General features: G+C 61.1%; 46 protein-coding genes and 1 pseudogene. 24 read left to right on the forward strand and 23 right to left on the reverse strand.

The annotated features are described in order from the left end of the window. Positions 1–61: 61 nt before the first annotated feature. Positions 62–388: a hypothetical protein gene (locus tag NW848_RS10210; protein WP_228375221.1), complete on the forward strand. Its 327-nt coding sequence runs from the start codon at positions 62–64 to the stop codon at positions 386–388. Positions 389–390: 2 nt separating this feature from the next. Beyond that, positions 391–612, forward strand: coding sequence for a hypothetical protein (locus tag NW848_RS10215; protein ID WP_011430503.1), 222 nt, complete (start codon positions 391–393; stop codon positions 610–612). A 52-nt stretch (positions 613–664) separates the two neighbouring features. Here the strand turns inward: NW848_RS10215 and guaA are convergent, their stop codons facing one another. Continuing rightward, on the reverse strand, positions 665–2,215 hold the full coding sequence (guaA, locus tag NW848_RS10220; RefSeq protein WP_099813400.1) for a glutamine-hydrolyzing GMP synthase: 1,551 nt from the start codon (positions 2,213–2,215) through the stop codon (positions 665–667). A 374-nt stretch (positions 2,216–2,589) separates the two neighbouring features. On the opposite strand from guaA, the gene NW848_RS10225 reads away from it, so the two are divergent. The 3 genes from NW848_RS10225 (at position 2,590) to NW848_RS10235 (ending at position 4,804) form a co-directional block, all read left to right on the forward strand. Beyond that, complete coding sequence (locus NW848_RS10225; protein ID WP_011430506.1) at positions 2,590–3,594, forward strand: hypothetical protein; 1,005 nt, start codon at positions 2,590–2,592, stop codon at positions 3,592–3,594. Beyond that, positions 3,591–4,373 carry a 16S rRNA (guanine(527)-N(7))-methyltransferase RsmG gene (gene rsmG, locus NW848_RS10230; RefSeq protein ID WP_011430507.1) on the forward strand — a complete coding sequence of 261 codons (783 nt, stop codon included), beginning with the start codon at positions 3,591–3,593 and terminating at the stop codon, positions 4,371–4,373. The genes NW848_RS10225 and rsmG overlap by 4 nt, the downstream gene beginning before the upstream one ends. A 140-nt stretch (positions 4,374–4,513) precedes the next feature. After that, positions 4,514–4,804 carry an RNA recognition motif domain-containing protein gene (locus NW848_RS10235; RefSeq protein ID WP_011430509.1) on the forward strand — a complete coding sequence of 97 codons (291 nt, stop codon included), beginning with the start codon at positions 4,514–4,516 and terminating at the stop codon, positions 4,802–4,804. A gap of 39 nt (positions 4,805–4,843) precedes the next feature. On the opposite strand, the gene NW848_RS10240 is transcribed toward NW848_RS10235, so the two are convergent. After that, positions 4,844–5,677 carry a metal ABC transporter permease gene (locus NW848_RS10240; protein ID WP_414508817.1) on the reverse strand — a complete coding sequence of 278 codons (834 nt, stop codon included), beginning with the start codon at positions 5,675–5,677 and terminating at the stop codon, positions 4,844–4,846. Between the two features lie 15 nt (positions 5,678–5,692). Then, the gene (locus NW848_RS10245; RefSeq protein WP_011430511.1) at positions 5,693–6,448 is read right to left on the reverse strand and encodes a metal ABC transporter ATP-binding protein; all 756 of its coding nucleotides are present in this window, start codon (positions 6,446–6,448) and stop codon (positions 5,693–5,695) included. Between the two features lie 44 nt (positions 6,449–6,492). Here NW848_RS10245 and NW848_RS10250 point away from each other — a divergent pair, with 44 nt between their 5' ends. The 4 genes from NW848_RS10250 to NW848_RS10265 all read left to right on the forward strand — a co-directional run bounded on the left by NW848_RS10250 (position 6,493) and on the right by NW848_RS10265 (position 11,318). After that, positions 6,493–7,446: a metal ABC transporter solute-binding protein, Zn/Mn family gene (locus NW848_RS10250; RefSeq protein WP_414346844.1), complete on the forward strand. Its 954-nt coding sequence runs from the start codon at positions 6,493–6,495 to the stop codon at positions 7,444–7,446. A 72-nt stretch (positions 7,447–7,518) separates the two neighbouring features. Beyond that, positions 7,519–9,324 carry an aspartate--tRNA ligase gene (gene aspS, locus NW848_RS10255; protein ID WP_011430513.1) on the forward strand — a complete coding sequence of 602 codons (1,806 nt, stop codon included), beginning with the start codon at positions 7,519–7,521 and terminating at the stop codon, positions 9,322–9,324. 59 nt (positions 9,325–9,383) lie between these two features. After that, positions 9,384–10,160, forward strand: a complete 777-nt coding sequence (fabI, locus tag NW848_RS10260; RefSeq protein ID WP_011430514.1) for an enoyl-ACP reductase FabI — start codon at positions 9,384–9,386, stop codon at positions 10,158–10,160. Positions 10,161–10,181: 21 nt separating this feature from the next. After that, positions 10,182–11,318, forward strand: coding sequence for an AI-2E family transporter (locus tag NW848_RS10265; RefSeq protein ID WP_011430515.1), 1,137 nt, complete (start codon positions 10,182–10,184; stop codon positions 11,316–11,318). A gap of 80 nt (positions 11,319–11,398) precedes the next feature. Here the strand turns inward: NW848_RS10265 and NW848_RS10270 are convergent, their stop codons facing one another. The 4 genes from NW848_RS10270 to psbV form a co-directional block, all read right to left on the reverse strand. Then, entirely contained in the window at positions 11,399–12,295 is an 897-nt protein-coding gene (locus NW848_RS10270; RefSeq protein WP_083759164.1) for a sulfatase-like hydrolase/transferase, read from the reverse strand. Next, on the reverse strand, positions 12,283–12,783 hold the full coding sequence (locus NW848_RS10275; protein WP_414402546.1) for a hypothetical protein: 501 nt from the start codon (positions 12,781–12,783) through the stop codon (positions 12,283–12,285). The genes NW848_RS10270 and NW848_RS10275 overlap by 13 nt, the downstream gene beginning before the upstream one ends. 70 nt (positions 12,784–12,853) lie before the next feature. Beyond that, positions 12,854–13,378: a photosystem II cytochrome PsbV2 gene (psbV2, locus tag NW848_RS10280; RefSeq protein ID WP_414402540.1), complete on the reverse strand. Its 525-nt coding sequence runs from the start codon at positions 13,376–13,378 to the stop codon at positions 12,854–12,856. Beyond that, positions 13,378–13,914, reverse strand: coding sequence for a photosystem II cytochrome c-550 (gene psbV / locus NW848_RS10285; RefSeq protein WP_011430519.1), 537 nt, complete (start codon positions 13,912–13,914; stop codon positions 13,378–13,380). Before psbV ends, psbV2 begins: the two co-directional genes overlap by 1 nt. Positions 13,915–14,305: 391 nt before the next feature. Here psbV and NW848_RS10290 point away from each other — a divergent pair, with 391 nt between their 5' ends. Genes NW848_RS10290 through radC form a run of 3 tightly spaced genes read left to right on the forward strand, consistent with a single transcriptional unit; the run spans position 14,306 to position 17,790 of the window. Beyond that, positions 14,306–15,367 (forward strand): CIA30 family protein, encoded by a 1,062-nt coding sequence (locus NW848_RS10290; RefSeq protein ID WP_011430520.1) that lies wholly within the window; start codon positions 14,306–14,308, stop codon positions 15,365–15,367. Then, a complete protein-coding gene (locus tag NW848_RS10295; protein WP_414402539.1) occupies positions 15,360–17,051 on the forward strand; it encodes an ArnT family glycosyltransferase in 1,692 nt (563 codons plus the stop codon). Before NW848_RS10290 ends, NW848_RS10295 begins: the two co-directional genes overlap by 8 nt. Positions 17,052–17,058: 7 nt before the next feature. Then, positions 17,059–17,790 carry a RadC family protein gene (radC, locus tag NW848_RS10300; protein WP_011430522.1) on the forward strand — a complete coding sequence of 244 codons (732 nt, stop codon included), beginning with the start codon at positions 17,059–17,061 and terminating at the stop codon, positions 17,788–17,790. Positions 17,791–17,874: 84 nt separating this feature from the next. Here radC and fmt read toward each other — a convergent pair whose 3' ends face one another. The 4 genes from fmt to NW848_RS10320 all read right to left on the reverse strand — a co-directional run bounded on the left by fmt (position 17,875) and on the right by NW848_RS10320 (position 23,065). Further along, the gene (gene fmt, locus NW848_RS10305; protein ID WP_099813161.1) at positions 17,875–18,843 is read right to left on the reverse strand and encodes a methionyl-tRNA formyltransferase; all 969 of its coding nucleotides are present in this window, start codon (positions 18,841–18,843) and stop codon (positions 17,875–17,877) included. A gap of 24 nt (positions 18,844–18,867) precedes the next feature. After that, positions 18,868–19,575, reverse strand: a complete 708-nt coding sequence (locus NW848_RS10310) for a hypothetical protein (protein WP_071813519.1) — start codon at positions 19,573–19,575, stop codon at positions 18,868–18,870. A gap of 76 nt (positions 19,576–19,651) precedes the next feature. Further along, the gene (mgtE, locus tag NW848_RS10315; RefSeq protein ID WP_414401310.1) at positions 19,652–21,052 is read right to left on the reverse strand and encodes a magnesium transporter; all 1,401 of its coding nucleotides are present in this window, start codon (positions 21,050–21,052) and stop codon (positions 19,652–19,654) included. Positions 21,053–21,340: 288 nt separating this feature from the next. Beyond that, a complete protein-coding gene (locus tag NW848_RS10320; protein ID WP_414511091.1) occupies positions 21,341–23,065 on the reverse strand; it encodes an electron transfer flavoprotein in 1,725 nt (574 codons plus the stop codon). Positions 23,066–23,425: 360 nt separating this feature from the next. Here NW848_RS10320 and NW848_RS10325 point away from each other — a divergent pair, with 360 nt between their 5' ends. Together NW848_RS10325 and NW848_RS10330 are read left to right on the forward strand one after the other, a co-directional pair. Continuing rightward, entirely contained in the window at positions 23,426–24,853 is a 1,428-nt protein-coding gene (locus NW848_RS10325; RefSeq protein WP_414511092.1) for a DUF2079 domain-containing protein, read from the forward strand. Positions 24,854–25,096: 243 nt separating this feature from the next. Then, positions 25,097–27,142 carry a PhoX family protein gene (locus tag NW848_RS10330; RefSeq protein WP_414511093.1) on the forward strand — a complete coding sequence of 682 codons (2,046 nt, stop codon included), beginning with the start codon at positions 25,097–25,099 and terminating at the stop codon, positions 27,140–27,142. Between the two features lie 175 nt (positions 27,143–27,317). Here NW848_RS10330 and ilvD read toward each other — a convergent pair whose 3' ends face one another. Next, entirely contained in the window at positions 27,318–29,015 is a 1,698-nt protein-coding gene (gene ilvD / locus NW848_RS10335) for a dihydroxy-acid dehydratase (RefSeq protein ID WP_414511097.1), read from the reverse strand. 650 nt (positions 29,016–29,665) lie between these two features. On the opposite strand from ilvD, the gene fbp reads away from it, so the two are divergent. The 3 genes from fbp to NW848_RS10350 all read left to right on the forward strand — a co-directional run bounded on the left by fbp (position 29,666) and on the right by NW848_RS10350 (position 33,347). Continuing rightward, complete coding sequence (gene fbp / locus NW848_RS10340) at positions 29,666–30,664, forward strand: class 1 fructose-bisphosphatase (RefSeq protein WP_414511098.1); 999 nt, start codon at positions 29,666–29,668, stop codon at positions 30,662–30,664. Between the two features lie 41 nt (positions 30,665–30,705). Further along, entirely contained in the window at positions 30,706–32,256 is a 1,551-nt protein-coding gene (zwf, locus tag NW848_RS10345) for a glucose-6-phosphate dehydrogenase (protein WP_414511094.1), read from the forward strand. Positions 32,257–32,537: 281 nt separating this feature from the next. Next, on the forward strand, positions 32,538–33,347 hold the full coding sequence (locus NW848_RS10350) for a tetratricopeptide repeat protein (protein ID WP_414511095.1): 810 nt from the start codon (positions 32,538–32,540) through the stop codon (positions 33,345–33,347). Between the two features lie 2 nt (positions 33,348–33,349). On the opposite strand, the gene dxs is transcribed toward NW848_RS10350, so the two are convergent. Further along, on the reverse strand, positions 33,350–35,299 hold the full coding sequence (gene dxs / locus NW848_RS10355) for a 1-deoxy-D-xylulose-5-phosphate synthase (protein ID WP_011430533.1): 1,950 nt from the start codon (positions 35,297–35,299) through the stop codon (positions 33,350–33,352). Positions 35,300–35,806: 507 nt separating this feature from the next. On the opposite strand from dxs, the gene cysK reads away from it, so the two are divergent. After that, complete coding sequence (cysK, locus tag NW848_RS10360) at positions 35,807–36,787, forward strand: cysteine synthase A (protein ID WP_011430534.1); 981 nt, start codon at positions 35,807–35,809, stop codon at positions 36,785–36,787. 29 nt (positions 36,788–36,816) lie between these two features. Here cysK and ileS read toward each other — a convergent pair whose 3' ends face one another. Beyond that, positions 36,817–39,582, reverse strand: coding sequence for an isoleucine--tRNA ligase (ileS, locus tag NW848_RS10365; protein WP_414511099.1), 2,766 nt, complete (start codon positions 39,580–39,582; stop codon positions 36,817–36,819). 564 nt (positions 39,583–40,146) lie between these two features. Next, positions 40,147–40,989: a nuclear transport factor 2 family protein gene (locus NW848_RS10370; RefSeq protein WP_240527920.1), complete on the reverse strand. Its 843-nt coding sequence runs from the start codon at positions 40,987–40,989 to the stop codon at positions 40,147–40,149. 61 nt (positions 40,990–41,050) lie between these two features. On the opposite strand from NW848_RS10370, the gene NW848_RS10375 reads away from it, so the two are divergent. The 4 genes and pseudogenes from NW848_RS10375 to NW848_RS10390 all read left to right on the forward strand — a co-directional run bounded on the left by NW848_RS10375 (position 41,051) and on the right by NW848_RS10390 (position 45,353). Continuing rightward, positions 41,051–41,536 (forward strand): rhodanese-like domain-containing protein, encoded by a 486-nt coding sequence (locus tag NW848_RS10375; RefSeq protein WP_414508822.1) that lies wholly within the window; start codon positions 41,051–41,053, stop codon positions 41,534–41,536. Positions 41,537–41,667: 131 nt separating this feature from the next. After that, positions 41,668–43,515 carry an aminopeptidase P family protein gene (locus NW848_RS10380; RefSeq protein WP_240527865.1) on the forward strand — a complete coding sequence of 616 codons (1,848 nt, stop codon included), beginning with the start codon at positions 41,668–41,670 and terminating at the stop codon, positions 43,513–43,515. A gap of 88 nt (positions 43,516–43,603) precedes the next feature. Continuing rightward, the gene (locus tag NW848_RS10385; protein WP_011430539.1) at positions 43,604–44,029 is read left to right on the forward strand and encodes a TerB family tellurite resistance protein; all 426 of its coding nucleotides are present in this window, start codon (positions 43,604–43,606) and stop codon (positions 44,027–44,029) included. Positions 44,030–44,519: 490 nt separating this feature from the next. Continuing rightward, positions 44,520–45,353, forward strand: a pseudogene (locus NW848_RS10390) (TMEM43 family protein). A 248-nt stretch (positions 45,354–45,601) separates the two neighbouring features. Here the strand turns inward: NW848_RS10390 and NW848_RS10395 are convergent. The 8 genes from NW848_RS10395 to NW848_RS10430 form a co-directional block, all read right to left on the reverse strand. Then, on the reverse strand, positions 45,602–46,807 hold the full coding sequence (locus NW848_RS10395) for a PLP-dependent aminotransferase family protein (protein WP_414402757.1): 1,206 nt from the start codon (positions 46,805–46,807) through the stop codon (positions 45,602–45,604). Positions 46,808–46,833: 26 nt separating this feature from the next. Beyond that, entirely contained in the window at positions 46,834–47,931 is a 1,098-nt protein-coding gene (locus NW848_RS10400; RefSeq protein WP_228375226.1) for a hypothetical protein, read from the reverse strand. Further along, on the reverse strand, positions 47,928–48,470 hold the full coding sequence (locus NW848_RS10405; protein WP_187147154.1) for a hypothetical protein: 543 nt from the start codon (positions 48,468–48,470) through the stop codon (positions 47,928–47,930). Before NW848_RS10405 ends, NW848_RS10400 begins: the two co-directional genes overlap by 4 nt. A 101-nt stretch (positions 48,471–48,571) precedes the next feature. Then, entirely contained in the window at positions 48,572–49,270 is a 699-nt protein-coding gene (gene pyrF, locus NW848_RS10410; protein WP_011430543.1) for an orotidine-5'-phosphate decarboxylase, read from the reverse strand. 20 nt (positions 49,271–49,290) lie between these two features. Further along, positions 49,291–49,722: a DUF6464 family protein gene (locus NW848_RS10415; RefSeq protein WP_240527863.1), complete on the reverse strand. Its 432-nt coding sequence runs from the start codon at positions 49,720–49,722 to the stop codon at positions 49,291–49,293. Between the two features lie 55 nt (positions 49,723–49,777). Beyond that, positions 49,778–50,119 carry a hypothetical protein gene (locus NW848_RS10420; protein ID WP_011430545.1) on the reverse strand — a complete coding sequence of 114 codons (342 nt, stop codon included), beginning with the start codon at positions 50,117–50,119 and terminating at the stop codon, positions 49,778–49,780. A gap of 64 nt (positions 50,120–50,183) precedes the next feature. Continuing rightward, positions 50,184–50,996: a peptidoglycan editing factor PgeF gene (pgeF, locus tag NW848_RS10425; protein WP_011430546.1), complete on the reverse strand. Its 813-nt coding sequence runs from the start codon at positions 50,994–50,996 to the stop codon at positions 50,184–50,186. Then, positions 50,993–51,406 carry a DUF3119 family protein gene (locus tag NW848_RS10430; protein ID WP_011430547.1) on the reverse strand — a complete coding sequence of 138 codons (414 nt, stop codon included), beginning with the start codon at positions 51,404–51,406 and terminating at the stop codon, positions 50,993–50,995. Before NW848_RS10430 ends, pgeF begins: the two co-directional genes overlap by 4 nt. A gap of 150 nt (positions 51,407–51,556) precedes the next feature. On the opposite strand from NW848_RS10430, the gene NW848_RS10435 reads away from it, so the two are divergent. Both NW848_RS10435 and NW848_RS10440 read left to right on the forward strand, forming a co-directional pair. Further along, positions 51,557–51,922 carry an arsenic resistance protein gene (locus tag NW848_RS10435; protein WP_414402758.1) on the forward strand — a complete coding sequence of 122 codons (366 nt, stop codon included), beginning with the start codon at positions 51,557–51,559 and terminating at the stop codon, positions 51,920–51,922. Next, the coding region (locus NW848_RS10440) for an arsenic resistance protein (protein WP_414511096.1) at positions 51,895–52,577 on the forward strand (683 nt) is incomplete at its 3' end. The genes NW848_RS10435 and NW848_RS10440, both read left to right, overlap by 28 nt.

Genomic DNA, 52,577 nt, shown 5'->3' on the forward strand with positions numbered 1-52,577 from the left:
TGCTGGGCAAAGTTCTGCTTTGTTCAGCGTTGCATAAGTCTTTCGGAGCGGCATCCCAGCTATGTCCGACATCTTTGTGATGATCCGCAACCAGGCCAACAACGCCCTCACTTCCATCGACGGGATCCCTTTTGTCGCCTTTCTGGAGCGGGAGGGGCAACTGATTGCCGAAGAAACCATCGAGTTAATCTACGCCGACGCCGGCTTTGATGACCTGCCGATTGGAGAATACACTGTGGGGGTACGGCATGAACGGGTGGAACCGCAAAAAGCCACCTGCCCGGTTGCGATTAGGGGTGCCAACGAAGTTGTTTTGGTAACATTTGTTTACCTCGAGCCGGAGCGGGTTCTGCTGAACGCTCAGATTGCTGTGGAAAAAAGGTTGTAACCATGACCGTCAAAGTGATCCCATCGCACTCCATCAAAGCTTTTCGCTATCGAGTGTTTTGTCTGGGACAAGATCTCTGGAATGCCCGGGATCCGATTAGCCGTGCCAACCTAGCCCTACAACTGGCCGACGCGGCCACAACCCTGGCCCGTATGGAAGTGCAAGCCGCTCAGCCTTTCAGCTCAAGCCCTTCCTATTCCCTGCCGGAAGCAGGCCATAGGTAATCGCTCCAGTCCGGCCTTGAGGCCAGAGGCAAGGGATCCCGCCCGACCAGCATCACTCCCACTCGATGGTGCCGGGGGGCTTGGAGGTGATGTCGTAGACTACGCGGTTGACGCCCGGCACCTCGTTGACGATGCGGTTGGAGATGGTGGCCAAGAGGTCGTAGGGCACCCTAGCCCAGTCCGCCGTCATGCCGTCTTCGCTGGTGACCAGTCGCACCACCACCGGGCAGGCATAGGTGCGCTTATCCCCCATCACCCCCACCGAGCGCACTTCCGGCAGCAACACGGCAAAGGCTTGCCACAGCTTGGGATAGTAGCCGGAGCGGTTGATCTCCTGGCGGACAATCATGTCGGCCTCGCGCAGGATCTCCAGCCGCTCTTTGGTGACCTCGCCCACAATGCGGATGGCCAGGCCCGGCCCCGGGAAAGGATGGCGGCCAACAATTTCTTCCGGCAAGCCCAACGAACGGGCCAGTTGCCGTACCTCATCTTTGAAGAGCTTGCGCAGAGGTTCTACCAGCTTAAAGCGCAGATTCTCCGGCAAGCCGCCGACGTTGTGGTGGCTTTTGATCTTGACGGCAATGCGCTCTCCGGTAACCGGATCCACATTGGTGTTGGCCGACTCGATCACATCGGGGTAAAGGGTGCCCTGGGCCAGGTACTCGAAGGGGCCCAGCCGCTGCGACTCCTCCTCAAACACGCGAATAAACTCTGCCCCGATGCGTTTGCGCTTCTCCTCGGGATCGGTGACCCCCTGCAACTGGCGGAGAAAGCGCTCTTGTCCGTCCACGTAGTGGACAGGGATGTGAAATTGCTCTTGGAAAAGGCGCAGCAGCCGCTGCGGCTCATCTTTGCGCATGAACCCCTGGTCGATGAACACGCAGGTGAGCTGATCCCCAATGGCCTTGTGTAGCAGAAAAGCCAAAGTAGAGCTGTCCACCCCCCCCGAAAGGGCCAACAGCACCCTCTTGTCGCCCACGCGGGCACGGACTTCCCGAATGGCCTCCTCCAGAAAAGCTTCCGTTGTCCAGGTGGGCTCGCAGCCGCAGATGTGATAGACAAAATTGCGAATGAGAAAGGCACCGGCCTCCGAGTGGGCCACCTCTGGGTGAAATTGCACCCCGTAGAGACGGCGCGCCGGATCGGCAATGGCGGCAAAGGGGGTGTTGTCAGTGTAAGCCAGCGAATGAAAGCCCGGGGGCAACTCGGTCACCGAGTCTCCGTGGCTCATCCACATGATGCTGCTTTCTGGCAGGTTGGTGAGCAGATCGGTGGGATCCAAAATGTGCAGGGCGGCACGGCCGTATTCCCCCTTCTGGGCCGGCTCCACCTTGCCCCCCAACTGCTGCACCATAAGCTGCATACCGTAGCACACGCCCAGGATGGGGATCCCCAAGTTCCAGATCTCCAGGTCACAAGCGGGAGCGCCCGGCTCATAGACCGAGTTGGGGCCGCCGGAGAGGATGATGCCCTGGGGCCGCAGTTGCCGCAGTTGCTCGGCAGTGGTGCGGTAGGAAAGGATTTCCGAATAGACGTGGGTTTCGCGAATACGCCGGGCAATGAGCTCAGAGTACTGGGATCCAAAATCGAGAATAACAATCATCTGGCGCTGCACCTTGAGGGAGGAAGGAAAAAGGCCGGGAGGGAGGGGAGAGGTAGAAGAGTTCACAAAACCTCGCAAGTGCAGAATGAGAAAGCCGGGCCTAGCGACTAACTCGGCTGTGGATAAGAAACATTAAGGGCTCTTCCATCGTAACAGGGATGGAGGCGCTTGCTTGCAGTTGCCTGTCCTGGAGAGTCCCTATCGGGTGGGAAGAGAGTTTTCGCTAAAAAACCGCTCACTGGCTAGGCAATGATTCCCAGCAACCATCGCAACGGGGAACCCAGATGACCAGGTAAAGGCAAGACTTATGATCGAAAAAAGAAGCCATCCAGACCGGTGGAGATACTGGCAAAGATCCGCAGTGCCATCGTTTTATGTCCGTTGTTGCTGAGTCCTTTCAAACGTATCTTCGTCGTCGCCGTCGTCTGCTGGCTCGCCGTCTCAAGCGGCAGCAAGGGTGGGGTGTGGTTTTGGCTTTGTTGGCCTTGTACTTGCTCAGTTGGGATGCGCTGAGCGAGGGTGGGTCGTTGCTGCACTTGGGGAGAGGGCAACCCCTATGGCTGGTGGTGATCCCGCTGTTGGGGGGAGGACTCTACAGCTTGGGCGCTGGGATGGTCTGGATGCTGCGCCAGCGCTGCTCTGCCCAGCTTTTGGCCGAGATGATCAGCTTGCCCCACTTGGCTTTGGCCGCCCTGCTCTGGCTGGGTCTGGCCATCTGGGGAGAGCAGCTTTCGCCTTTCCTGTTACGACAAAAAAACCAGTTATTGGCGGGCCTGGTGATGAGTTGGCTGTTGGCTCAGGGGTGGAGTTTTCTTCGCTCCCACTGGATCGTGGAGGTGGGGCAGCTGTGGAGGGATTATCTGCAGGAGCTGCGAGCCTCGGTGTTACAGCCCTGCTACCGGCGCCTGGAAAGCTGCCGCCATTCGCTGCGCCTCTATCAGGCCATTTGGCAAGACCTACAACTGGAAGAGCTGGAAGCCCAGCACCTGATCCAGGTGCTCTCTGAATCGCTGTTGCCGCTGACCTTGCCGCTCAAGGTCTATGCCCAGCGGGTTCACCACTACTGCCAACAGTTGGCAGCCCTGCTGGCGCAGATGCAAGAGCAGGTGGAGCGACTGGAGCAGGTGCTTCTGGATGTGGAGCTGGAGTTGGCCTCCCGTCAATCCTTCCAGGCCCAGCCACAGCCGATTAACCTGCTGGTGGAAGAGGGGATCCACTGTCAGGAGCTGGATTTGCAGGAGTTGGTTTGCCTGAACCAGGAGCTGCTGGGGGCCGATCGCTCTTTGCAGGGCTTGGCCGAAGAGCTCAAGGGCTGGGCCGACAAAGCCATCCCCGCCGGCTTAAAACTGGGATTGCCATGGCTGCGATCCCTGGGATGAAGAAGGCTGACCCGCCTGCTTCTGAGCCCCCAGAACTGGAGGCCCTGTGGTCAAGCTGGCTGGTGGATCTGGGCTGGCAGCCTTCTGAGCCGCAGCAGCAGCAACTGCAACAGCTCTATTCCCTGGTGATGGCCGGAAACCGCACCCAAAACCTCACCCGCATCACCGATCCCATCGATTTTTGGGAGAAACACCTGTGGGACTCGCTGCGGGGCCTGCGCCTGCTGGGATCCTGGGATGAAATCCAAGCTCAGCCCTGGCGCGGGATCGACATCGGCACCGGGGCAGGGTTTCCAGGGATCCCGGCCCAGATCGCCCTGCCCCAGGCCCACTTCACCCTCCTAGACAGCAGCCAACGCAAGATCGCCTTTGTGCAAGAAGTTTTGCAGCAGCTTTCCCTCGCCCAGGCGCGGGCGGTGGCCCAACGGGCAGAGATCTGGGGGCAAGACCCGCAGGAACGCGGCAGCTACGATCTGGCCTTGGCCAGAGCCGTGGCAGCGGCGGAGATCTGCGCCGAGTATTGCCTGCCCCTGCTCAAGGTGGGGGGACGCGCCATTCTCTACCGCGGCCATTGGACCGAGGCAGAAGCCCAAACCCTGAAGCGGGCCCTTTCTCTTTTGGGGGGGAAGCTGATCCATGTCGAAGCCTTCACTACCCCCCACAGCCACGGGATGCGGCATTGCCTGCTGTTGGAGAAAGTCGCCCCTACACCAGCTTGCTATCCCCGTCCTCCCGGCATTCCCAAACGCCAACCCCTGGGACAGGACAAGCGCCGCTAAAAGATCTTGGACAGGTAGTTTGCAAATGCCGTCGGGGAGACTAAGATGTGGATGGCATCAGGTTCGGATTGAGCCAATGGTCTAACCAGGTGAGCTTCCGAACTGAGCGCTAAAGGTTAAGGTTCGGAGTTCGCTACGTTATGACCATTTTTGTGGGCAATCTGTCCTTCAAGGCCAGTGAAGAAGACCTACGGCTTGTGTTTTCCGAGTACGGCACCGTCAAGCAAATCAAGCTGCCGGTGGATCGGGAGACGGGCCGCAAGCGCGGCTTTGCTTTTGTGGAACTGGAAAACGAGGCCGACGAGCAAAAAGCCATCGATGAGTTGGATGGCGCCACCTGGATGGGCCGGGATCTGAGGGTTAACAAGGCCATGCCGCGTCAGGCCGGCGCAGGCGGCGGCAGGCGGGATAGCCGTTCTTCCCGCTTCTAATCCGATAGGCTCTGGGCCGGGGATCCCTCTCCCCGGCCTTTAGCTTTGGCCGAAGATGACTTTGGCCAGAAAGGCCAAGCCAAACCAGGTGGAGGCCACCAGGACAATAGCCGGGCCAGAAGCGACGTTGAGGTAGTAGCTGGCGTACATCCCCAGCAAGCTAGTGCTGACGCCAAACAGGGATCCCAGCAGCATCACCTGCTGCAGGCGAGGCACCAACAGGTAGGCTGTTGCTGCCGGCGTGATGAGCATGGCCAGCACCAGCAGCACCCCCACCGCCTTCATGCTGGCCACCAAAGTTAGGGAGGTGAGCGCCATCAGCCCCCAGCCCAGTCCCTCGGTGGGCAGGCCGGCTGCCTTGGCTCCCAGGGGATCGAAACTGTAAAAAGTCAGCTCTTTAAAAAAGAGGGCCACCAATCCCAGCACCAGAGCGGTGATGCCCACCACCGTCAACACGTCGGCAGCACTTACCCCCAGCAGGTTGCCGAAGAGGAAGTGGTTGAGATCGATGCGGGCCCGCCGTTGGATCAGGGTGATCAACAGGATCCCCAAAGCAAAGAAAGCAGAAAAGACGATCCCCATGGCCGCATCGGGCTTGAGGGGAGTGGCGGAGCGGATCCACTGGATGAGCAGAGCGCTCAGCAACCCCGCCACGAAGGCGCCGACAAAAAGGTTTAGGCCCAGCATGTAGGCAATGGCCAGGCCCGGCAGCAGCGAATGGCTGAGGGCATCTCCCAGCAGGGCCAAGCTTTGCACCAGCAGATAGCTGCCCACCACGGCGCAGAGCATGCCGATGGCCACGGCCACCAACAGGGCCCGCTGCATGAAGGCAAAGCGCAAGGGATCCGCCAGGGTGTGCCAGAGCCCTTCCATACCACCTCTCACCCCCTAGGCAGCCGAGTCCAAGGGCAGGATACGGCCATAGGCCCGCTGCAACACCTGCGGCTGCAACACCTGCTGCGGGGATCCCTGGGCAATCAGCACGCGGTTGAGGAGCAGCACCTCGTCAAAGTAGGCCAGCGCCTGCCCCAGGTCGTGGTGCACCACCATCACGATATGGCCGGCGTCGGCCAGCTCCCGCAACACCTGAAACACAATGGCCTCGCTGGGCTGGTCGATCCCGGCCAGCGGCTCGTCCAGGGCGTAGATCTCCGCTTCCTGCGCTAGAGCCCGCGCCAAAAACACCCGCTGCTGCTGTCCCCCTGATAGCCGACCAATGGGCCGATCCCGATAGGCTCCCATCCCCACCCGCTCCAGGGCTTGCGCGGCCCGCTCCCGACCTTCTGGCCCGATGCGGCGCAACCAGCCGGCAGCTCTTACCTGTCCCATCAGCACCACATCCCACACCGTGGCCGGAAAGCTCCAGTCGATGGCCGACCGCTGCGGCACATAGGCCACTTGCTCCCCCCGCAGCACCTGGCCGCCGTAGCGCACCTCGCCCCCCTCTTTGGGCACCAACCCCAACAGCGCCTTGAGCAATGTACTCTTGCCGGCCCCGTTGGGCCCCAGGATGCCCGTGATGCGCCCCGGCCGGATCTCGGCGCCGATCCTCTCCAACGCCAGCAACTTGCCGTAGCGCACCGTCAGATCCCGCACCACCAGGGAGGCCGGACGAAGCGGGAGAGAAACCGCTGGTTTTTTCATTTTCCTTTCATTTTCATCAAGACCAGTGTAACCTAGGGGGGTACATGAATCATGAAACGATTATGAAAATGAAAGCTTTGTTTTTTGCTGGGCGCCGCTTGGCGGTGGGATTTGGCCTGGTGATCGGGGGTTGGCTGTCCCTGGCTGGCTTGGCTGTGGCGCGTCCCCGCGTCGTGGTCACCACCACCTTGATTGCCGATTGGGTAGGGCAGGTGGGGCAGGATCGCATCCAGCTCAGCAGCCTGCTGCAGCCGGGCGTGGATCCCCACGTCTATGAGCCGACGCCGGCCGATGCCGCGGCCCTGGAGCAAGCGGATCTGGTGTTTTACAACGGCTACAACCTGGAGCCGGGGTTAATTCGTCTTATCGAGGCCACGGCCCAAGGAGCGCGGCGGGTTGCCCTGGCCGAGATCCTTGAGCCCATCGTCGCCGATGAAGACGGGATCCCGACGCCGGATCCCCACGTGTGGGGCAATGTGGAAAACGTCATCCTCATGGTGGAGCACATTGCCCAGGAGCTGACGGAGCAAGTCCCCAACGAAGCCGCTTTTTTCCAGGCCAATGCCGCCGCCTATCGGGCGGAGCTGGAGGAGCTCCACACCTGGATCGGGGAACAGATTCAGACCATTCCCCCCGCCAACCGGGTTCTGGTGACCACCCACGATGCCTTTGCCTACTACACCCAAGCCTACGGCCTGAAGATGGGGGGATCCCTCCTGGGGATCAGCACCGAGGAACAGCCCAGCGCCCAGACGGTGGCCCAGTTGGTGGAGGAGATCCGCGCCCTGGGGGTGCCGGCGGTCTTTGCCGAGACCACCCTTAACCCCGCTCTCATCCAGACGGTGGCCGCCGAAGCCGGGGTGCAGGTAGCCGAACAGGAACTGTACTCGGACTCTTTGGGGGAAGCAGGCAGCGGCGCCGAAACCTACGTCGCCATGATGCGCCTCAACACCTGCACCATCGTGGCGGCCTTGGGCGGATCCCCTGACTGTCCTTGAGGGGCAGCATCGAGACGGTGGGGCTGAGTTTTGTATGATAGGGGCTCAGACCCTCGTTATCTCACCGCGTCCATGCCTGCTGCCATCCGTCGCCCGCCTCGTTCCCTCTACTGTGGCCAAGTGCGCCCGGCCCACATCGGCCAGACCGTCACCCTCTACGGCTGGATCGACCGCCGCCGCGACCACGGCGGTGTGATCTTCTTGGATCTGCGGGATCGCTCCGGCATCGTGCAACTGGTGGCCGATCCCCAGAAAACCCCCCTCTCCTACGAGCTGGCGGGGCAGGTGCGCAGCGAATATGTGGTGCGGGTAACGGGAACGGTTCACCAAAGACCTAGTGACTCCTTTAATCCCCGCCTGGCCACCGGCGAGGTGGAGGTCTACGCGGAAGAGTTGGAAATTCTCAGCCGGGTGGGCAAGCAGCTTCCCTTCAGCGTCTCGGGGGAGGAAGGGGAAGAGGTGCGGGAGGAGATCCGCCTGCGCTACCGCTACTTGGACTTGAGGCGAGAGCGCCTGTCCCGCAACCTGCAGCTGCGTCACCAGGTCATCAAGGCCATCCGCCGCTTCCTGGAGGACGAAGAAGGCTTTATCGAGGTGGAGACCCCCATCCTCACCCGCTCTACCCCCGAAGGTGCCAGAGATTACCTGGTGCCGAGCCGCGTCAACCCCGGGGAGTGGTTTGCCCTGCCGCAGTCGCCCCAGCTTTTTAAGCAGTTGCTGATGGTGGCCGGCGTGGATCGCTACTACCAAATTGCCCGCTGCTTTCGGGATGAGGATCTGCGGGCGGATCGCCAGCCGGAGTTTACCCAGCTGGACATGGAGATGAGCTTTATGGATCAGGAGGCGATCCTGGAACTCAACGAGCGGCTCCTCTGCCATATCTTCAAAACCGTCAAAGGCATCGACCTGCCCCGCCCTTTCCCGCGGCTGACCTATGCCGAGGCCATGGCCCGCTACGGCTCCGACAAGCCCGACACCCGCTTTGGGCTGGAATTGGTGGATGTTTCGCCGCTGTTTCAGGGATCCGGCTTTAAGGTCTTCGCCAAGGCCTTGCAAGAGGGCGGTGTGATCAAAGTTCTGCCGGTGCCGGGCGGCGACGAAAAGATCTCCAACACCCGCATCAAGCCGGGCGGGGATCTGTTCAAGCTGGTCACCCAGTACGGGGCGGGTGGCCTGGCCTTCATCCGGGTGCGGCCCGGCAGCCTCGACACCATCGGCGCCCTCAAAGAAAGCCTCAGCCCCGAGCAGGAACAGCAGTTGCTGCAGCTTACCAACGCCAAGCCGGGGGATCTGCTGCTGTTTGGAGCAGGGCCGGCTGCCGTGGTCAACGAGTCGCTGGGCCGCCTGCGGCTGCACCTGGGCCAGGAGCTGGGCTTGATCCCGGAGAACGCCTTGAATCTCCTCTGGATCACCGATTTTCCCCTGTTTGAATTCAATGCCGAGGAAAACCGCCTGGAAGCCCTGCACCACCCCTTTACCGCCCCCCACCCCGACGACTTGGCCGACCTGAAAACGGCGCGGGCCCAGGCCTACGACCTGGTCTGGAACGGCGTGGAAGTGGGCGGGGGATCCCTGCGCATCTACCAGCGCGAGATCCAGGAGCAGGTTTTCCAGACCATTGGCCTTACCCCTGAGCAGGCGCGGGACAAGTTTGGCTTTTTGCTGGAAGCCTTCGAGTACGGCACCCCGCCCCACGGCGGCATCGCCTATGGCCTAGACCGGCTGGTGATGCTCTTGGCGGGGGAAGATTCCATCCGCGATGTCATCGCCTTTCCCAAAACCCAGCAGGCCAGGTGTTTGCTCACCGGTGCCCCTTCCGGCGTCGAGGCCAAGCAGCTCAAAGAACTGCACGTGGCCTCCACCTATCAGCCCGGCTGAACAGGATCCCCTGTTCCGGACTGTGGAAGGATAGAGAAGAACCTACCCCACCTTTCCGTATGCTAGACCTGACCGGAAAAAAAGCCTTGGTAACCGGCATTGCCAACGAGCGCTCCATCGCCTGGGGCATTGCCCAGCAACTGCACAAAGCGGGGGCGACGTTGGGGGTTACCTATCTGCCGGACGAGCGGGATCGCTTCAAGACCAAAGTCCAGCAGCTCACCGAGCCCCTGCAGCCGGATTTTCTCCTCCCTTGCGACGTGCAAAGCGACCAGCAGATTGACGAGCTGTTTCAGGCAATAGCCCAGAAATGGGGTCAGGTCGATATCTTGGTTCACTGCCTGGCTTTCGTCAAAAAAGAAGAGCTGAGCGGCAACTTTAGCGATATCTCGCGGGAAGGGTTTGCCCTGGCCATGGATGTGAGCACCTACTCCCTGATTGCCCTCTGCCGGGCCGCCAAGCCTCTCTTGAGATCCGGCAGCAGCATCCTCACCCTCACCTATTTGGGGGGGGTGCGGGTGGTGCCCAACTACAACATGGCCGCTGTCACCAAAGCGGGCCTGGAAACCTGCGTTCGCTACCTGGCGGCCGAGCTGGGCCCCGCCGGGATCCGGGTGAATGCCATCTCCGCTGGACCCATTCGCACCTTGGCTTCTTCGGCCATTGCTGATTTCCATGCCATGCTGCACGCGGTCGAGGAGAAAGCTCCGCTGCGGCGCAATATCACCCAGCTCGAGGTGGGCAATGTGGCAGCTTTTCTGGCCAGCGACCTGGCCAGCGGCATTACCGGCCAGGTGATCTATGTGGATAGTGGATATAGCATCCTGGGTTTTTAGGCTCTTAGGGATCCCCCTGGCATGAATCGCTTCTCGCCTTTGCAGCGGCTGCTGCTCACCTGGATTTTGATCGTCATCAGCGGCTGGCTGGCCCTACAGGTGGGCCGGCTGTTTGGCCATCTGCTCACCACCATCCTGACGGCGGCGGTGCTGGCTTTTTTGCTCAACTATCCGGTGCAGGTGCTGCGGCGCTATCGGGTAAGCCGCGGTTTGGCAGTCACCCTGGTTTTTGCCCTGTCGGTGGTGCTGCTGGCCTTGGTGGGGATCGCTGTGGTGCCCATCCTGGCCAAGCAGGTGGTGCAGTTGGGGGCGCGGATCCCGGAGTGGGTGGATACCTTACAAAGCTGGCTGGATCAAATCAGCCTGTGGGCGGCAGAGCGCAACATCAACCTCGGCCAGACAGAGCTGGTGAACACCCTCCTCAACCGCCTGCAGGCCAGCGCCGAAAAAATTGCCGGCCAATCCCTGGACATCCTCCTGGGCACCTTCAATCAGGTGATCGATCTGGTGTTGGTGTTGGTGCTGGCCCTCTACATGCTGCTCTACGGGGGGCAGTTCTGGCAGGGGTTGCTCAGCCTCTTCCCCAAGCCCTGGGGACCGCGCATCGGCGAAGCCCTGGCTCTGAGTTTCCAGAACTTTCTCATCAGCCAGTTGGTGTTGGGGTTCATCATGGCCCTGATGCTGGTGCCAATTTTTGGGTTTTTGCGCGTGCCCTTCGGGCTTTTGTTTGGCCTGTTGATCGGCCTGCTGGAGGTGATCCCACTGGTGGGGGGCTTTATTGGCATCGGCGCGGCAGCGGTGCTGCTGGCCTTTCAGGATATCTGGCTCAGCCTCAAGGTGGTGCTGGTCTCCCTAATTGTGCAGCAGGTTAAGGATCGGGTCATCGCCCCCCGCCTGATGGGGGAACTGATCGGCCTCAACCCGGTGTGGATCTTGATCGCCCTGTTGGTGGGGGCGCAACTGGGGGGCATCCTGGGCGTCATCGTCGCGATTCCCCTAACCAGTGTGGTGAAAAGCCTCTACGAGATCGCGCGTTCCGCCGACTTGGCCGCCGAAGAGGGCTTGGACTCGACCACGAGAGTGACCTCTCTGGGCGAAAGTCGCAGAGAAACTCGCCGGGATCCCACCTTGCCCAAACCGGAGACCCAACAGGTTTAGCGTGCTGACGTTCCAAGCGGAGCCGAACCCGAATCCGTATCTCCCCTCTCCCTTTGGGAGAGGGGCCGGGGGTGAGGGCCTCAGCGAATTTTTCCCTCGATAAAAGGCACCTCCAGCACCTTTTCGTGGTGGATGGGGCCATGGCCAAAATAGCCCCCTTCCCCGAACAATTCGCCGTGGTCGGCGGTAACGGTGATGTAGGTGTTTTTGGGAACCAGATCGAACAATTGTTCAAAAACCCCATCTAGGTAGCGCACCGCCTCGATCTGCCGCTGGCGCAGCTCCTCCAACTGGGCGGCGCTGAAAAAGGGGATCCCGGCCTCTTCCCCTTCATCCAGGCGCTTTAACACGCCATTCACCCCAGAGATGCGGGGCCACAGGCTGGGATCCTCATCGGGCAGGGCGTAGGGATAGTGAGTTTCGCCCACATTCAACAGGTAAAAGCTGGGGCGATCCGGATCAAAGCGCAACTGCTCCACCATGGCTGCCATGTCGTTGTGGCGCGGCATGAGGCGGTAGGAATCGAAGTCGCGGTTGAGCAGGGTGCTGGGGTTGAGCACCGGCAGGGAGACCATGGCGTGGGTGGTGTAGCCCAGTTGGTGCTTCAGTAGCGTCGGCAAATAGAGGTGGGGCAGCAGATGCTTGAACTCGATCGGCTGCCGGGTACCGAGGCGCTCGTTGTAGCGCAAATATTCCTGCTTGTAGTGTTCAGACGCGAAAACCTGGGTGGGGCTGGTGTGGGGCAGCAGGCCCATGAGCAGGTTGTAGTGGGCGGGAGCCGTCCAGGAAGCGTAGCTCCAGCGCTTTTCCAGGGATCCCAGCTTGAGCAGATGCTTGGGGTTGGCGGCCAGCAGGCTGTCGAAACGGCAACTGTCGAGAACGATCAGCAGATAGTTATTCTGTCCCTGGGGTTCCGGTCGAGGGTCGGACTCAGACGAGGGAGCCGCAGAAGATCGCCACCAGTTCAAGAGTCCCATTCCTCTTCCTCCTGGGCAGAATAGGGCCGTCGGACGATCCGCCAGTTGGGGGCTGTGGCCGCGTCGTCTTCCTCCTCAAGTTCTTCCTCAGGATTGGCAGATTTAGGAGCCGGGTCGCGAATGCGTTCCGGCGGGATATTGGAGTAGGAATAGCGGCCTGCCTGGGGATCCGGCAGATCCTGAGGCAAATAGTGGTCGGGGGGAATCATCTGCGCTTCCAAAAAGCGCAGTCGCTCGATGAGCTGGTTTAACTTGCGGATTGCCTGTCGCTGGAATACCCGGTCGTGCAGCCGCCAAGCGCCCACATACAGAAACCCCAAGCCCACTCCTACCCCATAGGCCGTCAAGAGCGTCAGCGACAAAGGAATCGCAGCGCCAGCTTGCCCGGCTACGACTACGGCTGCCGCAGATCCCCAGTTTTGGACAAGGAAAACGAGCAGGGTCAGTATCCACAGGCCCAGGAGTATGGAGCGGATATTCTGGAGCATGGCCGCCACCTTCCCTCTTCACCAGGCTACCACCACCCCTGCAAGGAGCGGCGGAGGAAACCCCGACTCCTCAGCCACCTCCGATTGCGTTGGATCCCCAGCCCGGAGCCACTTGAGCCGCCCTGAGGATAAAGGCAGCCAGGTTGCGCAGCGCTTCATCATCCATCCAGGAGGGGGGCACGGGGCGGCAGCCATAGCTAACCTCGGTGCCATCGTAGCTGCGGGGATCCCGTTGGTACTCCACCAAGGCTTGAATGGTGTCGCGGGGTGGGGTGGCGCCGCGCAAGTCCTTGAGCGAAAGGGAAATGTTGGGGGCCGGTAGGGTAGAGCCACCCACGTGGCAGTTCAGACAGGCGGACTGAAAGCGATTTTTCCCGTCGGTAAGTTGCTCTGGAGTAAAGGTGAGCACGTGCCCTTCCGCATCCCAGGGCAGCTCTATCGGCTCAGTGGTTCGCAGATAGTGGCTCACGTAAGGATCAATGCGGCCTGCTGCTGGGCTAGCTAGCCCTAGCCATACCAGAAGCAGGATCCCGGCCCACCTCCAGCCACGGCCCGGGACCCGCCACCGCTTTGCCCCTTGAGTTTGCCCAGGCATCAGAGATAGGCCGAAAGGTCACTGTGGGATTCGCTCTTGGTGCCGCCCCAGCCGGGCACGGTCTTAGCCTGCACTAGGATGTAGCCGGCAATTAACTTCAGATCCTCATCGGTGAGGTTGCGCAGGCGAGGATACTCACTTAGAAGCTGGGTGTTGGGATGATATTCCACCAGGGACTCTACCCCGTCATAGGTGACCGGGTTCTTGATGTAGTCCACGATCGCCAACACATTATCGCGGGGAGGTGTTGCCCCCTCCAGATCCGAGAGCTTCAAGGTAACATCCGGATTGGGATAGGTCTGTCCACCCACATGACACTGGGCACAGGCCCTGTTGAATAACTGCTTTCCTCTGGCCAGTTGCGCTTCCGTGAAAGTGATGGACTCGGTTGGCGACAAGGCTACAGGAGGAATCTGCCTGGCCGCCAAGGCCGGCCCCCAGGCATACCCGGCCATCCCCAAAACCAAGATCAGGATCAGTAACCGACGACGCGCCGCCGCGAACGCTTTCTGAAGAGAAAAAAATTTGCTAAACATGGTTCTCCGTAGTTCGATCTTAGAAAAGGGGTCAGCTCTGCTCCAGCGACAAACCCGACAACAGGATCAAGAATAGACCATTGCGAGATCATTTGCAGATGGGATCCGGGATCCGTTTTGCAAGGCGTTCTCTTCGACCTTGGTGTTAAGTTTGATTGCGAATTCAGGGCCCCTTCAACGGTCGGGTTATTGCCCCCACCCTGCCGAGATCGGCAATGCGATACACAAAAGCAAACTCGGAGAAGGGATCTCTTTCCTCCTGGAGAGGACAGCAGAGGTTGGGACAGATAGGGTTGAGGAGTCCTCAAAGGCGGTTCAATTGCCAGGGATCCCCTGGCTGGGGCTATCCTGTAAGCATCTCTCCTGCGTGCGTTCTCTAAGTGGGTAGGCAATGCCTTGGGACCTGGGGCGGTTTTGGAACACGCTGACCTACTACGAAGCGCTGCCCTTTGCCGACCTATGGCGCTGGGTTCAGAATGGGTTCCAAGCAGCAGCGGTTGACTTCATGCCTCCTTCCCTGGCGACTTCAGCTCCTCTTCCCGTGATCTTCTTGGGCGATGGCCTACCAGTGGGGCTGGCGGAGGCGCTGCAACAGCAGGGGGCGGAAGTCCAGGAGAGAGGGGATGAGGTGACAGCCAGGGTCATCCTGGGTCTGGAGAACCGGGAGGAAGCTAAGGCCCACCTGGAGCGGCTGCGCCGCAGCGGCCAGACGGAACAGATGCTCTTTGACTTTCGCCGGCCTGACCCCCAGGTGAACCAGTTCTGGGGCATCCTAGACGATGTGGTGATGGGCGGGGTGAGCCAAAGCCAACTGCTCTGGGGCGAGGGCGAGCTGCTGTTTACGGGGCAGGTTTCCACGGCCAACTTCGGCGGCTTTGTTTCCACGCGCACCCGCAACTGGCAGCCTCCCTTGGATGTGTCGGGGTTTGCCGGCCTGGAGCTGCGGCTGCGGGGGGATGGGCAGCGCTACAAGGTTCTGCTGCGGGATCAAGGGGGTTGGGACAGCCCGGCCTACGGCTATGCCTTCGACACCACCCCAGGGGAAGAGCAGACCGTCCAGGTGCCTTTTGCCGAGATGGTGCCTACCTTTCGCGCCCGCCGGGTTGCTGCTCCCCCTTTGAATACCCGCCAGATCTATTCCCTGCAACTGATGCTGAGCAAGTTTGAGGCGGACGGCAGCCCCAACCCCCGCTTTCGGCCTGGGCCCTTCCAACTGGGCCTGCGCTGGATCGGGCTCTACCGCCGCGATCCGCTGCCGCAACTGATGGGGGTGGCGCGGGGATCCCTAACTCCCGATTGGGTGGCGGCCTTGCGGGAGAGCTCCAGCCGCTGGTGTGGGGTGGAGATTCCTGCAGAGATCGAGGGATCCGCTCTGGCAGCCCAGTTGCTGCGGCTATTGCACTCGCCCGAGAGTGTGGGCCGGGTGGTGCCTCTAGAAGCTGTCCATGGCTAAGCTTCTGGGCCGCCTCAAGGGATCCCTGGGGCTTTTGGCCGGCCTATGGCTGTGGGCGGGCCAGGAGATCCCTTACCTGTTTGACTGGGACGAGCTCATTTACGCCAGCTTGGCGCGGCAGATGCTGGCCAGCGGCGATCCCCTGGCTTTGCAAATTAACGGCGAGCCTTTTTTCGAAAAGCCCCCCCTCTTTTTTTGGCTGCAGGCCCTGGCGATGGCGGCCCTGGGGGTCAACGAAGGGGCGGCGCGGCTGCCCAATGCCTGGGTTGGCGGGATCACCGTAGCCCTTTTGGTGGCGTGGGGAGGGCGGCTGCGCGGGGCGGGGTTTGGCTGCCTCTGGGGGATCCTGCTCCTGACGGGCTACCTGCCCCTGTTTTTCTACAAAACCGGCCTCATCGACCCGCTGCTGAATTTGGGTATGGGCGTGGGGCTGGGATCCCTTTGGGCTGCTGAGGAGGCGCGTCGGGCCGGGCGCTCCGGTCAGGGGTGGAGAGCTCTGGGCGCGCTGGCTTTGGGCCTGGCGGTGTTGGCCAAGGGGCCGGTGGGGCTGGTGTTGCCGCTAGCCATCTGGATCCTCTACAAGCTCTGGCAGCGGGATCCGCCAATGGGGTGGGGGGAGATGGTGATCTTTTTGGGCCTGGCGGCGGCTGTTCCCCTGGCCTGGCTGGTGCTGGAAGTGACAGCGCGGGGGCTGCAGTGGCTGGCGGCGTTTTGGCACTACCAGTGGGGTCTGGTGAGTACCCCCAGCGGCCATCCGGGCCCGGTCTACCTGCATCTTTTGGCCTTTGCCTGGGGGTGCTTTCCCTGGGGGGCTTTGGCCCTGGCCGGGATCCTGGAGAGGATCCCCAGGAGTATTGACTCGGCGGCTGCGGATTTAACTCAGCGGGCAGAACGCCTGCTCTTGGTGGCCTTTGGGGTGGTGCTGGCCCTGTTTTCGCTCCTGGTGCAAACCAAGTTGATCCACTACACCTCGCTGCTTTACCCCATCGGCGCCTACTTTGCCGCCCTGCGCCTGCAAGGCCTGGTTGCCGAGAAAAGGGGGCCCAGCTTTGGGGAAACTGCCTGGATCCTGCTCAGCGGCCTGGGTTGGCTGGCCCTGTGGCTGCTATTGCCGTGGCTGGGATCCCAGGATCCGGCTTTGCGGGCCCAAGTGGGGGCCGCCTTGGGGATCCCCGACAGCCTAACCGGCCGTTTGGCCCTGGGATACCTACAGGCCGAGGTGGAATGGCCCTTCTTCACCTATGGCCCTGCTTTGCTCCTGGTGCTGGGGGGACTGGCCTGGATCAGGGCGCGGCAGAGCGTTCGGGGATGGGCCATCTTGCTCTTGGCCACTGGACTCAGCGCCCAGTTGGCCTGGAGCTGCATCTTCCCAAGGGTGTTGCAGCATACCCAGGGGGGATCCGTCTACTTTTTCCGCCAGTTTGCCGGCCCAGAACCGGCTCTTTCGGGAAGGGTTGGCCTCTACGGGCTCCGCTCGTTTGTACCCTATTTTTATGGTCCGCTGCGGGTGCCCTATGCCGCCAAGCTGGAGGAGCTGGCTGCCTGGCAAGCCCAAGGCCAGGTGCCCGACTATCTGGTGACCTGGGATCCCTTTGTAGCTGAGCTAACGGAGCCAGGGATCCCAGCGGCAGCTTGGCAGGCCGTGGAGCGCCGCAGCCCCTTTTGGCTGTTGAAGAAAACCTAGGGAAGATATGGGCCAGTACGTGTTGCGGATCAGCGACCTTCCCCTTCAGGATCGCCCGCGCGAGCGGCTGCTCAGCCAAGGGGCCAAAAGCCTCTCCCACGCCGAGCTGCTGGCCATTTTGCTCAATACCGGCCAGGGGCCGGGCAAGCTCTCGGCTGTGGGCCTGGCCCAGTTGCTCTTGAAAACATTGGAAGCCCAAGGGGATCCCCTGGCCCAACTGCGCCAGGTGGAAGCCGGAGAGCTGCTGCAAATTGAGGGCATTGGCCCAGCCAAAGCAGCAACAGTGTTGGCCGCCATCGAGCTGGGGCGGCGGATCTTTTTGGCCCGACCCCCCGAGCGGACGGTGATTGAATCGCCGGAACAGGCGGCCATGGCCCTAAGCGGCGACCTGATGTGGGAGCCCCAGGAGCATTTTGCCGTCCTGCACCTGGACATCAAACACCGCCTCATCGGCCAGCAGATCGTAACCCGGGGAACCGCCACGGAAACCCTCACCCACCCGCGGGAAACCTTCCGCAGCGCCATTAGGCAAGGGGCCAGCCGCATCCTGGTGGCCCACAACCACCCCTCCGGCAGCTTGGATCCCAGCCCGGAAGATCTTGCTCTCACCCGGCAACTCTTGCAGGCGGGGCAACTGCTGCAGATCCCGGTTTTGGATCACCTCATCCTCGGCGGCGGGCAGTTCCTCAGCCTGCGCCAACACACCCGCCTGTGGGAGGAATTTCCCCAGCCCGAGTAGTTCCAAGCGCTCCGCGCCGCTAACGCGACCACCCCCGCCCCCCTACATCCCCCCGCAGGCGGGGGGACAAGAGGGGGGCCGGGGCTAGGGATCCGGCAGCACCTCAAAGCGCATGCCCACCCTGAGTTGGCCGCCGTTGACCAGATCCCAGGCCGACTGTTCCTTCCTGCCGGGCAGTTGGGCCCGCCGGATGAGGAGGGATCCCTCCCCTGTGGCCACATACACCCCTTCTCCCCTGGCCAGTCCCACCACTTCTCCGGGGCTGCCCGGGGGAAGCTCGGCAGGTGGCGGGTGCAACTGGGGAGCGGCGGAGCGGACAATCTTAATCCGCTGCCCCTGCAAGCCGGTAAAACAGTCCGGGGAAAAGGCGCGGATTTGGTTGTGCAAGGCCTGGGCCGGGCGCTGCCAGTCGAGCTGGAAGTCCTGTTTTTTAAGCAGGGGGGCATAGGTTGCCCGCGAGTCATCCTGGGGAATGGGGGTCAGCTCTCCTTTTTCCAGTTTCACCAGGGTTTCCACCAGCAGCTCTGCCCCCCGTTGGGCCAGTTGGGAGGCCAGCTCCAAGCCGGTCTGCTCCGGCTCGATGGGCAGCTTGGCCTGCAGCAAGATGGCCCCCGTATCCATGCCTTCGTCCATGAGCATGGTGGTGACGCCGGTCTCGGTCTCGCCGTTGGCAATGGCCCACTGGATGGGGGCGGCGCCGCGATAGGCCGGCAGGAGGGAAGCGTGGACATTGATGCAGCCCAGCTTGGGCATCTGCAGCACCGCCGGCGGCAAGATCTGGCCGTAGGCCACCACCACAAACACATCGGCAGCCAGCGCCTCTAGCGCCGCCAGCACCTCTGGATCCCGCCGCAGCCGGCCAGGCTGCCACACCGGGATCCCGTGGGCTTGGGCGAGGATCTTGGTGGGCGGGGGGAGCACCTTCTGTCCTCGCCCCTGCGGCCGATCCGGCTGGCAGACCAATCCCACCACTTCAAAGGGAGACTGCGGCTGCAACAAGATCTGCAGCGAGGGCAGAGCAAACTCCGGCGTGCCAAAGAAAACAACCCGCATGGCCGACCCCCTGAGCCCTGCCCTTTAGTCTAGAGCGGCCGGGGAAGGTGGAGAGGGCTCGCCCTCGGCGGCGTCGGCTGCTGGAGAAGGAAAGGGAGAAAGCCTGGTCGGGGAAGCCTGCCAAAAGGCGGGCTGTTTGAGATCGAACTCTTGGCTCCAGGCCGGCAAGAAGGAGCCCAGCTTTTGCCCGGAAAGCCGCAGCCGCTGCACAAAGGTCCATTCCAGACGGGTCAAGGCCCGCCGCACAAAGTCCTTGGCCCAAGCCGGATCCGGAACTTCCGCTGCCTGCAAGTTCACCTGTAAGAGGCCCAGCTTGGGGTGCAGATGGACGCGGGCCTGGATCCCCTGCGGGCGCAGCAGGTAGTCGAGCACATACTGGATGGCTTCTCCATCCCCGCGTTGGGCGCGATACAAGGGGCTGTTGGGGTTGGGCGGCGGCTGGTAGCGCCACTCGCGGTGCCACTCCGGGATCCCTTCGTTGGGGGGAAAGCCAAACAGCTCCACCTGGCGCTGCCGGTAGCTCAACGCTATTTCCTCTAGGGTTGGCAAGAGGCCCTGCAGCAGCCGATCCGCATCCGGGAGGGGATCCCCTTCCAGGCGCAGCAACAGGCGGTGTCCGGAAAGACGCGCCTGCACCTGCAGATGTCCCAGCCCCTGGGATCCCAGGGCTGCTTGCAAGCGAGCCACGATCTCCGGGAGAGCCGCCTGGACCTCCACAGAATGGTCAGACATCGGCAGGGATCCGCAACAAGACCAGATCCAACCTAGCCCAAGTTCGGCAAGGGCTTGGAGGGGTTGCCAGCCGGGGCTAGATTCCCAGGATTAAGCGGGCAACGGAGAAGTAGATCAACACCCCTAGCACATCCACAATCGTGGTGATGAAGGGGGTAGCCATCAAAGCGGGATCGAAGCCGAAGGAGCGGAACAAAAAGGGCAGCCCCGCCCCCGACACCGAAGAGAGAACAGAAATCCCAAATAGGCTCAGCCCGACGATGATCGCCACCAAGAGATCCCGCTGCAGGGCATAGGCCCAGCCGATGGTGATCAAGCTGAGCATGATCCCCAGCATGGCTCCCACCGCCGCTTCCCGGGCCAGCACCCCAAACCCGTCCTTGAGGCGCACCGTCGCCGTGCTCAGGCCGCGAATCACCACCGTCGAAGACTGGGAGCCGACGTTGCCGCCGCTATCCACCAACAGGGGGATAAAAGCCGCCAGGGCAATCACCTGGCTTAAGACTTCTTCCTGACCGGCAATAATCGTGCTGGTAAAGGTGTTGGTAAACAGCAAAATCAGCAGCCACACCACCCGCTTGCGGGCCGCCTGCCAAAAGCTGAGGTCGAAATAGTCCTCTTCTCCAGACTGCAACCCCCCCAAGGAGTAGATGTCTTCGGTGGCCTCTTGCTCCAGGATGTCCAGTACATCATCTACCGTAACGATCCCCACCAGTCGCCGCTCGGCATCCACCACCGGCACCGCCAACAGGTCGTACCGCTGGATGACCCGCGCCACTTCTTCTTGGTCGGTGTGGGTGCTGACAAACACCACCTCCCGGTTCATCACCTCCTCCAGCCGCTGGGCCGGGTCGGCCATCACCAACTCCCGCAAGGACAGGGTTCCCGTCAGGTGTCGCTCTTGGTCGGTGACGTAGAGGTAGTAGATGGTCTCGGTTTCGCGGGCCAAGAGGCGCACCCGCTCCAGCGCCTCGGCTGCGGTCAGGTTCTCTCGCAGGGAAATGTATTCCGGAGTCATGATCCGCCCCGCGGTGTTGGGGGCATAGCCCAGCAGCAAGGCTGTGGCTTCCCGCTCTTCGGGGCTGAGCTGCGGCAGCAGTTCGGCAACCACCTTGGCCGGCAGTTCGTCGAAGAGGCGGGCCCGGTCGTCCGGCGACATCTTGTCCAGGATGTCCTGGATCTCTTGGCTTCTGAACTCGCGCAGCAGCGTCTGTTGCAGCTCTATGTCCAGGTGTTCGTAAACGCGGATAGCCAGATCCTTGGGCAGCAAGCGAAAGGCCAGAGCCTGCTGCGCCTCCGGCAACTCCCCAATGACCTCGGCAATGTCCACCGGCTGCACCGGCAGCAGGAGAGATTTGGCCTGTTCCAAGTTGTTTTCCTTTAAGGCCAAGCTGAGCTGGCCGCGCAAGAGCTCACAAGATTGCTCGCGGCTCAACTCAGGACTGGGGGCGGGTGGGATCAGCGGGGCGGAATTCAACGGCCTTGCTCCCTGCAACTCTAGCTGTAACCAAAGGTCGGGCGGCGCAAGCCCCGGACTTTAGCCCTGGGGATAAGCCGCCTTATCTCGACTTTATGATGATGTCACGAGCGCCTGCGGATTTCGATCCACGGTATTGGTTCGAGCAATATCCGACGCAAGTATCTCGGCTTGGCCCAGTAGTTGGGGTTATGGCGTCCTCCCCAACCCCCCGTCTACGGGGGGCCCTGGAGAGAACGTCAATAATGCCAGCAAGGCTGAGCCCCTATTTCGCTGGCCACAGCTCGGCTAGAGCCCATAAAAGTCGGGGCCGGATCCCTCGTAGCTGGGGTTAACCCGCAGGTTTAAGTGGGGGCAGACGATCTCGCAGGTGCGGCACTGGATGCAGTTTTCCAGCGACATGGCGTGGGAGCGGATGCCGTTTTGCTCGCGGATGTGGTGGACTTCCGCGGTGCAATCGGCCACGCAGGGGGTGGGGCGGTTGAGCTTGTCGTAGGTGGCAATGCACTGGCGGCAGATCTCGGCGCTGAACTCGAGGATGTGCCGGTTGCCTTCGGGGTAGCGGGGATCCGCAAAAAAGACGGCATCGGATCGCGAGAAATAGCCCGCTCGCGTGGTCAATGTTTCGGGATCCAGACCTGGGGGAGCCACAAAGTCCGCTTGGATGGCGGCATGGGGGGCGACATAGCCTTGGGGGGGCGGCTCGCCGGCGCTGACCCGTCCGCTGAGCAAGGTGTAGGCGCGCAGGAGTTCTCCGCCACGACGCACGGGATCCTGCAGGCCCCAGCGCAGAGATCCCAGCCAGGGATGGCCGGCATCGACGCTGCGGCAGATCTGGGGCAGGTATGCTTCCAGCAGGCGGGAGTTTTCCAGAAAGGCTTCCCGAAAATAGCGGCTGCGGTAGAGATCTTGGCCGACGGAGCTCTCCAGCACTGCTTTTTGGTAGGCCGCTTGGATGCGCAGATCCCCTTTCAAAAAGCCGTCGTGAATGAGGCCCGCCGCCAGGTAGCCGGTCTCCATGGCGTTGTTGATCCCGGCCAGGCTGCCCACATCCAGCACCCCCAGGGCATCGCCCAAAAGCAAAGCCCCTTCGACGCCAAAGCGGCTGGGCAAGCTGTAGTAGCCCCCCTCAGGAATGACGGCAGCCCCATATTTGAGCAACTTGCCGCCGGCAATGAGGGACTGGATCCAGGGGTGGGCCTTGAACTCCTGCAGGCGCTGCTGCGGGTTGAGGTTGGGGTTTTTGCTGTCGAGGCCGATGATCAAGCCCAGGGCCAGGCGGTTATCTTTGAGGCCGTAGACAAAGCCGCCGCTGAAGCTGCCATCCAAAACCGGGTAGCCCAGGGTGTGCCACACCTGCCCCTGCAGTGAGCAAGGGATCTGCCACAGCTCTTTGACCCCCACCGACCACAGTTGCGGGCGGGGGCGCAGGTGAAACTTCTCGACCAGATCTTTGGAGATAAATCCCTTGTCCCCGAAGCAGGTGAGCTCGGCAAAGACGCAATCTTCATAAACCTGGCCGGAGTCGCTTACCCGCACCCCAATGACTCGCTCCCCCTCATAGAGGATCTCATGGGCGGCAAAGCCAGGGAATACGTCCAGGGTGACGTTGGGGATCCCTTTGGCTTTTTCCTGCAGGGTTTCGGCCAGCCAGCGAATGACATGGCTGAGGGTGAGGATGAGCTGCCCCTGTTTGCGCAACCCCTTTGGGATCGCCGCCTCTGGCAAGTCCCAGCGCTCCTGGGATCCCAGTACGCTCAGGTGGCTCACCTCCACCCGCCCCTCGTGGGGAAATCCTTGGCTCTCAAAATCCGGGAAAAGCCTGGCGATTACCTGGGGATTGCAGATGGCACCACTGATGATGTGCCCGCCGAATTGCCGGGCTTTTTCCAAAAGGGCGATGGAGAGCTTGAGCCCCGAGAGCTTGGCCAGATCCAAAAGGCGATGGGCCAGGATCAGGTTGGAGGAGCTCCCCCCCACCAAAAGCAGGTCGTAGCGAATGGCTTCACCCATGCAGAATTCCCACCCAGCGGCTTTGGATACCCTGCCTGTATCCTAAAGAGAGGCGGTGGAAAGAAAGCAAAACTTTAGACCTTCTCAAGCTTCTGCGCTGCCTCCACAGCCGAGACAATGGCCAACTCTCCTTCTCATCGGTGGACGGTCGCGGTGCCTCTTCTAGCAAGACTGTCGGGGTTTTTGCCTCGGACTTCGGGCCAAGCTGTCTGCACTGCCGTCTGGGTTCAAGCAATCCCTAGCTTTTGCGATAGCAACACGGCTTCGGCTGGGCAGAACCGACAGTTCGTTGGCAGCAACTGGATCTGCTCCGGTGGGATCCCCCAGTCTTGGCGGATGTCGAAGAATCGTCCTCTGCCTATGTCTATGTTGGCAATGCTGCTCTGCGCCTTCTTGGCTCTTTTGAGCTGCAGCGTTGTGCGACATCACTTATTTCAGTCGGGCGGCTACGACCTCGGAATTTTTGACCAATCAATTTATCTAATTAGCCGTGGAGAAGTTCCTTTTTCCACCATCCGCGGGATCCACATCCTCGGAGATCATGCGGCCTTCATCCTATATCCCATCAGTTTCTTGTACCGCATTGTCCCCTCGGTTTATTGGCTGTTCGGCATCCAATCTCTGGCGCTAACTTTGGGAGCGCTGGCCGTTTACCATCTTGCGCTCCAGGCCGAGGTTGATCCTGGAAAGGCAAAGACCATTGCCGCCGCCTATCTTCTCTACCCGGCTATCTTCAACGCCAACCTTTTTGATTTTCATCCAGAAGTGTTGGCCGTTCCCCTTTTTTTGGCCGCTATACTCTGTGTTCGCTCTGGCAAGCTGTGGGGGTTTTTGCTGTGCCTAGGCGGCATCCTCGGCTGTAAGGCGGCATTGTCTCTCAATGTCGCTGCCCTGGGAGTTTGGCTTTTGATCTGGGAAAGCCGGCGGATTGACAAGCGCTGGCAACGGCGCTGCCAAGTGGCCGGCTGGCTTGCCATAGCGGCAGGGTCGGCTTGGTTTGGCGTGGCTACTTTTTGGATTATTCCTCACTTCAGTGGCAGCGAGCCGGCAGCCGTTTCTCACTATAGCTATTTGGGCAGTTCTGTTCCTGAAATTATCCAAAACTTGGTTCTCAAGCCAACATTAGTCCTGGGCAAGGTCTTCTCTCTCGACACCCTATTCTATGGATTTTTGTTAGTCATCCCTGTGGCTTGGGGCCTCTCTTGGCGCCACTGGGATCCCTGGATCCCTGCCCTGCCAACTTTGGGGCTGAATATCCTTTCTAGCAATCCTGCTTATCGGGACCTGGTGCACCAGTACGCGCTGCCTGTTGTTCCTTTTCTATTTCTAGCTGTTATCGAAAACGGGAAGACGACCAACCCTCCCGCCTCTTCTGCGAAAGTAAACAAAACAGCCCTGATCTGGTCTTTGCTGGCTTTTTTGGCTTTGGCCAAGTATACCTTTTTCGGCTCCCTCTATCTCCAGTCTCTCGACACTTGGCAGGCCACTCGTGAGGCCCTTGCCCAGATCGCCACCTCAGGGGGCGTTCTCACCACCCATGAGATCAGCCCCCACCTCACCCATCGGCGGGTTATTTACTTTACCGACGAGAGCCGCTTTAAGGGATCCCCTCCCGACCAATGGGATCCCTTTGATTATGTCTTGCTCAACAGCCGCCATCCGGGGTGGCGCAGCAGCCCAGAGTTCTCCCAGACCCTGATTGCCGCTTTACAAAACGAAACCTCATTTCGACTTCTCTACCATCGCGATGGGGTGTATCTGTTCTCCAGGCTACGAGAAAGATCCTGACAGGCAGCCGCAGCAATGCCCTGCCTCATCGCAACAAATCGTTAAAAAAAATTGTTACGTCGATCTAAAGAAATTCTCCAAATCGGCAAGGCTTAACCTGGGCTTGGTCTCTCCTTAACTTCGAGCCACTAGTTTTGTAGTGCCTATCCTTATGCGTGAAAACAGTCACGCGGGGAATAGATGTTTTTTGTAAAACATCTAGCTTCTAGAAGACCGACAAGACAAGAGAAGAGGAGAACCAAAGTGAATAGCAATCCGCATGGCCCCCGGCTCCGTCATGGGGACGAGCCTCTGTGCAATCATTCGCCCAACCCTACCTTCAGCAGCATTCTGGAAACCCGCCTGCAGCGGCGCCAAGTGCTGCAGGGCGGCATTGCGGCGGCAGTGGCCACCTTTTTCGGCCTGCCGGCGCTAAACGGCGCTTCCAAATCTGCCAAAGCGGCCAGCGGCAGCTCCTTGCTGGGCTTCAAGGCGATCCCCGTGAGTGCAGAAGACAAAGTGGTGGTGCCCGAAGGCTACACGGCTCGACCGCTGCTGGCCTGGGGTACCCCCATCACCGGCACCTACCCACAGTTCAAGCTGGAAAACACCGGCGCCGAGCAAGGGATGCAGGTGGGCAGCCACCACGACGGCATGCACTTCTTCCCCATTGATGGGAAGGATCCCTGGCAGGGCCGCTCTGATGAGGGCTTGTTGGTGTTCAACCACGAGTATGTGGAGCCGCGCTTCATGCACGCTGCCGCCAAGGGGCAAAAGTTTGACGACGAGGACTATCCGGTCAATCCCGACGGCAGCCGCGATCCCGATCAAGTACTCAAAGAGCTGAACGCCCACGGGGTGAGCATTGTCCACATCAAGCAGCAGGGGGACGGCAACTGGACTGTGGTGCGGGATCGCCTCAACCGCCGCATTACCGGCCTCACCCTCATGGAGATCCACGGGCCTGTGCGGGGATCTGACTTCGTCAAGACCAAGTTCAGCCCCGATGGCACGATGACGCGGGGCACCTTGAACAACTGCGCCCACGGCGTTACCCCCTGGAACACCTACCTCACCTGCGAAGAAAACTGGGCCGGCTACTTCACCAACACCAGCAAAGGGCCGGATCAAAAGCCCAACCTGCCCCGCGAGCACAAGCGCTACGGCGTGAGCACCGAGACCTCCCGCTACGGCTGGGAGCTGGCCAGCAACAAAGCCGACGAGTTCATCCGCTTCGACGCCACCCCCACGGGCGCCGATCCCACCCAGGACTACCGCAACGAGCCCAACACCTTCGGCTGGGTGGTGGAGATCGATCCCTTTGATCCCAGCAGCACGCCCAAGAAGCGCACGGCTCTGGGCCGCTTTGCCCACGAGGGCGTGGTGTTCCAGCCGCCGGTGGAAGGGCAGCCGATTGTGCTCTACATGGGGGACGATGCCCGCTTCGAGTACATCTACAAGTACGTCTCTGCCGAGCCCTACCGCAAGGAGACGGCAGGTGGCCACCTGTTGGATAAAGGCACCCTCTACGTGGCCAAGTTCAACGAAGACGGCACAGGGGAGTGGATCCCGCTGGTGTTTGGGCAAAACGGCCTCACGCCCGAGAATGGCTTCACCAGCCAGGCGGACGTGTTGGTGAACACCCGCACGGCGGCGGATTTCGTCGGCGCCACCAAGATGGATCGGCCCGAATGGGGAGCGGTGGATCCCAAGACCCGCATGGTCTACTTCACCCTGACCAACAACAGCCGCCGGGAACCAGACCAGGTGAACGCCGCCAACCCCCGTCCCAAGAACCAGTGGGGCCACATCATCCGCTGGAAAGAGATGGGCAGTCCCCAGTCCACCCGCTTCGAGTGGGACATCTTTGTCTTGGCCGGCCCCTCCGCCGACAGCCGTACCCTGTCAGGGCAGCCTCTCAACGCAGACAACATCTTCAATTCTCCCGATGGGCTGTGGTTCGACGCCAGCCGTCGCCTCTGGATCCAGACCGACACCAGCGAAAGCAATCTCAACCAAGGGGATTTTGCTCCTTTTGGCAATAACCAAATGTTGGCTGCCGATCCGGATACAGGGGAAATTCGCCGCTTCTTGACCGGGCCGATTGGGCAGGAGATTACCGGTGTGGTTACCACTCCCGATCAGCGCACCATGTTCATCAACGTGCAGCACCCAGGCGCCACCACCAGCGAGGACGACTTTGCTGCCGGCAAGGTCGATTCCCGCTGGCCAGACTACGACCCCAATCTCTACCCCCGCTCGGCGGTGGTGGTGATTACCAAAAATGACGGCGGCATCATCGGCACTTAATCGGCGCTGAATCCTCATTATCAACCGCATCACGCAATCAGGCGGCAGGGATCCTTCATCTCTGCCGCTTTCTTGCACTTAACCCAGCAAGGCTGATCCCTGCAGGGTCAGGAATCTGGAGCTATCTCTCAAGTACCAATTCTCCCTCTGGGAGACGAGCCGGGGGTGAGGGAAATTAATCCCACAGGTTCAAATCCGTCACTGCTCCCAAGCTGCTGCTGGAAACCAGCTTGGCGTACTTGGCTAGGGTGCCCCGTTTGTAGCGGGGCTCGGGCGGAGCCCAGCGGGCGCGGCGGCGGGCCAGCTCTTCCTCACTAACATGCAGGTGCAACAGGCGAGCGGGGGCATCGATGGTAATGAGATCCCCTTCCTCCACCAGGGCAATGGGGCCGCCTACGTAGGCCTCAGGGGCCACATGGCCCACCACCATGCCGTAGGTGCCGCCGGAGAAGCGGCCATCGGTAATCAGGCCCACGCTGTCCCCCAGGCCGGCGCCGATGATGGCCGAAGTGGGGGAGAGCATCTCCCGCATGCCGGGGCCGCCCTTGGGGCCCTCGTAGCGGATCACCACTACGTCCCCCGGTCGAATTTGGCCGGCGAGGATGGCCTGCAGGCAGGATTCTTCTGAGTTGAAGACTCGCGCCGGCCCCGCGATCTTGGGAGTCTTGACGCCGCTGATCTTGGCCACCGCCCCTTCGGGCGCGAGGTTGCCTTTGAGGATAGCGATGTGCCCTTGGGGGTAAAGGGGGCTGTGCCAGGGGCGGATGACCTCTTGGTCGGGGCTGGGCTCGTCGGGCACGTCCCGCAAAACCTCGGCAATCGTCTGGCCGGAGATGGTGAGGCAGTCGCCGTGCAGCAGGCCGTGGTTGAGCAAGATCTTCATTACTTGGGGGATCCCGCCGGCCCGGTGCAGATCGGTGGCAACAAACCGGCCTGAAGGCTTGAGGTCGCAGAGGACGGGCACGCGGGCGCGGATGGTCTCGAAGTCATCCAGCGTCAGGGGCACTTCTGCTGCGTGGGCAATGGCCAAAAAGTGGAGCACGGCGTTGGTGGATCCCCCTACCGCCATGATGACCGAGATGGCGTTCTCAATGCTCTGGCGGGTGATGATGTCCCGGGGTCGGATATTGGCTTGGATGGCCTCAGCCAAGACCTTGGCCGATTGGGCAGCGCTTTCGGCTTTCTCTTCGTCCTCTGCCGCCATCGTGGAAGAGTAGGGCAGGCTCATGCCCATGGCCTCAAAGGCGCTGGACATGGTGTTGGCCGTGTACATGCCGCCGCAGGATCCAGCACCGGGACAAGCATGGCGCTCGACTGCCAGCAGCTCGTCCTCGGAGATGCGGCCAGCGCTGTACTCCCCTACGGCTTCAAAGGCGCTGACGATGGTGAGGTCGCGGCCGTTGTAATGCCCCGGCTTGATGGTGCCGCCGTAGACGAAGATGGCGGGCACGTTGAGACGGGCCATGGCGATCATCGCCCCCGGCATGTTTTTGTCGCAGCCGCCGATGGCCAAGAGACCATCCATGCTCTGGCCGTTGACCACCGTCTCGATAGAATCGGCGATCACCTCCCGCGACACCAGGGAGTACTTCATTCCCTCAGTGCCCATGGAAATGCCGTCGCTAATGGTGATGGTGCCGAAGACCTGAGGCATGCAGCCGGCCTCCCTCAGGGCAGCTTCAGCCCGCTCGGCCAAGGCTTGGATCCCGATGTTGCAAGGGGTGATGGTGCTGTGGGCGTTGGCGATGCCGACAATGGGCTTGCCGAAATCCTCATCGCGGAAGCCCACTGCCCTGAGCATGGCGCGGTTGGGAGAGCGCTGCACTCCCTGGGTGACGACTTGGCTGCGCAGTGGAGAAGGAGGGTTGGCCATCATGGAACAGAGCGGGACGACAAGCCCCCGCTGGGATACAAGTAGAACCCATCTTACCGCTCTGAAAGACTCATACAACGCTGGACAAAAGCGGACTTTTGCTCCAGGTTGACGCTTTCTTCCTGCTTCCACGACCCGTAGCTAGTGGCAGAGTCCACCCCTACCACCCCGCCAGAGGGATCTCCACAGGCGTCACTTCCCCGCGAGCTGCAGGTAGGTGCTCCTTGCTATACCGGGCACACCGGCTAAAGACGGAGCCAACTTTAGCCTAGGCAAAGTGCCTACCAGAAAAGATGTACTCGCAAGCCTACTAGCTCAGCCCATCTCCGTCAAGGCAGGAGGTTGGTTATGCCACAAAGTGGCTGATGTCTAGTGAATCAAGGACTAGAGGAGAGCCCTGTTTTTGCCAGCCCAGCCGAAGCAAAAGCCCGGCAAGGCCAGCCAAATCTGAAGCAACTCTGTAAGTTCCCGGCACCTGCGCCGAGAATCGGCCAGCCTACCTAGTAGAAGGGATCCCAGCCTCCATCGGGTCAGCGGGACAGAGTCCTTGCTAGAAGCGAGGGATCCCTTGTTTCGGCGTTTCTTTAGGGAAGCCTCGTATGGTTCTCAGCTCTCCTCCCTCGGTCATGCCCAGCAGCGCCGAACGCGAGATGGCGCGGGATGTGCTCACCCTCTCCCGGCATGTCTTGCAGCAGTTTGGCAGCTTCACCGCCGAGGCCCAGGACTTCAGTGCTCTAATGAACCGCATTGCCCTGGCCGGAAAGATGATTGCCCGCCGCCTCAGCCAGGCAGGACTCATCGAGGGAGCGCTGGGCGTAACCGGCAACGTCAATGTCCAAGGGGAAGAACAGCAGCGGATGGACGAGTACGCCAACCGGGCCTTCATCCGCGCTTTGGAGCAGACAGGGCTAGTCTGTCGGCTGATCTCAGAAGAGATGAAAACCCCGGCCCGCCTGCCGGAAAACTGCTCCCTCAGCCGCTTGGCCCTGCTGATCGATCCCTTGGATGGATCCTCCAACATTGACGCCAACCTCAGCGTCGGCTCTATCTTCTCCGTTCTTCACCCCCTTGAGGATCGTCCGGAAGCAGACAACCAAGATCTCCTCCAGCCAGGCCGTCGCCAACTGGCCGCCGGCTACATCCTCTACGGCCCCAGCACGCAACTGGTCTATTCCGTCGGCAAGGGAGTACACAGTTTTACCCTGGATCCCAGCTTGGGCGAGTTCATCCTCTCCAAGAGCGACCTTCGCATTCCCGAACGCGGCTCCGTCTACAGCCTTAACGAGGGCTACTTCTGTCAGTGGAGCGAAGGGATCCAGAACTATGTCCGCTATGTCCACCGCCGCGATGGCTACACCGCCCGCTACAGCGGCGCTCTGGTGGCGGATTTTCACCGCATCCTGTTGCAGGGAGGAGTGTATCTCTACCCTGGCACCCGGCAAAAACCAGAGGGCAAGCTGCGGCTGATGTACGAGGCCAACCCGCTGGCGTTTTTGGCTGAGCAGGCGGGAGGCGTAGCCACCACCGGCACCGAGGCCATCCTGGACATCGTGCCCCAATCCCTGCACCAACGAGTGCCTTTGATTATCGGCAGCCGCAAGAATGTGGAAGAAGTGTTGCGCTGCCTGGAAGGGTCGTTGACCCCCTAGCCACCCTTCCCAACCCCGCCCACCCAAGCTGAGCCGACCCTATGGCAACCCTGACTGAAAACCCCTTGCGCGTTGGCCTCAACCAAGAGCGCATTCCGGATCCTTGTATTTTGGTGCAGTTTGGTGCTTCCGGAGATCTGGCCGCCCGCAAGCTGATCCCGGCCTACTACCGGCTATTCGTGCAGCGACGGCTGCCGCCGGAGTTTACCCTGGTGGGGGTGGCCCGGCGCGACTGGAGCCACGAGGTCTATCGGGACAAGATGCGGGCAGCCCTGAAGGAATTTGCCTCCCAAGATCTGGGGCCAGAAGCCCTCTGGCAAGACTTTGCCAGCCGCCTGTTTTACTGTCGCCTGGATATTGGCGATGCCGAGGGCTACCTGCGCCTCAAGCAATTCCTCAGCGAATTGGACGAAGAGCGGGGCACCCGTGGCAACCGCGTGTTTTACCTGGCGGTGGCGCCGGACTTCTATGCCCAGGCCCTCCAGCAGTTGGGGGCAGCGGGGATGCTGGCGGATCCAACCAAAACGCGGGTGGTGATCGAAAAGCCCTTTGGCCACGACCTCACCTCGGCCCAGGAGCTGAACCGCCTTGTGCAGCGCATCTGTCAGGAAGAGCAGGTTTACCGCATCGACCACTACCTGGGCAAAGAGACGGTGCAAAACCTGCTGGTCTTCCGCTTTGCCAACGCCATCTTTGAGCCTCTCTGGAACCGCAACTACATCGACCACGTGCAGATTACGGTAGCGGAAACGGTGGGGGTGGAGGACCGGGCCGGCTACTACGACGCTGCCGGCGCTCTGCGGGACATGGTGCAAAACCACCTGATGCAGATCTATTGCCTGACGGCCATGGAGCCGCCCGTCTCCTTGCGCAGCGACGGCGTGCGCAACGAAAAGACCAAAGTGCTGCAGGCCACCCGTCTGGCCGACACTCGCAACGTGGCAGCCGCAGCGGTGCGGGCCCAGTATGGTCCCGGCTGGATTGGCGGCAGGCCAGTGCCCGGCTATCGCCAAGAGCCCAATGTCAACCCCAACTCGCAGACCCCCACCTATGCCGCCCTGAAGCTGGAATGCGACACCTGGCGGTGGAAAGGGGTGCCCTTTTACCTGCGCACCGGCAAGCGCCTAGCCAAGAAGGTCTCCGAGGTGGCCATCTACTTTAAGCAGGTGCCGCTATCTCTTTTTCCTTCGGCAGCGCGGGAGGTGAGCCCCAACATCCTGGTGCTGCGCATACAGCCCAACGAGGGCATCTCCTTGCGCTTTGAGGCCAAGATGCCGGGGCCGGAGATCCGCACCCGCTCGGTGGAAATGGATTTTCGCTACGGGACAGCCTTTGGGTCAACCACGCCAGATGCCTACGAGCGCCTACTGTTGGACTGCCTGCTGGGGGATCCCACCCTGTTCACCCGCGCTGACGAGGTGGAAGCCGCCTGGCGGGTGGTGACGCCGGTTTTATCGGCCTGGGAAGCCCAGCCCGGCGGCAATGGCAGCAGCGTTGCGCCGCCGCTGTACACCTACGAAGCCGGCACCTGGGGGCCGAAGGCCGCCGAAGACCTGCTGGCCCAGTCGGGGCGGCGGTGGCGACGCCTCTAGTTTGTTTCAATCGCTGCCTTTACCCCCAGCCCCTCTTCCTCAGGGAGGGGGGAGTTGGAGGCCGCCGACACGTTCGCGACAGCGTTGGATAGCAATATGGTTGAAACCAGTCCTGGCAGGAAGGATCCCCGCTTGCTGCAGCTAACATGGGCATGGCCTGTTTTTGCGTGGGTGTCATGCCGCCACTGTTATTCCGGTTGTCTGTCCGGTTTTTGCTAACCTTGCCGCTGGGCCTCGCCATGGTGTTGGGGAGAGGGAAATGGGATCCCGCTCGAGCCCAGGTGTTGCTGCGTGTTCCCCTGCCCAATGGGGAGTTGATGCGGGCGCAGGGGCTGCAACTGGCCACGGACGCGCTGCGGCTGGCCCAGTTTGGCCAGACGGAAGAGGCGCTGCGCCGCCTGCAACTGGCGGTGGCCATGGTGCCCACCTCTTCCGAGCTGCTCTACGTTTTGGGCAACGTCCACCTGGAGCTAGGAGACTATGGCCAAGCCATCCAAGCGCTGCAAAAGGCCCGCGCCCTGGCTCCCGACGACGCCGACATTCTCTACTCGCTGGGATCTGCTTACTTGCGGCAGGGCAGCTATTTTGCCGCCGCTGAAACCCTGGAACGGGCTGTTGCCTTGCAGCCAGATAGCCCCAACGCCCGCTTTCAACTGGGCAATGCCTACCTCATGCTCGACCAATGGGATCGCGCCCGGCAGGAGTATGAGAAAACCTTGGAGTTGGATCCCGCCTATTGGCCGGCCATGAACAACATCGGCCTGGTGGACTATGAACAAGGGGATCTGGAGGCGGCCATCGAGCGCTGGGAACGCACCATCGAGATGAACGACGCGGTGGCAGAGCCCTACCTAGCCCTGGCTACGGCCCTCTACGTTCGCGGCGAAACCGAACGGGCGGAAGAACTGGGGGCCAAGGCCATGCGCCTGGATCCCAGCTATGCCCGGCTAGAGGTGCTGCGGGAGAACCTGTGGCGGGAGAACCTGCTGCGGGATGTGCAAATCCTCCTGCGCACCCGTCCTGTTGCAGAGGCTCTGCAGCAAGCCGCCATCGAGCAGTTCAACCAGCAGATGGGCCTTGGGAAAGAGTAGGCTCAGGAGCTGCCCAGAATAGCTTGAGCCTGCGAGGCCCTCTGTCCCTGAAGGGCCTCGACCTTGGCCCGGATGCGCTCGGCAATGCCGACGCTGTTCAGGCCCAGTTCCGCCAGCGATTCTTCAGGAGTGGCGTGCTCCACCCACACATCCGGCACCCCCAGGCGCAACAGCGGCACTCGGATATCGGCATCCAGGAGAGCTTCCCCCACTGCCGAGCCAAACCCGCCCATGAGGCAGCCTTCTTCCACCGTCACCACCAGGCGGCTCTGTTGGGCCAGGGGCAGGATCAGCTCGGTATCCAGAGGCTTGGCAAAGCGGGCATTGACTACCGTCGTGGAGATGCCGTGTTCCTTGAGGATCTCCGCTGCCTGCAAACTGGGATGCACCATCGACCCATAGGCTAGGATCAGGACCTCGCCGCCGCTGCGCAGCACCTCTGCTTTGCCGATGGGAATGGGCTCCCACCCCTCTTCGGCCAGAGGCACCCCCACGCCAGCTCCGCGCGGGTAACGCATGGCGATGGGGCCCTTTGTGTACTGGATCCCGGTCACCACCATGCGCTGCAGCTCCGCCTCGTCTTTGGGGGCCATCAGCACCATCTCGGGAATGCAGCGCAGATAGGCAATGTCGTACATGCCCTGGTGGGTGGGGCCGTCCGCTCCCACCACCCCTGCCCGATCCAAGCAGAAAAAGACCGGCAGCTTTTGAATGCAGACATCGTGGATGATCTGGTCGTAGGCCCGCTGCAGGAAGGTGGAATAGATGGCCACCACCGGTCGCATCCCCTCGCAGGCCATGCCAGCAGCCAAAGTAACAGCGTGCTGCTCGGCAATCCCCACATCCACGAACTGATCCGGCAGTTTTTCTTTGAGCTTGTCTAGGCCGGTGCCGGTGTCCATAGCCGCCGTGATGCCAATGATGCGGGGATCCCGCTCCGCCAGTTTACAAAGAGTGTGGCCGAAGACCTTGCTATAGCTAGGGGGAGTGGGTTTGGTAGGAGGATAGGGTTTGCCGGTGGCTAGGTCGAAGCGGGATTGGGCGTGATAGCTTACCTGCTCAGCCTCTGCCGGTGGGTAGCCCTTGCCCTTGACCGTAGCCACGTGCACCAGCACCGGCCCAGAGATGCCGTGGGCCAGCTCAAAAGCATCCAACAATTCCGCCAGGTTGTGCCCGTCCACCGGCCCTACGTAGGTAAAGCCCAGCTCCTCAAAGATGATGCCGGCCTTGTTGTTCTGCACGGCAGTAACCAGCTTCACCGTCTCCTTGAGACGGTCGATTTCCGGGCTGAGGCTGGAGCCAACTAGAGGTAGGTTCTTTAGCTGCTCCTCCAGGCTGTCGGCCAAAAACTGCACCGGTGGGCTGAGGCGCAGGCGGTTTAAATAGCGCGGGATGGCCCCCACATTGGGGGAAATCGACATGCCGTTGTCGTTGAGAATCACCATCAAGTTGGTCTTGGGCAGGTGCCCGGCGTGGTTGATGGCTTCATAGGCCATGCCCCCAGTCAGGGCGCCATCCCCGATGATGGCCACCACCTTGAAGTTTTCTCCCCGCCGATCCCGAGCGATGGCCATGCCCAGGGCTGCCGAGATGCTGGTGGAGGCGTGCCCGGCCCCAAAGTGGTCGAAGCGGCTCTCACTCCGCTTGAGGTAGCCGGAAATCCCTCCTTTCTGGCGAATGGTATGGAAGTTGTGGTAGCGGCCAGTAAGCATTTTGTGGGCATAGGCTTGGTGGCCCACATCCCAAATCACCTTGTCGCGATCCAGGTCGAGGGTTTTGTAGAGCGCCAAGGTCAGCTCCACCACGCCCAGCCCCGGCCCCAGGTGACAGCCGACTGGAGAGTTGGCAGCCGTTTGCAAGTGCTTTTCGCGAATCTGGCGGGCTAGGCTGCGCAACTGGCTGAGGCTGAGGTTGCGGAGCTGGTTGGGGTGAGTGATCTCACTCAGGTGCATAGGGGACTTGTCCTTCCGGTGTAATCTCACTGTGACATACTCCCGCACTCATGCTGACGTATAGAGTGCGGGCTTCTCGCTTCGTCGGGGAGCTTCTGCAAGAACCCTCTGCGTTCGGCTTTGCCGTGCCGTTAGGGATGCAGACATGGAATGCCCTACCGCGTAGTTGCACCAGGTTCCGGCAACGCCGTTTTCTACAACTAGATCCATTTTATTGTTGCGAGTCTGCGACGGGGGTATCTGGCACTGACTGCCTCTCGACAGTACAGTGCGGGGCTGATCTACCCCCGAACCCCCTTCAGCTAAATCATTTTCTGGGCGGGTTTTGTTGCCATCCCCTGCGGAACTTCGGAAAACATCGGGATCCCCTGGTCCAAGGGCAGTGAGATCCTGAGAGGGAGCACCAAGGAGCTCATGCAGGGGTTAGCATCGCACAAGGCCCTCGGCTGCTCTGGACTTGAGGCCGACGGCCTGCTGTCGCGATCGGTTTCTGCCTTTTTGTGAACCATGAAAATTGCCGCCAACATCACTCAGCTCATCGGTCGTACCCCTCTTGTGCGGCTAAACCGGATCCCTCAATCCGAAGGGTGTCTGGCTGAGATCGTCGTGAAATTGGAGAGCTTTAACCCTGCCGCCTCGGTGAAAGATCGCATTGCCGTGAGCATGATCGAGGCTGCCGAACGAGCTGGCTTGATCACCCCCGGCAAGACCATCTTGGTGGAGCCCACCTCTGGCAATACCGGCATTGGCCTGGCCATGGCTGCTGCTGCCAAGGGTTACCGGCTGATCATCGTTATGCCTGAGAGCATGAGCCTGGAGCGGCGGCGGCTGCTGAAGGCTTACGGAGCAGAGGTGCACCTGGCCAGCAGCGCCGGCGGCATGGGGGAGGCCATCTGGAAGGCCGAAGAGATCGTGCGCCGCACCCCCAATGCCTATATGCTGGGCCAATTCACCAATCCGGCCAACCCTCAAATCCACGCCCGCACCACTGGCCCGGAGATCTGGGAGGATACCGATGGCCAGGTGGACATCTTGGTGGCGGGGGTGGGTACCGGCGGCACCATCACAGGGGCAGGCGGCTTCCTCAAAAGCCAAAAACCCTCCATTCGACTGGTGGCCGTCGAGCCCAAGGCCAGTGCTGTTTTAAGTGGAGGGCGGCCCGGTTTTCACCGCATCGAGGGCATCGGGGCGGGGTTTGTGCCGGAGGTGTTGCGGCGCGACCTGCTGGACGAGGTAATTGCGGTAGATGACGAGGAGAGCATGGTCTACAGCCGCCGCCTGGCCAAAGAAGAAGGGATCCTCTCCGGCATCTCCACCGGGGCAGCCCTGGCTGCCGCTATCCAGGTGGGGCGGCGACCGGAAAACGCCGGCAAGCTGATCGTGATGATCCAGCCCAGCTTTGGCGAGCGCTACCTGAGCACGCCCCTCTTCCGCAACCTGGAGCGGGAGGAGGCCGACGCCGGGATCCTGCAGGCCAACCCAACCTAGGCCAACAATTCCGACAATCCATCCGACGTTCAAAATTCGCCGGCCAGGGCTGCCACACAGCGCTCGCACAGCTCTGGGTGTTCGGCAAACTCGCCCACCCGGGTGGAATAGTTCCAGCAGCGCACGCATTTTTTCCCCTCCGCTGGCTGAACGGCAACCTGTAGATCCTCCTCTCCAGGGCCGGCCTTGACCAACTCGACTTGGGAAGTGATAAACAGGTAGCGCAGCTCGGCTGCCCGCTCCTCCAGCAGGGCATGTAGGTGGGGATCCGCCACCTTGAGGATGAGTTTGGCCTCGGTGGAAGCGCCGATGACCTTGTCGGTGCGCGCTTGTTCCAGCGCCTTGTTCACCTCCTGCCGCACCGCCCGCAGCTTTTCCCAGGTGGCGGCCAACTGGGGATCCCGCCACTGCTCCGGCAGCCGCATCCAGCCCCCTTCGAACACCGAGCGGGTGGGCTTGGGGTAGGGCAGGTAGCTCCAGATCTCTTCGGCTAGGTGGGAGAGCACGGGGGCAATGGCCTTGGCCAAGTTCTCCAGCACCAGCGACAGCACCGTCTGGCACTGCCGCCGCCGCAGGCTGCGGGCGTGGCTGATGTAGAGGCGATCCTTGCCGATATCCAAGTAGAAATTGGAGAGATCCACTACACAGAAGTTTTGAACCGCTTGGAAAAAGCGGTAGAACTGGTAGTTTTCAAACGATTCGGTGATCTCCGCTCCCACCTCCTGCAGGCGGTGCAGGATGTAGCGATCCAACTCCGTCAACGCTTCAAAAGGAACAGCATCCTGCGCCGGGTTGAAGTCGTAGAGGTTGCTCAGCAAAAAGCGGGCCGTGTTGCGGATCTTGCGGTAGACATCCGCCATCTGCCCCAGAATGGTCTTGCCTATCGGCACATCGCCGGAGTAGTCGACGCTGGAGACCCACAGCCGCAGCACATCGGCCCCGTAGGCGGGATCCGTCTGCGGATTGCTGCCGCCGTTGATGAGCAGCAGGGGATCGATGACGTTGCCCAGGGACTTGCTCATCTTCTGGCCCTTTTCGTCCAGCACAAAGCCGTGGGTGAGCACCGCCTTGTAAGGGGCCTGGCCGTTGACGGCCACGGAAGTCAGCAAGCTGGACTGGAACCAACCCCGGTGCTGGTCGGAACCCTCCAGGTAGAGATCCACGGGGTAGCCCAACCCGCGTGCCCGGGCCACCGCCGCCCAGGAGGAGCCGGAGTCAAACCAGACATCCATGGTGTCTGTGCCCTTGCGGTAGGTGCGGCCATGGCGGCGGTACTGCTCCGGCAGCAGCTCTTCCACCGGGCGCTTCCACCAGGCGTCGGATCCCTCTTGGGCGAAGATGGCCTTGATGTGGTCGATAGTTTCGGCTGTGAGCAGCACCTCGCCGGTCTCCTCGTCGTAAAAGACGGGGATGGGCACGCCCCAGGCCCGCTGGCGGGAGATACACCAGTCGGAGCGCTCCTTGACCATGGCGGTGATGCGGTTTTCCCCTTCCGGCGGGATCCACTTCACGGTTTTGATGGCCTGCAGAGCCAGCTCCCGGAAGCCGGCTACAGAGGCAAACCACTGCTCGGTGGCCCGGAAGATGGTTGGTTCTTTGGTGCGCCAGTCGTAGGGGTATTTGTGGCTGTAGGGTTCTTCCTTGAGCAGGGCGCCGACAGCCCGCAAAGCCTTAATGACAGCTAGGTTGCCACTGGTTTCTGGTTCTTTGGAGAGCACATCTAGCCCGACAAACTGGGATCCGGCCTCGGCGGTGAATCTCCCCTGCTCATCCACAGGGCTGAGGATGGGCAGGCCGTATTTTTGGCCGGTCTTGAAGTCCTCTTCCCCATGCCCCGGCGCCGTGTGGACAATGCCGGTGCCGGACTCGGTGGTAACATAGTCCCCCAGCACACAGAGGCTGCTGCGGTCGAAGAGGGGGTGGCGTCCCTGGCAGTACTCCAGGGCGGATCCCGGCAGGGTGGCCTTGACCTCTAAGGGGGTCTCCAGGACTTTCTCCAGCCGCTGCCGCAAATCGGCGGCAATCAGTAGTAGGCCGAAGCGGGGAGACTCCACCACCGCATAGGTAAGCTTGGGATTGAAACAGAGAGCCAAGTTGGCCGGGATCGTCCACGGGGTAGTCGTCCAGATGGCCGCCCGCAGGCCTGGCAAGAAGGGCTCCAAAATCGGCTGCGCCGCCGGGCTGAGGCTCTGCAGAGGAAAAGCTACGTAGATGCTGGGGGAGATGTGGTTGTCGGGATATTCCAGCTCCGCTTCCGCCAGGGCTGTCTGGGAGCTGGGGCTCCAGTGGACGGGCTTGAGGCCGCGGTAGATGTAGCCTTTAAGGGCCATCTGGCCAAACACCTCGATCTGGGCCGCCTCGTACTCCGGCGATAGGGTCAGGTAGGGCCGATCCCAATCTCCCCATACCCCCAGCCGCTGAAAACTGGCCCGCTGCACGTTGACGTAGTGCAAGGCGTACTCTCTGGCCTTTTGCCGCAGTTGTAGGGGGGTGAGGCTCTGCCGCTCCTGGGGGGAGAGGCTTTGCAACACCTTCAGCTCGATGGGCAGACCGTGGCAATCCCAGCCGGGCACATAGCGCACCTTGCGCCCCTGCAGGAGGTGGTACTTGTTGATGATGTCCTTGAGGATCTTGTTGAGGGTGGTGCCCATGTGGATGTCGCCATTGGCATAGGGCGGCCCATCGTGCAGCACAAAGGGATCCCCAGGATTGTTCTCCGACAGACGCTGATAGATTTGCTCTTCCTGCCAAAAGGCTTGGATGGCGGGCTCCCTCTTGGCAGCCTCCGCCCGCATGGGAAACTGGGTTTGCGGCAGGTTGAGGGTACTTTTGTAGTCCACGGCAACTTGAGCAGGCTAAAGGGCGTCCTTCTATCCTACGCCGTTGCCTCGTTCTCAGTCTCCTTGGCCTGAGGGGAAGGGATCCGGCCCGCCACCTTGGTAAAGATTTGTGCTAGCCTCAGGATGTCGTTGAGTAAGGGAGGTTCCAGCGGATGCCAGATAGTAGTTGTTGTAAGGGTCGTCAAGTTGGGTTCAGCCGGCTGTGCGCCGGGGCTGTTCTCTAACGGCCTGAACTCAGATCCTTAGCTTGCTGAGGAGTCTTCGCGTTCTGGCTCGCTTGGAGTTCCTCCCGGCAGTCAGGTTCCAGTTGAAGGCCCGCTAGACCGCTCTCTCCTGGACCGCCTGTTTTGCCTGGGTGGTGGGGGAGAGCGGATAGTTTTTCTGCAAGTTTTCGACGACCGCCGGGGCTTGGAGTCGAGCAGAAATCTTCCGAGGGCTTCCAGACCTCTCAAATCTCAGCTTCGCCCAAAAGATCTCAACAACTACCCAGGTCAAGAGTCCTTAAGGGCTGTCGATCCCTCAGGGTTGAATGACGAGGCGCCGGCTTTCGACAACAAGGCCACTCTGGTTGACTAGCATCACCGAGAGCCAGCGGGCGCCAGCTTCTGGCGGCGCATCTGCCTGCAGGAAGAGCCCGCCCGCCTGCAGAGGTTCAAGGGCAAACGAAGTTAGATCTAAGTAGCCGGCCGCAGCCACGGGCTGCTCCTCGACGGCGCCCAACAGCAAAGATTGGGCGAGGGGCTCGGCCACAATGGCCTGCAGCGAGTAGGGGGATCCCGGCTTGACCACCTCCGGCAACCTGAAGGTGACGGTGGGGGGCGCCGAGCCGGAGGTGAGGGTGCTGGCCTCCCGCAGCACTTCCTGCTCCACCAACAGCAGTTGCTCCGGCTTGGCCGCATTCGGGCGGTAGCGGTTGCGCACCAGGGCAGAGGCCTGCACCTGAAACTCCCCCCGCGCTGAAGATTGGGATCCCTGCACTTGGCTGGCGATCTCGGCCACGATCTCAGGGCCTAGCCGCCGCCAAGAGAGAATTTCCGCTGCGTAGGTCAGCTGGGGATGGGCCTCCCACAGCTTGCGAATGGCCCTTTCCACCCCCTGCCGATCCAGGCCGTCGCGGTGGCGGAAGTCGGGGCTATAGCCGGCCATCACCTCCTCCAGATCCCGCCGGTTGGCGGCCTCTATTTGCTCTTGCAGCCACTTCACCAAGGGAGCCGGTGCCGGGGCGGAGACCTGTTTTTGGATCCCGCTTTCCAGAGGCAAGGGGGCAGCCTGGGCCGCTGCCTTGCTGGGCAAAGGGATCCCCCAGCTCAAAGTCAGAGCAAGGAACCCAAGCAGTTGGGAAAGGGTGGATTGGAAGCTCAAACTGGGGGCCTCCGGCGGCAAATCTGCCTTTCTTTAGTTTAGCTTGCTGAGGATCGAGGTTTTGAGGTTTGGCGTTGCCTCACTGGAGTGGGCCTGGGTTTATCCTGGGAGCTGGGTTCTCGGCGAGGTGTGCATGGCGTCCCACCACTCCCCTGCTTTCTTAGCTTTGGTCAACGAGGCCAAAAGCCGCATCCAAGAGCTGACAGTCGAGCAAGTCAGGCAGAAACAACTGCAAGGGGATCCCTTTTATTTGGTCGACGTGCGGGAAGAGTCGGAGTGGCAGGCCGGCCACATCGTCGGCGCCATTCACCTCAGCAAAGGCATTATCGAGCGGGACATCGAGAAGGTGATCCCAGACAAAGAAGCCGAGATTGTCCTCTATTGTGGCGGCGGCTTTCGTTCGGCGCTGGCAGCCGATAACCTGCAAAAGATGGGCTACCGCCGCGTGATCTCCATGGACGGCGGGATCCGCGCTTGGCGAGAGGCCGGCTTTCCCGAATCTCAGCCCTCACCCCCAGCCCCTCTCCCAGAGGGAGAGGGGAGTTAGAGCGGTGCGTTCGCAACCGCGTCGCCTAGCAATAACGCAGAAGCCCTTGGCTACTGCTTCGCAGTTGACCAGCGGCCTAGGTAGCCGGTTCCTCTCTTCCCATCTGCTTTCCCAAGGTAAAGAGAACTATATTGGTCTCTAAGGTCATCGGCCCAGATCTCCCTCTCATCCCCACCATGCTCCAAACCCTGCCCCGCCTGGATATTGCCACTCGTTTGCAGCAGTTGCGCCAGCTTTTGCAGGAACAAAATCTCGATGGCTTTTGGGTGCCCTCGGCTGATGAGCACCTCAATGAGTATTTGCTGGAATATCGCAAGCGGCGGCAGTGGATCACGGGCTTTACCGGCTCGGTGGGCGATGCCCTAATCAGCCAAGACCGCGCCTGGCTGTGGGTGGATCCCCGCTACCACGAGCAGGCGGAGCGGGAGGTGGATCCCAACCTGTTTACGGTGATCAAAGGCGGCCTGCCGGATCAGCCCAGCCTGATGGAGATCGTGGAAGAGCTGGGATCCGGCTTTCGCCTGGGGGTGGATCCTTTTACGGTGTCGGTGGCCACCTACCGCCAGTTGCAAGCCCACGCCCAAGCCGGAGGAGTGCTGCTGGTGCCGGTTAGCGAAAACCCACTGGACAAGCTGGCCAAGGAATCTAGCCAAGCCCTCTTGGAGCAACCCATCTACCCTGTCCCTGCCCAGCTCTGCGGAGCCCCCCCCAGCGACAAGCTGGCCCAGGTGCGCCAGGAGATGCGCCGCAAGCGGGTGGGACTGTTGCCCCTAACCAAACTGGATCAGGTAGCTTGGCTGTTTAACCTGCGCGGCTCCGACATTCCCTACAACCCGGTCTTCCGCGCCTATGCGCTAGTTGCCCTGGAGAGGGTTGCCCTGTTTACTGATCTGGAGCGCCTCACTCCCTCCGCAAAGCAAGTGCTGGCTGAGGCAGGGGTAGAGCTCTGGCCCTACGAGGCCTACCGGGAACAACTGCCCCAGTGGGCCGAGCGCTACGGGCCAGTGGGAGTAGATCCCAAGCAGACTACCCAGGGCACGCAAGAGCTGCTGCGGGGGGCAACCTGTCGCGAGTTGGATCACCCCGTGGATCTCCTCAAGGCGGTCAAAAACCCCACCGAGCTGGAGCAGATGCGCCTGGCCAACCGCAAAGCCAGCCGGGCCAAGATCCGCACCCTGGCCTGGATTGACCGGCAAATCCAAGCAGGGATCCCCATCAGCGAAGCCGATGTGGCCGCTGTTATGGAGGCCCACTACCGCGAGGAAGGGGATTGGGTGGGCCTGAGCTTCAACACCATTGCCGGGGCCGGCGCCAACAGCTCCATCGTCCACTACGGCACCCCCGATCCCCAGAAGTTCTTGCAGACAGGCGAGTTGTTTCTGTTGGATTCCGGATCCCACTACCTGGGGGGCACGACCGACGCTACCCGCACCCTCTGGATTGGCCCGCAACCGGCGGATCCCCTGTGCCGGCGGCGCTACACCGAGGTGCTCAAAGCCCACATTCACTGCGCCCGTCAGATCTTCCCCCCCGATACCTACGGCGTCTCCTTGGATGGCATTGCCCGTTCCAGCCTTTGGCAAGCGGGGCTGGACTACGGCCACGGTACCGGCCACGGTGTCGGCGCCTTTTTGAACGTCCACGAGGGGCCCAACGGGATCCACCGCCGCGCCAGCACCCCCCTCAAGGTAGGCATGATCACCAGTATCGAGCCGGGCTACTACCAGCCGGGCTGGGGTGGAATTCGCCTAGAGAACCTCTACGAAGTGATTGCAATTCCGGAGCCAGAGGGCTGGATGGGCTTTCGCTCCCTGACTTGGATCCCTTTCGATAGGCGGCTGATCGATTGGGATCTCTTGGACGAGGCACAGCGGGCTTGGCTTGAGGAGTATCACCGCCAGGTCTACGCCATTCACCACGCCACCTTGTCAGAACAAGATGCCGCCTGGTTAAAACGCGCCTGCGGCCTCGCCGAGTGAGACTGCCCCTGGCCAGCCCCTTCCCAGCTCGCTCAGGGCCCCAGAACCCCGACCGCCAGCGGCACCTCTAGCGACAAGGGATCCCGCCATGAACCCGACAACCCAACATCGGCTCATCCTCAAAATTGTGGCCGGCTCCGCCTGGGCCGATGGGCACCTAGAGCCGCAGGAGTTGGCCTATCTGAGATCCCTGCTGCGCCGCTATGGTTTGGAGCACGATGCCGAGCTGCGAGAGCTGATCCAAGAGCCCATTCCGATGGCGCAAACGGAGCGCTGGATGGCCGATTATCTCGCCCAGGCCACCGAAACCGAGCGCCTACAACTTCTGGGGGCAATCGGCAACCTGATGATGGCCGACAACGCCGTTTCTCCGGAAGAGCACGACCTTTTGGATGACTACTACACCCTAATGGCAGGGATCCCGCCTCGCCCAGAATCGGCACCCCATCTGGTGAAGGGCGTGGGGCAGTTTTTCCGGCGCCTGGTCAAGGCTGTAAGGGGGGACATTGCTTAATCAATTCTTAGCTGAAAAATAGGGTTCTCATAACCTGTACGAGGTGCAATCTACTTCTGGAATAGACATAAGTTTGGAAAAGTTAAAAACTTGCTCTGAATTCTATAATTCTATAAAACGGCTAGATTTCATGGATAAATAGAAGGGGCTGTGCTAGACTGAAGTCATCGCTGGGGACAGGGCTATGGCTGAGCGTTATAGATAGGTAGAGCGGGTTGGGTTTGGCTCGCGGCTGGCCAGTTCTTTTGTATCAGTGTTTGTTGGATTGATTTTATTTTTGGGATCGTTCTGGCTTTTGTTTTGGAATGAGGGGCGGGTCAACCTTGCCCAAGTGGCAACTGGGGCCATTGAAATCAGTCCATTGGGCTCGCCCTCTGCGCCTCTTGGAAGCTTAGTATCGCTCACAGGCCCAATTACCAGCAATGAGCTTTTGGGCGATAATCTCTTCCTGCGGCCAGGGCCGTATATTGCCGTCAGGCGCAAGGCGGAAATGTATGCTTGGGAAGAGGAATGGGAAGAGGAAAAAGAAACTCGCACTCAAGAGGAGTTTGGCGGATCGGAAGTCAGAGAGACAATCTATACTTACACCAAAGTCTGGACGGAAAACCCCGAAGATTCAAGCCGGTTTTATCGCAGCAGTGAGCACGTCAACCCACCGATGGCTTTTTCCAGCCAACTCTTTTGAGTCAGCCAGGCTCAAATTGGGAATTACCGAATTGGAATGCAAGATTTGCAGATCGAAACTCCCTACGCTGTTCCTCTGGAGCCCCAAACGTTGATCCCGGGGATCCCAGCTAGGGTGGAAGGCTTTTATGTTTTCAAGGGGCGGGGAACCCTGGCCAATCCACAAATTGGCGATATGCGAACTTCGTACACTGCCTTGTACAGCGAAACTCAAGTAACTGTCTTTGGTCGTTTGGCCACCCCTAACAGCCTAGAGAGCTACCTGGGGCCGCGCAGCATTCGATTTTATCGGCTATTTGCCAGCGATCGATTTGCAGCCATTGAGCGTCTTGCTGCCGAACACAATGCCCTGACTTGGATCCTGCGCTTTGTGGGATTCTTGATGATGTGGATCGGGGCCGACTCTTTCTTCGTCCCCCTTCATACGATGCTCAGCATCTTTCCTTTTCTAAGCGGCCTGGGGCGATCTATGACGAGAGTGGTCACCTTTTTCATAGCCTTGGTTTTAACAGGGACGACTATTTTAGTCTCATCGATAGTGCATAATCCGGTGGCGCTGCTCCTCTGTTTGGGTGTGGCGGGAGTTTTCATCCTCAACGTGCTGGGGCGACGTCCCAGACGGCAAGTGGCAGGTTTTTAAGAGTTCCTCTGCCGGCACAGCAAAGAGCTTGCAGCGCTGCTGCATCCATTCAAATATGGCTGCTCCGAAGAGCAGCGAAATAGCTTGTCTCGATTCCTCTTACTTTCCCCTCACCCCCAACTTCTCTCCCGAAGGACAAAAGGAGCTGGGGATCAAGGCAAACGGTTTCAACGCAATTTGGAGCGACCAACCTACTAATCCCCGAAGGTTAAGAGCCGCTTTGTGGCTGCCCTAGCAGATTCTTTTTCCTATATTGATCGTTGGCCCATGAGTTTGTACAGTTGCTCTCCGAGGATCTGGATGCCGCTGAGGATGCGCTCTTCCGGTTGGTAGCTGAAGGCGAGGCGCAGGGCGTGATCCCCTTGGCCATCAGCAAAGCAGTGGGTACCCGGCAAGAAAGTTACCCCCAGCGCTCGGGTGGCCTCCAGCAAGGTGTTGGCACTCAGGGGAGGGGGCAGCTCGCACCAGATAAAGAATCCACCCCCAGGGGCCTCCACCTTGACTTCAGGGGGAAAACATTGAGCGATGGCCTCCAACATCAGGTGGCACTTTTCTCGGTAACGGCGGATCAAAAGCTGAATGTGGCTCTCTAGGCGGCCTTCCCCGCAGTATCGGGCCACCACCCGGCCCAAAAAAGGCCCCAGGGATCCCTCGCTGCGAAACATCTCCAAGCGGCGGATGATCTCGGGATGGCCACAGGCCCAGCCCACCCGCACCCCCGGCGCCACAATCTTGGAAAAGGTGCCCACGTGCAGAACCCAGCCCTCTTTATCCAGCGCGGCCAAACTGGGCAAGGGATCCCCGACAAAGCGCAGGTCGTAGTAGGCCTCGTCCTCCACCACCACCACGCCGTATTCAGCCGCCAACTGCAGCAGCTTCTGCCGCCGCGGCCAAGAGAGGGTGCAGCCCCTAGGGTTGTGAAAGGTGGGAATGGTGTAGATAAAGCGGGGTGGGATCCCTTGGCGGGCTAGCTCGCGCAACACCTCTTCCAGGCGATCCACCACCATGCCCTCCCCATCCACCGGGATCGAGATCAGACGCGCCCCTGCCGCCGCAAAACGGCTGACCGCCCCCATGAAGGTGGGCCCCTCCACGATCACCACATCCCCCGGCTCCACAAAGACCTGGGGCAAGAGGCCAAGGATCTGCCCAGAGCCATAGCCGATCAAGAGGTTTTCCGGCTGCGCCTCCACCCCTCTGGCCCGCATCAACTGCTGCACCACCTCGATCAACCCGGCAAAGGTGCCGCCGTAATTGAGGGCAGCATCCCCATCTTCCGCCAACACCTCCGCTGTCGCCCGCGCCAGGTCGGCCTTGGGAAACAACCGCGGATCCGCCAGGCCAAAGGTAAAACTGGTTACTACCGGCACCGCCCCAGCGATCTCCGCGCCAACAGGAGGCGGGATCACCGCCTGGGCCCGCCGGGCGAACAGGGTCTCTAAGAGGGGCCGCATCCGAATCTTCAAGGCAGGAGAAGAACTCAGGCCAACGCTTGCCACGATAACAAGAACGAGCTGGCTAAGAGCAGGGATCCCAAAAACTGTCGCCAGCCCCGGCAGGGGATCTCCGCCAAGACGCCACCGGCACTCAGGCACAAAAAGGGCAGGGCCACCAGGCCCCAACGGGCGCTTTGCTGCAACAGGTTCATCTGGGGATCCCAAAGCCAAGCTGCTAGCACCCCCATCCACAGGACATGGCCCAAACCAGCCAAGCTGAGCAGGGTTTGTTGGCGTTCCGCCCAGGGCCAACCCAGCCGCACCAAGGCCAGCCCCAAGGGCAACATCAAGGTGGCCAGAACAGCCAGGCCGCTTTGGCTGGTGAGCGAATAGGACACCGTCGCCGTAGGAAAGCGCTCTGTCCCGGTGAAGGGATCGGCGGGCAGCTCGACCCGCAGCAACCAGGAGAGGCCAATCACCAGCAGCAGCCAGAGTAGCCCTTGCAACCGCTGCCGCGGCCAGTGTTGGCTAGTCCATAGCGCCCCCCAGAGCAGGGCCAAGAGCCAAACTTTGTAGCTCAAGGCACAGGCCAGCGCCAAACCCCCCCAGCGCAGGCGGGATCCCGGTCCAACACCGCTGCTGACCAACAAGACCAGGCTGGCCAAGATCTCGTTGCCCGGCTCCAAACCCTGGGTCAGCACCCAGGGGCTGAGTCCCCACAGGCCAGCGCTCCAGAAATTGCCCCAGCTCCAGCACAACAGCAGGATTACCAGGCAGGCCAGGGCCGAGACAGCTCGCAGGATCCCTTCGGGGGGGATCCCGGTTCCCTCAGCCAGCCAGGGCAGTAGCCCGTTTGCAATTGAATGGTAGAGAGGCAGTTCCGCTTGGACAGGGGGCAGGGATCCCTCAGGGCCACTGATGGGCACAGCGCGCCACCACAGCATCTGAGCCGGTTGCCCCACAAAGCGGAGCCGCTGACCCAGCAGCAACCCCATCCCTCCCCACAGCAGCCAGTGGCTCACCCAACTGAGCCCGTCTGGGCGGTGGTGCCGACGTTTGTCCGCCCTGGACAGGCTCAGTTGAGGAAAAGAGGGACGAGACAGCCGTTTGCCCTGAGGAGGCATGGCGGGGGGAAACTTCATAGGGTAGGCCTAGTCAACTCTAGATCGCCCGTCAAGGGACACCCAGCCTCCTGCCAGCGACGAATGGCTTGGGCGGTCAGTCCTTCGGTGACGTCGCGGACAGGAACACCGGCGCCGGTAACCTGCAGGCGCACCAGTTGCCAGGGATCCCCAGGTGTAGCCCGCAGCACATAAGCTTCATAAGCCAGTTGCAGGGTTTCGCTGCGCCGACCGGCTAGGGGGTTATCCTCCCGCTCGGGCTGCTGGGGCAGAACCAAGCGGCGCTCCAGCGTGGTGAAATACAAGCGAAAGCCTTGGGAAGCCGAGGCGGCTGGGCTATCCGGCAGAAGCTGGGCCAGCTCCTCGGCAGAGAGGAGTTCGGCCTCTGGCCGGCCCACCAACACCACCTGAAAGTCTGAGCGGGCGCGGCTCAAGGCCAAATTGAGAAACAAGGGCAACTGCTCTGTCAGGGCTTCAGCCCAGGTTTGCGGATCGGCAGCACAAACTTCTCCTCTGGCTGCTGTGGCAGTAAGGCAGCACAACCCCAAAGCCGCCGACAAACCTATCCGCCACCCCCCTCGGGCGGGGTGGGGGAAAAGATACCCGCCCGCTTGTCTTCTTCGCCGGCTACACCAGCCTAGGAACGGCATTGCCCCAATCCTCAGCCGATCGCTTCCTCTACAGCTTGAAAGCGTTGCCAGGCCGAAACGGGATCCGCAGCCGCCGTGATGGGGCGGCCCACCACCAAATAATCGGCCCCCGCCCGCAGCGCTGCCGCAGGGGTGCAGACCCGCCGCTGGTCGTCCTCCGCTTCTGGATCCCCAAGGCGGATCCCTGGGGTTACCAGCAGCACCTCCGGCCCCAAAGCCTGCCGTAGCCGTCCCACTTCCTGGGGGGAGCAGACCAGCCCGCTCACGCCTTGATCCAGAGCTAGCCGCGCCAACTGCAACACATAGTCGCCGGGATCTCGTTCAACGCCCAACTCCTGCCGCACCTGGTCGGGGCCAAGGCTGGTGAGAAGAGTAACTGCCAACAGCCGGCAAGAACTGCCCTGGGTGGCGGCCACTGCTGCCCGCAACATGGCACTGCCGCCAGCGGCATGAACGGTGAGCAGATCCACCCCATAACCAACGGCCACCTGAGCGGCCCGCCCCACTGTGTGGGGAATGTCGTGCAGCTTTAAATCGAGAAAAATGCGCTTGCCCCGTTCCTTAAGGGCCTGCAAAATCTGAGGGCCAACAGCCGTAAACAGCTCCAGGCCCACCTTCCACCACAGCACCTGGGGCAGGCGATCCACCCACTTCAGGGCCTGCTCCCAAGAAGCGGTATCTAGAGCAACAATGAGGCGGCTACCCTGCATGGCGAAAGCCCTCAGGCCGGCTAACGCGAAGGGCTCCGCTCTCGCGGCTCATAGTGGGGGCAGCCTTCACAGGGGCCATAGGGGTTGACGGCACAGCGCAACTCCGGGGAAAGGGCATTGTAGCGACAGGTGGGATCCCCAATCCAGCCAGGCGGCGAAGCGACATAAGTATAAACAACTACACCCCCGAACCCCAGTGGGCTGACGAAGAAACGGCTGGTGCTGAAGGACTCCCCCCCAGCAGGGTTGAACGTTTCCTCATCGAGCTCTGAACCGGGCTGCGGCTCCTCCTCCAGGCTCCAGAAGGCTTCCCACTGCCGAAGGGTTTCTTGGAGAGGCGCGGCCAGGTGTTCCGCCAACTCCGTCAGGGCGGCTTCCAAAGCGGTGAGGCTTTCTTCCGCCGCCTGGGTGAAGGCTGCCACCCATTCCTCCAAGAGCTTCTCAAAATCCATGCAGCAGCAACCTGAGAGCTTTCTTTTCACCTTACCGCTTGCCTGGGCAAGCCGGCTAACTTCCCCCTTGACAAACGGCATCTACTAACTCTTGGTTGACCAAGGGAAACAGCTCCGCCAATTCTTCGGCAGATAGGTTGCCGGTACAAACATTGGCGCGGATATGCCACTCTGCCCACATCAGCGCCGAGGGAACGGTGGGATCCTGGCCTTGCTCGGAGCCGGAACCCTTTGCGGGCCCTGGAGCCAGGCGGCGTCCGGGCCCGATGTTCAGTTGCAGTACGTTGTCGCGGTTGATGCCCGTCAGAGAGGTCTGGGCAGGGGCTTCTCCGACAAAGGCAAAAGGGAAAGACAAAGCCACCCAAACCAACCCCCGAAGGGCAAGCCGGCAAAGCATGGGATCCCTCCCCCGCGAGATAGGGTTGAGTTTTGAGGGCAATTATAGCTGCTATTTTTGGCAGCTAGGATTTGTCAAAAGCCGCCTTTGGCAGGCCAATCGCCGACCACTGCACGCAACGACGGCCCTGGTCATCCTCTAAGGCCCCCTCGCGGCGATAGGAAAAGAAATCCTGAGGCTGGCCAAAGGTGCAATGAGGACTGATGGCGATGTGCTCCGGCGGGATCCCCTGAGCTTCGGCCTGGGCGCGGTTGATCCAGCGCAGATCCAGGCGCACCTTACCCGGCAGAGGATCTGGCCAGAGGGCAGGTTGTGGGTCTACCCCTGAAGGCAGCGACTGCAGCACCTGCTCGGCCACTTCCTGAGAAACCTGGTAGGCTGGCCCGGAGATGGCCGGCCCCAGGGCAATGCGGATTTGGCTGGCAGGGATCCCCCCCTGGAGAAAGGCCTGCAGCACCTTAGTCAGGATACCGGCAGCCGTCCCCCTCCAGCCGGCGTGAACTGCGGCCACCCAGTGGGGGCTGGCCACCAAAATGGGCACACAGTCGGCAGTGCAAACCCAGGCCGAGTCCCCTGGGCGACGGGCGATCACGGCATCTGCTTCGGGACGGGCGAAACTCCCTTCCCCGACGTGAGAACCTGAAGCCCTCCCCTGGGAGAAGACAACTGCATCCGCCCACGTCCAGCGACAGCCATGCACCTGGTGGCCCCACGCAGCTCGTTCTGGGAGGAGTTGCAACTGGTCGGCCATATCGGCTGGTTGATAGGGGGAAGCTTGACGACAGCCAAAAGCATGGGGCCACCCCGCCAGCAGTTGACACTGCAGCCAACGCCATCTCCCTGCCTCTTGCCAAACCCAGCCCCCGGAACCGCTCATCGGCCTGATGGGTGGAAAGGGGATCCCTGCCGTCGGGCGTGCAGGTGGCCTAGCCGCTCCTCCAGGCAGATGCGCAGCTCGACCGGGTTGAAGAGCATCGGCAAAAAGTGAATGCTCCGGCTTTCTCGGAAGAAAAACAAAATCGGCACCGGCCGCCAGAAGATCTGCCAGTCCTGCCACTCGCTGTAGGGGAACTCGCGGATGCGCCGGGAGCCGCTGTAGACCTGCAGCGCCGTGCGGGTAAAGGCCAGCCCGATCAGACAGGTCTGTACCAGCAAAAACAGGCCAAACAACCCCACTCCCAACCCTAGCCAAAACGAGAGCCACAACAGCGGCACCGCCAAAGCCAGCACTGCCAAGCTGAGGCGGAAGTCGGGGGTCAACAGATGGGCAGAGTGGGGTTTGATCACTTTTTGCTTCTCCTCCGCTTGCCAGCTCCATTTTACGCCGCTGCCACTACCTTTCTCCGGAGGGATCCCGCCTCTGGGTAAGTTGGGGGCATACCAAACAAGTTGTTTTGATGTATCCTGACAGAGCACACAGGAACGCGGCTTTTGATCATGGCCCTAACCGCATCTGACCCCAAAGCTCTCCCCAGCGGCGGCTCCCTGAGCTTTTTTGAGCGCTATCTCACCCTTTGGGTGGCCCTGTGTATTGTTGCCGGGATCCTCCTGGGGCGATGGTTTCCGGGCGTGGCCGAGGCTTTGGATGCCTTGAGCCTCTATCAGGTCTCCCTTCCCATTGCCGTCTGCCTGTTTTTCATGATGTATCCCATCATGGTGAAAATTGACTTCGGCCAGGCAGCCTATGCTTTGAAATCTCCCAAGCCAGTGCTGTTGACCCTGGCCGTGAACTGGCTGGTGAAGCCCTTTACCATGGTGGTGATCGCCCAGTTTTTTTGGGGTGGCTGTTTGCCCCTTGGATAACCGGCACGGAAATCATCCGCGGCACAGAGATTAGCCTCAGCAGCTCCTACATTGCCGGGGCCATTTTGTTGGGCATTGCTCCTTGTACAGCCATGGTGCTGATGTGGGGCTATCTCAGCTATGGCAACCAGGGCCACACCCTGGTGATGGTGGCGGTGAACTCTTTAACCATGCTCTTCCTCTACGCACCGCTGGGCCGCTGGCTGCTGGCCATGAGCGATTTAACGGTGCCCTGGCAAACCATTTTGCTGTCGGTGGCCGTCTATGTGGGCCTACCGTTAGTTGCAGGAGCAGCCTCCCGCTATTGGATTCTCAAAACCAAGGGCCGGGAATGGTTTGAAAAAGCTTTTTTGCGCTACCTCAACCCCATTGCCATCGCCGCCTTGCTGGTGACGTTGGTGCTTCTTTTTGCTTTTAAAGGGGATCTCATTGTGGAAAATCCCTTCCACATTTTGTTGATCGCAGTGCCTCTTTTCGTTCAAACCAACCTCATTTTCGGCATCACCTATGTGGCAGCCCAGAAACTGGGCTTGTGCTATGAGGATGCGGCTCCGGCAGCTTTAATCGGCGCCAGCAACCACTTTGAGGTGGCCATTGCAACGGCGGTGGTGCTGTTTGGCTTGAACTCAGGGGCCGCCCTGGCCACCGTCGTAGG

The sequence above is a fragment of the Synechococcus sp. RC10A2 genome (genome assembly GCF_047502605.1).

What these genes read in the sequence shown, in the direction of transcription:
- NW848_RS10210 (WP_228375221.1), top strand. Translation starts at nt 62, where the DNA reads ATGTCCGACATCTTTGTGATGATCCGCAACCAGGCCAACAACGCCCTC.
- NW848_RS10215 (WP_011430503.1), top strand. Translation starts at nt 391, where the DNA reads ATGACCGTCAAAGTGATCCCATCGCACTCCATCAAAGCTTTTCGCTAT.
- guaA (WP_099813400.1), bottom strand. Translation starts at nt 2,215, where the DNA reads ATGATTGTTATTCTCGATTTTGGATCCCAGTACTCTGAGCTCATTGCC.
- NW848_RS10225 (WP_011430506.1), top strand. Translation starts at nt 2,590, where the DNA reads ATGTCCGTTGTTGCTGAGTCCTTTCAAACGTATCTTCGTCGTCGCCGT.
- rsmG (WP_011430507.1), top strand. Translation starts at nt 3,591, where the DNA reads ATGAAGAAGGCTGACCCGCCTGCTTCTGAGCCCCCAGAACTGGAGGCC.
- NW848_RS10235 (WP_011430509.1), top strand. Translation starts at nt 4,514, where the DNA reads ATGACCATTTTTGTGGGCAATCTGTCCTTCAAGGCCAGTGAAGAAGAC.
- NW848_RS10240 (WP_414508817.1), bottom strand. Translation starts at nt 5,677, where the DNA reads ATGGAAGGGCTCTGGCACACCCTGGCGGATCCCTTGCGCTTTGCCTTC.
- NW848_RS10245 (WP_011430511.1), bottom strand. Translation starts at nt 6,448, where the DNA reads ATGAAAAAACCAGCGGTTTCTCTCCCGCTTCGTCCGGCCTCCCTGGTG.
- NW848_RS10250 (WP_414346844.1), top strand. Translation starts at nt 6,493, where the DNA reads ATGAATCATGAAACGATTATGAAAATGAAAGCTTTGTTTTTTGCTGGG.
- aspS (WP_011430513.1), top strand. Translation starts at nt 7,519, where the DNA reads ATGCCTGCTGCCATCCGTCGCCCGCCTCGTTCCCTCTACTGTGGCCAA.
- fabI (WP_011430514.1), top strand. Translation starts at nt 9,384, where the DNA reads ATGCTAGACCTGACCGGAAAAAAAGCCTTGGTAACCGGCATTGCCAAC.
- NW848_RS10265 (WP_011430515.1), top strand. Translation starts at nt 10,182, where the DNA reads ATGAATCGCTTCTCGCCTTTGCAGCGGCTGCTGCTCACCTGGATTTTG.
- NW848_RS10270 (WP_083759164.1), bottom strand. Translation starts at nt 12,295, where the DNA reads ATGGGACTCTTGAACTGGTGGCGATCTTCTGCGGCTCCCTCGTCTGAG.
- NW848_RS10275 (WP_414402546.1), bottom strand. Translation starts at nt 12,783, where the DNA reads ATGCTCCAGAATATCCGCTCCATACTCCTGGGCCTGTGGATACTGACC.
- psbV2 (WP_414402540.1), bottom strand. Translation starts at nt 13,378, where the DNA reads ATGCCTGGGCAAACTCAAGGGGCAAAGCGGTGGCGGGTCCCGGGCCGT.
- psbV (WP_011430519.1), bottom strand. Translation starts at nt 13,914, where the DNA reads ATGTTTAGCAAATTTTTTTCTCTTCAGAAAGCGTTCGCGGCGGCGCGT.
- NW848_RS10290 (WP_011430520.1), top strand. Translation starts at nt 14,306, where the DNA reads ATGCCTTGGGACCTGGGGCGGTTTTGGAACACGCTGACCTACTACGAA.
- NW848_RS10295 (WP_414402539.1), top strand. Translation starts at nt 15,360, where the DNA reads ATGGCTAAGCTTCTGGGCCGCCTCAAGGGATCCCTGGGGCTTTTGGCC.
- radC (WP_011430522.1), top strand. Translation starts at nt 17,059, where the DNA reads ATGGGCCAGTACGTGTTGCGGATCAGCGACCTTCCCCTTCAGGATCGC.
- fmt (WP_099813161.1), bottom strand. Translation starts at nt 18,843, where the DNA reads ATGCGGGTTGTTTTCTTTGGCACGCCGGAGTTTGCTCTGCCCTCGCTG.
- NW848_RS10310 (WP_071813519.1), bottom strand. Translation starts at nt 19,575, where the DNA reads ATGTCTGACCATTCTGTGGAGGTCCAGGCGGCTCTCCCGGAGATCGTG.
- NW848_RS10320 (WP_414511091.1), bottom strand. Translation starts at nt 23,065, where the DNA reads ATGGGTGAAGCCATTCGCTACGACCTGCTTTTGGTGGGGGGGAGCTCC.
- NW848_RS10325 (WP_414511092.1), top strand. Translation starts at nt 23,426, where the DNA reads ATGTCTATGTTGGCAATGCTGCTCTGCGCCTTCTTGGCTCTTTTGAGC.
- ilvD (WP_414511097.1), bottom strand. Translation starts at nt 29,015, where the DNA reads ATGGCCAACCCTCCTTCTCCACTGCGCAGCCAAGTCGTCACCCAGGGA.
- fbp (WP_414511098.1), top strand. Translation starts at nt 29,666, where the DNA reads ATGGCGCGGGATGTGCTCACCCTCTCCCGGCATGTCTTGCAGCAGTTT.
- zwf (WP_414511094.1), top strand. Translation starts at nt 30,706, where the DNA reads ATGGCAACCCTGACTGAAAACCCCTTGCGCGTTGGCCTCAACCAAGAG.
- dxs (WP_011430533.1), bottom strand. Translation starts at nt 35,299, where the DNA reads ATGCACCTGAGTGAGATCACTCACCCCAACCAGCTCCGCAACCTCAGC.
- cysK (WP_011430534.1), top strand. Translation starts at nt 35,807, where the DNA reads ATGAAAATTGCCGCCAACATCACTCAGCTCATCGGTCGTACCCCTCTT.
- ileS (WP_414511099.1), bottom strand. Translation starts at nt 39,582, where the DNA reads ATGCGGGCGGAGGCTGCCAAGAGGGAGCCCGCCATCCAAGCCTTTTGG.
- NW848_RS10385 (WP_011430539.1), top strand. Translation starts at nt 43,604, where the DNA reads ATGAACCCGACAACCCAACATCGGCTCATCCTCAAAATTGTGGCCGGC.
- NW848_RS10395 (WP_414402757.1), bottom strand. Translation starts at nt 46,807, where the DNA reads ATGCGGCCCCTCTTAGAGACCCTGTTCGCCCGGCGGGCCCAGGCGGTG.
- NW848_RS10400 (WP_228375226.1), bottom strand. Translation starts at nt 47,931, where the DNA reads ATGAAGTTTCCCCCCGCCATGCCTCCTCAGGGCAAACGGCTGTCTCGT.
- pyrF (WP_011430543.1), bottom strand. Translation starts at nt 49,270, where the DNA reads ATGCAGGGTAGCCGCCTCATTGTTGCTCTAGATACCGCTTCTTGGGAG.
- NW848_RS10415 (WP_240527863.1), bottom strand. Translation starts at nt 49,722, where the DNA reads ATGGATTTTGAGAAGCTCTTGGAGGAATGGGTGGCAGCCTTCACCCAG.
- NW848_RS10420 (WP_011430545.1), bottom strand. Translation starts at nt 50,119, where the DNA reads ATGCTTTGCCGGCTTGCCCTTCGGGGGTTGGTTTGGGTGGCTTTGTCT.
- pgeF (WP_011430546.1), bottom strand. Translation starts at nt 50,996, where the DNA reads ATGAGCGGTTCCGGGGGCTGGGTTTGGCAAGAGGCAGGGAGATGGCGT.
- NW848_RS10435 (WP_414402758.1), top strand. Translation starts at nt 51,557, where the DNA reads ATGGCCCTAACCGCATCTGACCCCAAAGCTCTCCCCAGCGGCGGCTCC.